Annotated in this window: 43 protein-coding genes and 1 other RNA gene; 28 read left to right on the forward strand and 16 right to left on the reverse strand. The window is 64.8% G+C overall.

Features of this window, described 5'->3' with window-relative positions; all coding sequences use genetic code 11:
* Positions 1-232: 232 nt before the first annotated feature.
* The 6 genes from QZT63_RS05890 (at position 233) to QZT63_RS05915 (ending at position 5,033) form a co-directional block, all read left to right on the forward strand.
* Entirely contained in the window at positions 233-988 is a 756-nt protein-coding gene (locus QZT63_RS05890) for a Nif3-like dinuclear metal center hexameric protein (protein ID WP_290649399.1), read from the forward strand.
* 313 nt (positions 989-1,301) lie between these two features.
* Positions 1,302-1,904: a ubiquinol-cytochrome c reductase iron-sulfur subunit gene (gene petA / locus QZT63_RS05895; RefSeq protein WP_290649400.1), complete on the forward strand. Its 603-nt coding sequence runs from the start codon at positions 1,302-1,304 to the stop codon at positions 1,902-1,904.
* A complete protein-coding gene (locus tag QZT63_RS05900; RefSeq protein ID WP_290649402.1) occupies positions 1,904-3,136 on the forward strand; it encodes a cytochrome bc complex cytochrome b subunit in 1,233 nt (410 codons plus the stop codon). Before petA ends, QZT63_RS05900 begins: the two co-directional genes overlap by 1 nt.
* On the forward strand, positions 3,136-3,867 hold the full coding sequence (locus QZT63_RS05905; protein WP_290649403.1) for a cytochrome c1: 732 nt from the start codon (positions 3,136-3,138) through the stop codon (positions 3,865-3,867). The genes QZT63_RS05900 and QZT63_RS05905 overlap by 1 nt, the downstream gene beginning before the upstream one ends.
* Before the next feature lie 53 nt (positions 3,868-3,920).
* A complete protein-coding gene (locus QZT63_RS05910; RefSeq protein WP_290649404.1) occupies positions 3,921-4,550 on the forward strand; it encodes a glutathione S-transferase N-terminal domain-containing protein in 630 nt (209 codons plus the stop codon).
* A 78-nt stretch (positions 4,551-4,628) separates the two neighbouring features.
* On the forward strand, positions 4,629-5,033 hold the full coding sequence (locus QZT63_RS05915; RefSeq protein WP_290649459.1) for a ClpXP protease specificity-enhancing factor: 405 nt from the start codon (positions 4,629-4,631) through the stop codon (positions 5,031-5,033).
* 44 nt (positions 5,034-5,077) lie between these two features.
* On the opposite strand, the gene QZT63_RS05920 is transcribed toward QZT63_RS05915, so the two are convergent.
* The 4 genes from QZT63_RS05920 to QZT63_RS05935 all read right to left on the reverse strand — a co-directional run bounded on the left by QZT63_RS05920 (position 5,078) and on the right by QZT63_RS05935 (position 8,620).
* Positions 5,078-5,671: a BON domain-containing protein gene (locus tag QZT63_RS05920; protein ID WP_290649405.1), complete on the reverse strand. Its 594-nt coding sequence runs from the start codon at positions 5,669-5,671 to the stop codon at positions 5,078-5,080.
* Between the two features lie 6 nt (positions 5,672-5,677).
* On the reverse strand, positions 5,678-6,268 hold the full coding sequence (locus QZT63_RS05925) for a phosphoheptose isomerase (RefSeq protein WP_290649406.1): 591 nt from the start codon (positions 6,266-6,268) through the stop codon (positions 5,678-5,680).
* A gap of 70 nt (positions 6,269-6,338) precedes the next feature.
* Positions 6,339-6,692, reverse strand: coding sequence for a YraN family protein (locus tag QZT63_RS05930; RefSeq protein WP_290649407.1), 354 nt, complete (start codon positions 6,690-6,692; stop codon positions 6,339-6,341).
* Entirely contained in the window at positions 6,692-8,620 is a 1,929-nt protein-coding gene (locus QZT63_RS05935) for a penicillin-binding protein activator (protein WP_290649408.1), read from the reverse strand. The genes QZT63_RS05930 and QZT63_RS05935 overlap by 1 nt, the downstream gene beginning before the upstream one ends.
* Before the next feature lie 164 nt (positions 8,621-8,784).
* Between QZT63_RS05935 and rsmI the strand changes: the two genes are divergently transcribed.
* From rsmI to lpxC, 19 genes are all read left to right on the forward strand, one after another.
* A complete protein-coding gene (gene rsmI / locus QZT63_RS05940) occupies positions 8,785-9,600 on the forward strand; it encodes a 16S rRNA (cytidine(1402)-2'-O)-methyltransferase (protein WP_290649409.1) in 816 nt (271 codons plus the stop codon).
* A gap of 72 nt (positions 9,601-9,672) precedes the next feature.
* Positions 9,673-10,029: RNase P RNA component class A (gene rnpB, locus QZT63_RS05945), an RNA gene on the forward strand.
* Between the two features lie 349 nt (positions 10,030-10,378).
* On the forward strand, positions 10,379-10,837 hold the full coding sequence (gene mraZ / locus QZT63_RS05950) for a division/cell wall cluster transcriptional repressor MraZ (protein ID WP_290649410.1): 459 nt from the start codon (positions 10,379-10,381) through the stop codon (positions 10,835-10,837).
* Positions 10,838-10,853: 16 nt separating this feature from the next.
* Positions 10,854-11,789 (forward strand): 16S rRNA (cytosine(1402)-N(4))-methyltransferase RsmH, encoded by a 936-nt coding sequence (gene rsmH / locus QZT63_RS05955; RefSeq protein ID WP_290649411.1) that lies wholly within the window; start codon positions 10,854-10,856, stop codon positions 11,787-11,789.
* The gene (ftsL, locus tag QZT63_RS05960) at positions 11,786-12,073 is read left to right on the forward strand and encodes a cell division protein FtsL (protein ID WP_290649413.1); all 288 of its coding nucleotides are present in this window, start codon (positions 11,786-11,788) and stop codon (positions 12,071-12,073) included. Before rsmH ends, ftsL begins: the two co-directional genes overlap by 4 nt.
* Positions 12,074-12,105: 32 nt before the next feature.
* Positions 12,106-13,833 carry a penicillin-binding protein 2 gene (locus QZT63_RS05965; RefSeq protein ID WP_290649414.1) on the forward strand — a complete coding sequence of 576 codons (1,728 nt, stop codon included), beginning with the start codon at positions 12,106-12,108 and terminating at the stop codon, positions 13,831-13,833.
* Entirely contained in the window at positions 13,830-15,353 is a 1,524-nt protein-coding gene (locus tag QZT63_RS05970; RefSeq protein WP_290649416.1) for a UDP-N-acetylmuramoyl-L-alanyl-D-glutamate--2,6-diaminopimelate ligase, read from the forward strand. Before QZT63_RS05965 ends, QZT63_RS05970 begins: the two co-directional genes overlap by 4 nt.
* Complete coding sequence (murF, locus tag QZT63_RS05975) at positions 15,350-16,702, forward strand: UDP-N-acetylmuramoyl-tripeptide--D-alanyl-D-alanine ligase (protein WP_290649418.1); 1,353 nt, start codon at positions 15,350-15,352, stop codon at positions 16,700-16,702. Before QZT63_RS05970 ends, murF begins: the two co-directional genes overlap by 4 nt.
* Before the next feature lies 1 nt (position 16,703).
* Entirely contained in the window at positions 16,704-17,786 is a 1,083-nt protein-coding gene (gene mraY / locus QZT63_RS05980; RefSeq protein WP_290649420.1) for a phospho-N-acetylmuramoyl-pentapeptide-transferase, read from the forward strand.
* 12 nt (positions 17,787-17,798) lie between these two features.
* The gene (gene murD / locus QZT63_RS05985; protein WP_290649421.1) at positions 17,799-19,133 is read left to right on the forward strand and encodes a UDP-N-acetylmuramoyl-L-alanine--D-glutamate ligase; all 1,335 of its coding nucleotides are present in this window, start codon (positions 17,799-17,801) and stop codon (positions 19,131-19,133) included.
* Positions 19,130-20,317: a putative lipid II flippase FtsW gene (gene ftsW / locus QZT63_RS05990; RefSeq protein WP_290649422.1), complete on the forward strand. Its 1,188-nt coding sequence runs from the start codon at positions 19,130-19,132 to the stop codon at positions 20,315-20,317. Before murD ends, ftsW begins: the two co-directional genes overlap by 4 nt.
* Before the next feature lie 14 nt (positions 20,318-20,331).
* The gene (murG, locus tag QZT63_RS05995) at positions 20,332-21,402 is read left to right on the forward strand and encodes an undecaprenyldiphospho-muramoylpentapeptide beta-N-acetylglucosaminyltransferase (protein WP_290649461.1); all 1,071 of its coding nucleotides are present in this window, start codon (positions 20,332-20,334) and stop codon (positions 21,400-21,402) included.
* Positions 21,399-22,853: a UDP-N-acetylmuramate--L-alanine ligase gene (gene murC / locus QZT63_RS06000; RefSeq protein ID WP_290649423.1), complete on the forward strand. Its 1,455-nt coding sequence runs from the start codon at positions 21,399-21,401 to the stop codon at positions 22,851-22,853. Before murG ends, murC begins: the two co-directional genes overlap by 4 nt.
* The gene (gene murB / locus QZT63_RS06005) at positions 22,850-23,749 is read left to right on the forward strand and encodes a UDP-N-acetylmuramate dehydrogenase (RefSeq protein WP_290649424.1); all 900 of its coding nucleotides are present in this window, start codon (positions 22,850-22,852) and stop codon (positions 23,747-23,749) included. The genes murC and murB overlap by 4 nt, the downstream gene beginning before the upstream one ends.
* Entirely contained in the window at positions 23,742-24,683 is a 942-nt protein-coding gene (locus tag QZT63_RS06010; RefSeq protein WP_290649426.1) for a D-alanine--D-alanine ligase, read from the forward strand. The genes murB and QZT63_RS06010 overlap by 8 nt, the downstream gene beginning before the upstream one ends.
* Positions 24,680-25,495, forward strand: a complete 816-nt coding sequence (locus tag QZT63_RS06015; protein WP_290649427.1) for a cell division protein FtsQ/DivIB — start codon at positions 24,680-24,682, stop codon at positions 25,493-25,495. Before QZT63_RS06010 ends, QZT63_RS06015 begins: the two co-directional genes overlap by 4 nt.
* Positions 25,496-25,511: 16 nt before the next feature.
* Positions 25,512-26,750, forward strand: coding sequence for a cell division protein FtsA (ftsA, locus tag QZT63_RS06020; RefSeq protein WP_290649429.1), 1,239 nt, complete (start codon positions 25,512-25,514; stop codon positions 26,748-26,750).
* A 65-nt stretch (positions 26,751-26,815) separates the two neighbouring features.
* Positions 26,816-27,952, forward strand: a complete 1,137-nt coding sequence (ftsZ, locus tag QZT63_RS06025; RefSeq protein ID WP_290649431.1) for a cell division protein FtsZ — start codon at positions 26,816-26,818, stop codon at positions 27,950-27,952.
* A gap of 215 nt (positions 27,953-28,167) precedes the next feature.
* The gene (gene lpxC, locus QZT63_RS06030) at positions 28,168-29,088 is read left to right on the forward strand and encodes a UDP-3-O-acyl-N-acetylglucosamine deacetylase (RefSeq protein WP_290649433.1); all 921 of its coding nucleotides are present in this window, start codon (positions 28,168-28,170) and stop codon (positions 29,086-29,088) included.
* Between the two features lie 66 nt (positions 29,089-29,154).
* Here lpxC and QZT63_RS06035 read toward each other — a convergent pair whose 3' ends face one another.
* Complete coding sequence (locus tag QZT63_RS06035; protein ID WP_290649435.1) at positions 29,155-29,613, reverse strand: DciA family protein; 459 nt, start codon at positions 29,611-29,613, stop codon at positions 29,155-29,157.
* A gap of 268 nt (positions 29,614-29,881) precedes the next feature.
* On the opposite strand from QZT63_RS06035, the gene secA reads away from it, so the two are divergent.
* From secA to QZT63_RS06050, 3 genes are read left to right on the forward strand one after another with little or no spacing between them, the layout of a single operon-like run.
* A complete protein-coding gene (gene secA / locus QZT63_RS06040) occupies positions 29,882-32,620 on the forward strand; it encodes a preprotein translocase subunit SecA (RefSeq protein WP_290649436.1) in 2,739 nt (912 codons plus the stop codon).
* Between the two features lie 41 nt (positions 32,621-32,661).
* Positions 32,662-33,849 carry a bifunctional glutamate N-acetyltransferase/amino-acid acetyltransferase ArgJ gene (gene argJ / locus QZT63_RS06045; RefSeq protein WP_290649462.1) on the forward strand — a complete coding sequence of 396 codons (1,188 nt, stop codon included), beginning with the start codon at positions 32,662-32,664 and terminating at the stop codon, positions 33,847-33,849.
* 20 nt (positions 33,850-33,869) lie between these two features.
* Positions 33,870-34,820: a Nudix family hydrolase gene (locus QZT63_RS06050; protein WP_290649438.1), complete on the forward strand. Its 951-nt coding sequence runs from the start codon at positions 33,870-33,872 to the stop codon at positions 34,818-34,820.
* Positions 34,821-34,843: 23 nt separating this feature from the next.
* Here QZT63_RS06050 and QZT63_RS06055 read toward each other — a convergent pair whose 3' ends face one another.
* The 11 genes from QZT63_RS06055 to QZT63_RS06105 all read right to left on the reverse strand — a co-directional run.
* A complete protein-coding gene (locus QZT63_RS06055; protein ID WP_290649440.1) occupies positions 34,844-35,062 on the reverse strand; it encodes a DNA gyrase inhibitor YacG in 219 nt (72 codons plus the stop codon).
* Positions 35,063-35,087: 25 nt separating this feature from the next.
* Positions 35,088-35,873, reverse strand: coding sequence for a cell division protein ZapD (gene zapD, locus QZT63_RS06060; RefSeq protein ID WP_290649442.1), 786 nt, complete (start codon positions 35,871-35,873; stop codon positions 35,088-35,090).
* Complete coding sequence (gene coaE, locus QZT63_RS06065; protein ID WP_290649444.1) at positions 35,873-36,502, reverse strand: dephospho-CoA kinase; 630 nt, start codon at positions 36,500-36,502, stop codon at positions 35,873-35,875. The genes zapD and coaE overlap by 1 nt, the downstream gene beginning before the upstream one ends.
* 62 nt (positions 36,503-36,564) lie before the next feature.
* On the reverse strand, positions 36,565-37,440 hold the full coding sequence (locus tag QZT63_RS06070) for an A24 family peptidase (protein ID WP_290649446.1): 876 nt from the start codon (positions 37,438-37,440) through the stop codon (positions 36,565-36,567).
* Between the two features lie 36 nt (positions 37,441-37,476).
* Positions 37,477-38,706, reverse strand: a complete 1,230-nt coding sequence (locus QZT63_RS06075; RefSeq protein WP_290649448.1) for a type II secretion system F family protein — start codon at positions 38,704-38,706, stop codon at positions 37,477-37,479.
* 3 nt (positions 38,707-38,709) lie between these two features.
* The gene (pilB, locus tag QZT63_RS06080; RefSeq protein ID WP_290649450.1) at positions 38,710-40,434 is read right to left on the reverse strand and encodes a type IV-A pilus assembly ATPase PilB; all 1,725 of its coding nucleotides are present in this window, start codon (positions 40,432-40,434) and stop codon (positions 38,710-38,712) included.
* A gap of 197 nt (positions 40,435-40,631) precedes the next feature.
* Positions 40,632-42,611: an acetoacetate--CoA ligase gene (locus tag QZT63_RS06085; protein WP_290649452.1), complete on the reverse strand. Its 1,980-nt coding sequence runs from the start codon at positions 42,609-42,611 to the stop codon at positions 40,632-40,634.
* Between the two features lie 75 nt (positions 42,612-42,686).
* The gene (locus tag QZT63_RS06090) at positions 42,687-43,469 is read right to left on the reverse strand and encodes a 3-hydroxybutyrate dehydrogenase (RefSeq protein ID WP_290649454.1); all 783 of its coding nucleotides are present in this window, start codon (positions 43,467-43,469) and stop codon (positions 42,687-42,689) included.
* 40 nt (positions 43,470-43,509) lie between these two features.
* The gene (locus tag QZT63_RS06095; protein WP_290649455.1) at positions 43,510-44,835 is read right to left on the reverse strand and encodes a TRAP transporter large permease subunit; all 1,326 of its coding nucleotides are present in this window, start codon (positions 44,833-44,835) and stop codon (positions 43,510-43,512) included.
* A gap of 3 nt (positions 44,836-44,838) precedes the next feature.
* Positions 44,839-45,333 (reverse strand): TRAP transporter small permease subunit, encoded by a 495-nt coding sequence (locus QZT63_RS06100; RefSeq protein WP_290649457.1) that lies wholly within the window; start codon positions 45,331-45,333, stop codon positions 44,839-44,841.
* 126 nt (positions 45,334-45,459) lie between these two features.
* A partial coding sequence (locus QZT63_RS06105) for a hypothetical protein (protein ID WP_290649027.1) occupies positions 45,460-45,682 on the reverse strand: 223 nt, incomplete at its 5' end.

Consider the following 45,682-nt stretch of genomic DNA (forward strand, 5'->3'; position numbering starts at 1 on the left):
CTCGCAGCCAATGGCCGTCGCCCTTGGCAAGAGGCGCAACACCGCTGCGCGGCCGGACAGGCGCTCCCGGAGGGCTTGCCGGTGCGCCTCCGAGGCGGTGTTGCCGGTCCTCGCCGTAGGGTCCGCTACGCCTTCGGCCCGGCGCCTAGCCTCGAAGGCGCACCGACAAGCAAAAGACAACGAATTTCGGTTACAGGACACTAGTATATCAATTCCGGATTGGGAGGAGGCGATGGAACCCGAGGCAATTGCTGCCTATATCGATGAGTTGCTGCAAGCCCCCGCGTTTGGCGATTACGCGCCCAACGGCCTTCAGGTCCAGGGACACCGCCCGGTCAGGCGCCTGGTCTCAGGGGTCACGGCCTGCCTGGCCCTGCTGGATGCGGCCGTGCGCCGGGATGCGGATGCCGTGCTGGTCCATCACGGCTACTTCTGGAAACATGAGGATGCACGGATCACCGGAATGAAGGCGTCGCGTCTGCGAACCCTGCTGACCCACGACATGAGCCTCCTGGCCTACCACCTGCCGTTGGATGCGCACCCGGAGCTTGGCAATAATGCCTGTCTTGCCAGGGGCCTCGGGTTGAGCGTTACCGGTACCTTCGACACAGGCACATACCGCCCGCTGGGCCTGTGCGGCGAACTCCCGCAACCCGAGTCCCTGCAGGCGTTTGCAGCTCGGCTGTCCCGCCTCCTGGGGCGGGAGCCAACCGTGGTGGCCGGGGGCGAGCATCCGGTGCAGCGTGTTGCGTGGTGTAGCGGCGGCGGCCAAGGGTTTATCGATCACGTCGCCACGCTTGGGGTGGATTTGTACTTTTCCGGAGAAATCTCCGAGCCCACCGTCCATACTGCACGGGAGTGCGGGCTGCATTACCTGGCGGCCGGGCACCATGCCACGGAGCGTGGCGGGGTGGCGGCGCTTGGCGATCACCTGGCGCAGCGCTTCGGGTTCAGCCACGAGTTCGTCGATGTGGACAGCCCGGCGTGAGTGCAGAATTTCGTGCCTTGGTGCTGTCCAAATAAACACGAAGGGCCCCGGCAAGGCAGGTGTGTGGCCGTTGTGGCTTGACCTGCCAAGGCGGATAGCGGATCCTGGTTCGCCGTGCCTGAGGGGGAAGTGTGAAGCAATTTTGCCCCTCGATTTGCGTCGGTGACCACGCTGTCCATATGCCACGGCCGCTACCTCGGTCGGGCGCCCGGGGCGGTTGTGTCAGAGTTGCGACAACCCGCCACAAGCAGGTGAGTGTAATTTCGCAGGAGATCACTCAAGTCACGTGGAACAACCCAGCGAGGGGGTAGCTATGAAACATGATGGCGCGGACAAGAGAAGGCGCCGGTTTCTGACCGCGGCAACCACCGTGGTCGGGGGCGCTGGCGTCGCTTTTCTGGTGGTACCCTTTATCGCCTACTGGCGGCCGAGCGCGCGTGCCGAGGCGGCGGGCGCACCGGTGGAGGTTGACATCACCGGCCTGGAGAAGGGTCAGCTGATCAACGTCGAATGGCGTGGCAACCCGGTGTGGATCTTCCGTCGGGACGAAGAGACGGTCGATGCCCTGGAGACGATCGACGCCCAGCTCGTGGACCCGGACTCCAACGATCCGCAGCAGCCGGACTATGCGCGTAACAAGTACCGGTCGGTCAAGCCGGAGATCATGGTGCTGGTGGGCATTTGCACGCACCTGGGCTGTTCGCCGCTGTTCCGTCCGGACGAGACGCCGGAGGGAATGGACCGCGAGTGGATCGGCGGCTTCTTTTGCCCATGCCACGGGTCGTACTTCGACTTGGCAGGACGGGTGTATCGGGGGGTGCCGGCGAATCTAAACCTCGTAGTCCCACCCTACAAGTTCATCGACGATGACACCATTTTGGTAGGTGAAGACGACGAAGAAGAAGGAGTAGCCTGATGAGCGAAACCAGATCGGGGGGGCTGGTTGGCTGGATTGATGACCGCTTTCCAATGTCAAAGATGTGGCGCGAGCACCTCTCGGAGTATTACGCGCCCAAGAACTTCAACTTTTGGTACTACTTCGGGTCGCTCGCGCTGCTGGCACTGGTCATTCAGATCATCTCGGGCATCTTCCTGACGATGAACTACATTCCCTCCGAGGATCGCGCATTCGAGTCGGTGGAGTACATCATGCGCGACGTCGAGTGGGGGTGGCTGATTCGCTACATTCACACCACCGGCGCCTCGGCGTTCTTCGTGGTGGTGTATCTGCACATGTTCCGGGCGCTCATGTACGGCTCCTATCAGAAGCCCCGGGAGCTGCTGTGGATCTTTGGCTGCCTGATCTTTGTGCTGCTCATGGCCGAGGCGTTCATGGGCTACATGCTCCCCTGGGGGCAGATGTCCTATTGGGGCGGGCAGGTAATCATCTCGCTGTTCGGCGCGATTCCTTTCCTTGGCCCGGATCTGGCGCTGTGGATCCGCGGTGATTACGTCGTCAGCGAGGTGACCTTGGGCAGGTTCTTCGCGCTCCATGTGGCCGCCGTGCCGCTGGTAATCATCTTGCTTGTGGTGGCGCATATCCTGGCGCTGCACGAGGTAGGCTCCAACAACCCCGACGGCATCGACATCAAGAAGAACAAGGATGCCAACGGCGTGCCCAAGGACGGTATCCCCTTCCACCCGTATTATTCGGTGAAGGATCTCGTGGGCGTGGGTGTGTTCTTCCTGTTCTTCTCGGTGGTGCTGTTCTATGTGCCGGATTTCTTCGGGTTGTTTATCGAGGCGCCCAACTTCGAGAAAGCCAACCCGTTGGTGACCCCGGATCACATCGCCCCGGTGTGGTACTTCGCCGCCTTCTACGCCATCCTGCGCGCGGTGCCGGATACCTTCGGCGGTGTGCTGCTGATGGGGCTGGCCGTGCTTATCCTCTTTGTGCTGCCGTGGCTTGACCGGGGGCGCGTGCGCTCCATCCGGTATCGCGGGTTCAGCTTCAAGGTGGCTCTGGGGCTGTTTGCCGTTGGCTTTATTCTCCTGACCTACCTGGGTACGCAGCCGGCGACGGCGATGAACGTAATCATGTCCCGTATCGGCTCGGTGATCTACTTTGGCTACTTCATCTTCCTGTTCGTCTACACGGCCTTCGGCCTGGAGAGGACCAAGCCGCTTCCCGAGAGGGTGACGTCCTGATGAAAAAACTACTTCTAGTGCTGACGCTCGTACTCACTCCGGCGCTGGGCTGGTCGGCCGCCCCGGGCGGCGACATGATGGATCCCAACGTCAATCCCCACGACAAGGCGTCCCTGCAACGCGGGGCACAGCTGTTTGCCAACTACTGTATGGCCTGTCATGAGGCCTCGATGATTCGGTACAACCGCATCGCGCAGGATCTGGGGATTGACGAGGATCTGGTGGAGAGATACCTGATCTTCAAGCCCGACACACTGGTGCAGGAGACCATGACCAATGCGATGTCCGAGGAGGACGCCGAGCGGTGGTTTGGCGTGGCAGCGCCGGATCTGTCCCTCACGGCACGCCGGCACGGACCGGGGTACATCTATACATTCCTGAACAGCTTCTATGTAGATGAGGACGCAGCCACCGGTTACGACAATACCGTCATCTCCGGAACGGCAATGCCGCACGCGCTGGAATCCCTGCAAGGCCGGCAACAAGGCGTGTTCGAGGAGCAAGATGGTGAGGAGGTTCTGGTCGGCTTCGAGGTGGAAGAAGGCACCGGAACGATGAGCGAATCGGAGTATCAGGCGGCGACGCAGGATCTCACCAACTTCCTCGATTACGTGGCTGAGCCGGTCAAGGCTGAGCGCCAGCGCCTCGGGGTCTGGGTGCTGCTGTTTTTCGCCGTCTTCACGGTTCTGGCGTACTTCCTGAAGAAGGAGTACTGGAAAGATGTCCATTGATCCGTTGGCCGCCGGGCACCTGCCCGGCGGCCTGTCCACCGCGGGAGTGCCGGATGGCCTCAGTGAGCAAGCGTTCCGTGATGACCCTTTTCTCCGGGGCGACTTGCCCCTATAGCCACCGGGTACGCTTCGTTCTGGCCGAGAAAGGAATCCCAGCCGAGATCCATAGTGTGGACACGGGGGCCATCCCCGAGGACCTCATGCAACTCAACCCCTACGGCGGCGTACCGACGCTCGTCGACAGGGATCTATGCCTGTACGAGCCGAAGATCATCATCGAATACCTGGACGAGCGGTTTCCGCATCCGCCGCTGATGCCCGTGGACCCGGTATCGCGCGCCAAGGCGCGCCTGGCCCAATACCGTATCGAGCGTGACTGGTACGGCATGCTCCAGGAACTTGAGCGCGGCGGTGGCGAGGCGGCGTCCGAGCACCGTGCGGCGCGGGCGTTGCGCGAAGAACTCACCGCAGCGGATGAGCTGTTTGCCCAGGGTGCCTGGTTCCTGAGCGAGGAACGCACGGTGATGGACGTCGCCCTGGCTCCATTGCTGTGGCGTCTACCACGGTACGGCGCCGATCCCGGTGACGCCGCCCCGTCGCTCCGGCTCTACAGCGAGCGCCTGTTCGCGCTGGATGTATTCAAGGCCAGCTTGACGGACGCCGAGCGCACCATGCGCGCCTGATGTCTGGCCCTGCGAGGCCATTTGATAGAGAGCAAACCGGGTGTCACGCCCGGGGAGTCCGCTGCAATGCATACTCCGATGACGCCAAGTCGCCCCTATTTGATCCGTGCCCTGTACGACTGGATTATCGACAATGACCTAACCCCTTACTTGCTGGTCGACGCGAGCCGGGATGGGTTGCGCGCGCCCATGGAGTATGCCGATAACGGGCGCCTGGTGCTCAATATATCCGGGCGGGCCGTGCGTGAGCTGCAGCTGGGCAACGAGCTGATCGCTTTTAGCGGACGCTTTGGCGGCGCTGCCCTGGACGTGGAGGTTCCCGTTCGGGCGGTAATGGCCATCTATGCCCGCGAGAATGGGCAGGGCATGCTGTTCAACGACACCGACGACGATCCACCGCCCTCCGGGGGTGATGACAGTGAACAGGCGACGGATAATCACGCCAAGACGTCGCGGCAGCCCAATCTGCGTGTGGTCAAGTAGGGGCAAGCACCGGCACACCCAGGCGCATTGCGCCGGCACCCCCGCTACTGGACGTACTCGAACATTCGGACCACCTCGCGGACGCCGCCCACGCGGCGGACCTCCTCGGTGATGGCTTGGGCTTCCTCCGGTGTCACCCGTCCCATCAGGTAGATGCGGCGGCGCTCGGTGAGAAGCACAAACCGGTTGCGGTCGAGCGTCTCCGGAGTGTCGAGTGCCAGCAAGCGGGTACGGGCGGTGGCGCTGATCATGCTGTCGCGGCTGCGGGCGAATACGGAACTCAGGGATGCCACGACGAGTTCATTATAAACGCGCCGGGCGCCGCTTTCTTCCCTGGCGAGCTCGGCGATGCGGCGGCCTAGTTCCCGGTTGGGAACCTCGCCAGTGAGCAGGGCGATTCCCTCGAACACGGTGACGGTGATGTTGGACTCGTGGCGGAGCTCATCGTCACTGAGAATTTCGGCCATGATGCGCGAGCGAATGCGTTGGTCGTGCAGCCGTTCGCTGAAGGACCGGGCATCGAGCTGGTATTCCAGCCGCGCTTCGCCGTCTCCACTCGGTGCGGCGCAACCGGCCGCCACCCCCACGAGTAAGAGCGCGCAGGCGAACCGCATACACAGGCGTTTCCAGTGGCACATGGTGAGTCACTCGCTGCCGAACAGTGAACGATCGATGCTGTCGCAAAGGCAGTGGATGACGAGGAGATGCACCTCCTGGATGCGGGCTGTCACCGTTGCCGGGACGCGAATCTCCACATCGGTGTCGCGCAACCGCTCGGCCATGGGGCCGCCGTCCTTGCCGGTCAAGGCGACCACGCGCATACCCCGTTCGTGTGCGGCCTGGACGGCAGCGAGCACATTCGGTGATTGGCCGCTGGTGCTGATCGCAAGCAGGACGTCCCCATCCTGTCCCAGGGCGCGGATCTGTTTGGAAAACACCTCGCTGTAGTCGGCATCGTTGGCAATGGATGTCAGCGTGGAACTGTCCGTGGTCAGCGCAACCGCGGGTAAGCCCGGACGTTCCATCTCGAAGCGGTTGAGCAGCTCCGAGGAGAAGTGCTGGGCATCCGCGGCGGATCCGCCGTTGCCGCAACTCAGGATCTTGCCCTCGCTGCTCAGGCAGCGGACCATCAGTGCGCCGGCGTCGGCGATGGCCGGGGCGAGCACTTCCATGGCCACCTGCTTGGTCCGTATGCTGTCGTGAAAATGCTGAATGATGCGATCGTGGGCGTTCATCGCGGCTCTCTGGGTTGGCTACCATGGCACGGACTGTAGCACTGCGTCATCGGGGTCGCATCCCTGTGGTTTATGCGGCGTCGAAGGCGTTCGCCACCCACTCCAGCGAGTCGCCGTTGATGGCAACCACGTCGAACCGGCAGGGACAGTTCAGGCGGCGATGCTGCAGATAGGTACTGGCAGCGTGGATGAGCCTTCGGCGCTTGCGGGGGCCGACGGTTTCCAGGGCGCTGCCGCGGGTCGAGTCGGCGCGGTAGCGTACCTCAACGAATACGAGCGTGTCGCCGTCTTCCATGATGAGATCGATTTCGCCGCGCCGGGTGTAAAAGTTGCGCTCGCGCACCTGCAGGCCGTGGCGCTGCAGGTGACGGCAGGCCCGGTCCTCGGCCGAGAGTCCGCGTTCCCTGCGGTCGGGTCCGTTCATTATTCCGTATCTTCTGTCTGTTCGGCATCCTCGCCTGTCGTGTCCAGGCGGGGTAACCGTGCGCGATCCTCGTCCGGGTGCAGGCGCTCGACCTCGCCGCGGTGGAAGCGGGCGGGAAGGACTTCCCGGTGAACCAGCCCCTTGTGGTCAATGCGAAGCAGGCCGGTTGCCCCTTCCAGGCGCTCGCCATCGTTGGCGCGCATGGTTGCAAGATAAGGAATCAGCCGGTAGGCGTCAGCGCCGAGGGCGTACAACGGTGCATGCTGCTGCAGGTGGTCCTGCCAGGCCGTGCGCATGGACGTGCGGGTTGGTGCCAAGTGGTCTCCCTCGCCAAGCATCCAGGGCATATCAAAGAAGACCACTCCCGCCATGTCCCGGTCAGCTGCGACGTCCTCGCGTCCATTCCAGGCGTGGGACGTCGCCATCACCGGCAGATCCAGGGCGCGGTGGAAGCGCAGCTGCGGCCGGATGAGGCGTGCCTGGCGCGGAAAGGCGCCGACGAATACCACATCCACATCCTGGCGGCGTCGTGGCTCGAATTCCACGGATCGTCCGATCGTCTGGCGCAGCCGGCGCTCCCGCTCCCTGCTTTCATCCAGAGCCAGCATGCGCCGGATCGGCGTGGAAAAGTCGCTCTCATCCGGCGGGTATTCTTCCCGCGCGAGGACGGTGCCACCGCCGCTGTCGTAGGCCTCAGCGAAAGCGGCGGCGACGCGTTCGCCCCAGTCATCACTGGGCACCAGCACCACGGCATGGCGCTGTCCGCTGGCCAGTGCATGGCGTGCCGCCTGGCGCGCTTCGTGTTCCGGGAGAAGGCCGAAGCGGAATAGATTGGCCGGTCCGGGGGCCTCTTCGGCGTCATTGGGGCTGTTGAGTGCGAGCATTGGCACCGGCAGGGAAGGAGCTTCGGCAAACACGGACACAGCGGCCCGGGTCAGTGGCCCCACCACGAGATCCGAGCCTGCCTGGACGGCATGTGTATAGGCCGCCCACGGGTCCTCGCCGTTGTCGCCAACGTCGTGGACCCGGACGTCCGGCGCGTGGTTCGGGTCCTCAAGCCGGGCTGCCAAGAACCCGTCACGCACGGCCCGGCCCGAGTCGGCGAGGGAGCCCGAGAGCGGCAGCAGGATGTCCACCCGCTCGGGGCGGAGCATCTCCTCGCGGTATCGCGCCATGAGCTCCTCGGCGATGGTTCCTGCCGCCGGATGCTCCGGGTACCGCTCGCGCCAGAGTTCCACCGCCTCCTCCATGCTCGGCGGGTCCAGCCGGTAGTTGCGAATCAGGAAGGTCAGCTCCAACCAGCCGCCGTAGACATCGGGTGCCGGGGGCATTGTCTCGCGCAGCCGCTGCATCGGCACTTCGGCAAGCGTTTCACGAAGGCGTTGCCGATTGCGATCAAGCCGGTCATCCTCGGGCAGCAAGGACTCGAGGCTGGCCCGGGTTTCCGCGCTTTCCAGGAGACGCCCCATGCGGTATTGGGCGTCGGCGCGCAGCTCCACCAGATCGGCCGCGCGTCGCGTGTCGCTGGGGAGTCGCCGCTCGACGAGTTCCAGTGCCCGCTCATAGTCACCGTCGGCCATGGCGGCGCGCGCGAGGATGACATCGCGAAAGTCAGTGATGGATGCCGGCGTGTCGTCATCGGTCTTGATGTCGGTCGCCATGCGCTCCCCCTGGCTCACCTCGCCGGCGTCCACCAGCGTTGCCGCTGCCCGCAACGTATACTCGTCGCGCAGCGGCGGCTTCTCCGCCTGGGCGGCCTCCAGGAAGGCCGACACGGCGGCGTCCAGCTCGCCGGCAGCCAACGCCTGTTCCGCGGTGTCAATGGCCGGATGGCGGGGCTCCTCGGGTCGCGGGGCACAGGCAACCAGCGTTGCCAGGAACACGATCAGGGCGAGTCGAAGGGGCCACTGCGGCAATGGCTCGTGCATAGGCGTGTATGATCCGTCACTATCGGGTGGAGAATGACAGCCAGCGGCCAACGCGCCCCGTAGGCATGTAGTTATTGCGCTGGCAGTTCCAAATTCTCCAGGGCGTAAGCTTATCAGCAACACAACCAAGGGGGAACGTGTTGGCGGCAGCAGGAAGCCTTTACGTGGTTGCCACCCCCTTGGGGAACCTCGCGGACATCACCCAGCGCGCGCTGGAGGTGCTGCGTCACGTGGACCTCGTCGCCGCTGAGGATACGCGGCACAGCGGGCGGCTGCTGACTCACTTTGGCATTCGGGCGCGCCTGCGCAGCCTCCACGAGCACAATGAGGCCGATCGCGTTGCGGAGCTGATCGAGCGCCTGAGCGCGGGCGCGACTATTGCCTTGATCAGCGATGCGGGCACCCCGCTGATCAGCGATCCAGGCTATCGACTGGTCCGCGAGGCGCACCGGGCCGGTGTGCGGGTGGTACCCGTCCCCGGTGCATGCAGCCCAATTGCCGCGTTGTCGGTCTCCGGTCTGCCGACGGATCGATTCTGCTTTGAAGGATTCTTGTCGGCGCGCTCGGGCCCGCGGCGCAAGCAGCTGGAGGCGTTGCGCGGCGAGCCGCGTACCCTCGTGCTGCTGGAGTCTTCGCATCGGATTGAGGCGTGTGTGCAGGATCTAGCGGCGATTTTCGGCTCGGAGCGCCGCGCGGTCATCGCGCGTGAGCTCACAAAGGCGTTCGAAACGGTGAAAGCGCTACCCCTGGGCGAGTTGCTCGCCTGGCTACACGCTGACCCCGACCAGCGGCGTGGCGAGTTCGTACTGGTCATTCAGGGCGCGCCTGCATCGGTCGCCGACAGCGATCAGCAGGATCGTGTGCTCGGTCTATTACTCCAGGAGTTGCCGGTCAAGAAAGCGGCGGCGCTTGCCGCGAGCATTCTCGGCGTGCCGCGGAACGCGTTATACAAGCGTGCGCTTGCCCTGCGCGGCGACTAGTGTCCTGTAACCGACAAGCAAAAGACAACGCATTTCGGTTACAGGACACTAGGGTGTGGTAACCTAACAGGTGGAGTCGGCCAGGCAATCGCTGTCGATAACGTCTCGACGGAGGAAAGTCCGGGCTCCATAGGGCAGGGTGCCAGGTAACACCTGGGGGGCGTGAGCCTACGGACAGTGCAGCAGAGAACAGACCGCCGATGACCCCTGCGGGGGTACAGGTAAGGGTGAAACGGTGCGGTAAGAGCGCACCGCACGAGTGGTAACACATCGTGGCACGGTAAACCCCACCCGGAGCAAGACCAAATAGGGGAGCGATGGTGTGGGCCCGCACCGCTCCCGGGTAGGTCGCTTGAGGCGTGCGGCGACGCACGCCCCAGAGGAATGGTTGCCCACCGACAGAACCCGGCTTATCGGCTGACTCCAACCGAGTACCGTCGGCCCCGTGACCGCCCTTGCGGTGGCGGGGCCTCTATTGCCTGCATCAATTTGCCCTTCGCCTGGCACGACGTTATTGAGACATTCGTTCCCCGCTTACCAGGCCCATTCGTCTCCCCTATTTCCAGATCGATCATCTAACACACTGATTTGGATGTTCTTCTTTTCCCTTCTGCACCGTCGTCTGGCAGCAACATGCTGCGTTTCTTAAGTCATTGTCACGCAAGCAAGAATCTGACCTGGTCGCTTGACACGTGGGAGATGCGCTCCATATAGTGTGCCAAAGTGGGATGAAGTGGTAAAAAATGGCATAACCATCACAGGGATCGTCGGGGGGAATGTGTTTCGGGTCCGCGGGGTTGCCAATCTCAATCTCGATACGAAGGGGCGTATGAGCTTCCCAAGTCGTTTCCGCGACCGGCTCATGAGCTTCTGCGACGGAGAGGTTGTGGTGACGGCGGATCCGGAGCGCTGTCTGCTTGTCTATCCGCTGCCGGAATGGGAAGAAATCGAGGATAAGCTCATGGCGTTGCCGTCATTGAATGCGCACGCCCGCTCCCTGCAGCGCGTCTATCTCGGCCATGCCACCGAAGCACAGCTCGATGGCAGCGGCCGGATCCTCCTGCCGCCCCCCCTGCGGGAATTCGCCGGTCTCGACAAGCGCGTCGTTCTGGTGGGGCAGGGTAAGCGTTTTGAACTCTGGGACGAAAATGCCTGGAATGAACAGTTCGACCACTGGCTCTCGGCAGCCGCGGACAAGGAGGGGATGCCGGAAGAGCTCCAGCAGCTCTCCCTGTGATCCAGACCAAGAAGCGATGACCGCTGAGGATCAACACCGGCCGGTACTTTTGGCCGAGGCAGTGGAGGCACTCAACGTGCGCGAGAGCGGTCTTTACGTCGATGGAACCTTTGGCCGAGGCGGGCACGCCGCGGCCATCGTGGATCGGCTCGGGCCAGCCGGGCGCCTCTGGGCCCTGGATCGTGACCCGCAGGCGATTACCGCGGCACAGGAGCGGTTTGGTGATGACCCACGCGTTCGGATTCATCACGGAACTTTCGCCGGTATGCCCGACCTGCTGCACGCCGAGGGCGTGGAGGCGGTTGACGGTGTTTTGCTGGATCTGGGTGTCTCCTCGCCGCAGATCGATGATGCGCAACGGGGCTTTAGCTTCCGCCACGATGGGCCGCTGGACATGCGCCTGGATACAAGCAGCGGCCCCACGGCCACGGAGTGGCTGGCGCGTGTGGAGGAGGGCGAAATCGTCCGCGTCCTGCGGGAGTACGGGGAGGAGCGCTTCGCCAAGCGTATCGCCAGGAACCTGGTGCGCGCCCGGGAAGACGATCGCCTGCCGCAGACCACCGCCGCGCTGGCGGATCTGGTGGCGGCCGCCGTTCCGTTCCCGGACCGCCACAAGCACCCGGCCACGCGCACATTTCAGGCCCTGCGCATCGCCGTCAACGGCGAACTCGATGCATTGCGGGTGTGCCTGGGAACGCTTCGTGACCGGCTCGCCGTTAGAGGTCGCCTGGTGGTGATCAGTTTTCATTCCCTGGAGGACCGGATGGTCAAACGCTTCATCCGGGATGCCGGGGAGCGTCGCGATCTGCCGCCGGAGATTCCGGTGGTGCCGGACGGGTTGAAGGCCTGGTTGAGACCGGTCGGTAAGGCCGTGCGCGCCTCGGAGGATGAGACACGCGGTAATCCGCGGGCCCGCAGTGCCGTGATGCGCGTCGCGGAGCGTCTGCCGTGAACGGCCCGGTGGTCTGCGCGCTGTTCCTCGCCATCGCTGTGGTCGCCACGGCGGTTTTGGTGGTCTCCAGCCAGCACCAGAGTCGGGCGCTGTTCACGGAGTTGCAGGAATTGAACCGGGAACGGGATCGCCTCGATGCGGAATGGGGCATGTTGCGACTGGAACAGGGCGCATGGGCGACCCATGGGCGAATCGAGCGCTTGGCCCGGGAGAAGCTGGACATGGTCATGCCGGGCGGGGAGAACGTTATCGTCCTGCGCCGTGGCGGCACGGACAATGATTGAGGCCCGACACAGGGAAACGGGAGTCGCAGGTAGTGAGCACTGACGCCAGGCAAGCGTACCACCCCCCGCATTGGCGTTATGTTGCCGTGTTGCTGGTGTTCGCCTTAATGGCGGGGGTGCTCTCCTGGCGAGCGGTGGATTTGCAGGTTGTGCGCAAGGACTTTCTGCAGCACCAGGGGGAGGCCCGTCATCTCCGGGTGGTCTCGGATCCCGCTCATCGCGGCATGCTCACGGACCGCACCGGTGAGCCCCTGGCCATCAGTACCCCCGTGGATTCTGTCTGGGCCCACCCCGGTGACCTGCTGGAGGCGGCCGACCGTGTCCCGGAGCTGGCGAAGGCGTTGAATCTCGACCCGGATGCGCTCACGCGGCGCCTGCGTGCGCGCGCTGACCGGGAGTTCATCTATCTGCGGCGGCATGTGCCGCCGGAACACGCGCGCACCGTTATGGCTCTCGGCCTACCTGGTGTGGCACTGCGCCGGGAATACCGCCGGTTTTACCCGGGTGGCGAGGTCACGGGCCAGCTGCTCGGTTTCACCGACGTCGACGATGTCGGTCTTGAAGGGCTGGAGCTCGCGTTCGAGGGGTGGCTGCGGGGCAAGCCCGGGCGCAAGCGCGTGCTGCAGGATCGGCGTGGCCGGGCCATCGAGGACGTGGAACAGCTCACGGAACCCCGTCCGGGTAGAGATCTGCAGCTGAGCATTGATCGCCGTCTGCAGTATCTCGCCTACCGGGAGCTCAAGGCTGCTGTGAACACCCACGATGCCGACGGCGGCTCGCTGGTGCTCATGGACGCCAAGACTGGCGAAATCCTGGCTATGGTCAACCAGCCGGCGTTCAATCCCAATAATCGCGCCGCCATGGAGCCTAGCCACCACAGGAATGCGGCCGTGGTCAACGCGTACGAACCCGGCTCCACGATCAAGCCGTTCACCATGGCGGCGGCTCTGGATTCCGGTGCGGTGACACCGGAGACGCGCGTCGATACCCGGCCCGGGGTGATGCGGGTGGGGAGTCATCGGGTTCGTGATCTGCGGGATTACGGCCGCATCGATCTCGCCACAATCATTAGCAAGTCGAGCAATATCGGTGCCGCCAAGTTGGCACTGGACATGGACGAGGATGAACTCTGGCGGCTTCTGGTTCGCTCGGGGTTTGGTCAGCGGGTGGGTGCTGGATTTCCCGGTGAACCCGGCGGGTGGCTGTCGGAGCTGCCACCCAGGCGCGACGTCGAGCGAGCCACCCTGGCTTTTGGTTACGGCCTGTCCACGACGCCCCTGCAACTGACCCGCGCCTACGCGGCGATTGCCGGTGACGGCACCATGCCGATGCCGTCGTTCCTGCAGCGAGACGAGTCTGAGTATCGCAAGCGTGTCATGAGCGCCGAAGCGGCGGCGCTTGTGCGGGGCATGATGGAGCAGGCCACGCTTCCGGGCGGTACGGCCATGCGGGCGCGCGTGCCCGCCTATCGGGTGGCAGGCAAGACCGGAACGGTGCGCAAATCAGTGGCCGGCGGCTACTCCGAGGACCGCTACGTCGCCTGGTTCGCAGGCATGGCGCCGGCCAGCGATCCCAGTCTGGTCATGGTGGTCATGCTCGACGAGCCCTCCGGCGATGCGTACTACGGTGGTCAGGTGGCCGCGCCGGTATTTGCGCAAGTGATGGGGGGCGCCCTGCGTCTGCTCAACGTCGCGCCCGACGGTCTCGACGCCGAGTCGGTGCTGCCCCCGCTGACGGCGATGGGGGAGGACGCGCCATGAGTGCCGCGTTCGGCCAGCCGGATTGGATCTCGCTGGGGGCCGTGCTCGAAGGATATGCGCAGGTCGCACCGGCTCAGGATGTGCCGATCCGGGCTTTCACCGTCGACAGCCGGCGTGTGTGCGGGGGTGCTGCCTTTGTCGCCCTGCCTGGTAGTCGGGTCCACGGCTTGGACTACTTGCCGGAGGCCCTGAACCATGGCCCGGCGGCGGTCGTTTGCGACCCCAACGGTGCGCCGGATCTGGCAGCGGCGGAGCAGGCCTGCGTCGCCGCCGGCGTGGCGTTCGTCCCGCTGAATGGTCTCAGCGCGGCGCTGGGCGAACTCGCCGCCCGCGTGCACGGCCATCCGGCGGAAAGACTGTGTACCGTGGGGGTCACGGGGACGGATGGCAAGACCTCCGTGAGCCAGTTTCTGGCGCGCGCGCTGGATGTGCCGGAGAGGCGGTGTGCCGTGATCGGTACCCTGGGCGCCGGTTTTCCCGATGCGCTGCAAGAGACCGGTCTGACCACGCCGGATGCCGCCACGGTGCAGGCTCTGCTGCGCGACCTGCTGGAGCGGGGTGCCTTCCACGTGGCCATGGAGGTCTCCTCCCATGCCCTGACACAGCACCGGGTGGCGGGTATCCCCTTCGATACAGCCGTGCTGACGAATCTGGGCCGGGATCACCTGGATTATCACCCGAGCGCGCAGGCGTACGCCGACGCCAAGTGCCAGTTGTTCCGCATGGACGGGCTGCGTCTGGCGGTTTTGAACGCCGACGATGCCCTGGGCAGGCGCCTGCACCGTGAGCTACGGCCAACCGCGGTCGACGTGCTCAGCTACTCCCTGGACGCCAGTGCCAAGGCGGAGGTGATGTGCACCTCCCTGCAATCCGAGCCCGATGGCCTGCGCATGCATGTGGCCACACCGGTGGGCACGGTGGCGGTGCGCGCGCCGCTGCTGGGCCGTTTCAATGCCGCGAATGTGCTGGCGGTGATCGGCGTGTTGGTGGGGCAGGGCATGACGGCGTCCACCATCGAGACCAGGCTCGCCCGGTTGCAACCGGTGCCGGGCCGCATGGAGCCCATCGTCGCTAGTGCCGGCCCGCTGGCGGTGGTGGACTACGCCCACACCCCGGGGGCGCTGCGCTCGGCCCTGGTTGGACTGCGCCAACACGTGACCGGACAGCTTTGGTGCGTGTTCGGGTGTGGCGGCGATCGTGATGCCGGCAAGCGCGCGCTGATGGGCGCCGCAGCCGAGCGCCTTGCCGACCGGCTCATCATCACCGACGACAATCCGCGCACGGAGAATCCGGACGCCATTGTGTCTGCGATCAACGCCGGATTGCGTCGTCCGCACGCGGCACGCATAATCCGCGACCGCGCCGAGGCGATTACCACGGCCCTGCGCGAGGCTGCTCCAGGAGATGCCGTACTGATTGCCGGTAAGGGCCACGAAACGTATCAGATCACGGCCACGGGGCGGCATTTTTTCAGTGACCGCGAGACCGTTCGGCGCGTACAGGCCGGGGGTGAGCCGTGATCCGATTGCGCCTGGACGAACTGATACGCCCCTTGAGCGCGGAGCTCAGTGGCCCCGCCGTGGAATTCACGGGGGTGGCCACGGACAGCCGCCATGTGCGTCGCGGCGAGCTGTTTGTTGCCCTGCAGGGCGAGCGGTTCGACGGTCATCGGTTTGTGCAGCAGGCGCTCGACCGTGGGGCCGCTGCGGTGATGGTCTCAGTCCCCATCGGGGTGTCGGCGCCGGTGGTGACGGTCCCGGATACCCGGCGTGCCCTTGGCGAGTTGGCCCGGCTCTGGCGGCGGCGCAGCCGCACCCGGATCGTGGCGGTGACCGGCAGTAACGGCAAGACCACGGTCAAGGAAATGCTCGCCGCCATCCTGCAGCGCGAGGCACCGACTCTCGCCACCCAAGGCAATTACAACAACGACATCGGTGTGCCTCTGACCCTGTTCCGGCTGGGCGAGGCGCACCGTCTGGCGGTGATCGAGATGGGCGCCAACCATGCGGGCGAGATCGCTTGGCTGGCCGGAATCGCCGAACCTGATATCGGTCTCGTCACCAACGCGGGGCCCTCGCACCTTGAGGGCTTCGGCAGCCTGGAAGGCGTTGCCCGGGCCAAGGGGGAACTGTTCCAGGGATTGCCCGGGTGGGGCACCGCCGTTATCAACGCCGATGATCCCCATGCCGGACTGTGGCGGGACTTGGCCGCAGGGGTTGCGGTGTCGGACTTCGGCATGGAGCACCACGCCAGTGTTGTGGGGACAGAGACGGCTGGTGGCCTGCTGACAGTCACCACTGCGGAGTCTAGTTTTAGCCTGAAGCTCCCGGTGCCGGGGCGGCACAATCGGTATAACGCCCTCGCGGCGCTGACCGCGGCACGCGCACTGGGCGTGGGCGCCGACCGGATCCGGCGGGCGCTTGAGACGTTCCAGCCCGTGGCCGGGCGTTTGACGCCGCGCACCGGTCTGGCCGGCAGTGTGCTGCTTGACGACAGCTATAACGCCAATCCCGCTTCCCTGGTCGCCGGCCTGGAGGTGCTCGTCTCGGCGGCCCGGCCCCGCTGGCTCGTGTTGGGCGACATGGGCGAGTTGGGCGCTGACGCCCTGGAGCTGCATGCTTACGCCGGGCACCGGGCCCGCGAACTTGGCGTCGACCGGCTCTTTACTACCGGCCCGTTGAGTGCGGCGGCCAGTGAGGCGTTCGGGGAGGGCGCGAGCCACTTTGCCGACACCGATGGGCTGATTGAGACATTGCGCGATGCACTGGAACCCGGAGTGACAGTCCTCATCAAGGGCTCGCGCAGTATGGGGATGGAATCAATCGTGGGCGCCCTGCAGGTGCCGGAACCGGCCAGGGGGGAGGGCTGACATGCTGCTCCAACTGGCGGCTTTCCTGGAAGAATTCCACAGCGGCTTCCGTGTATTCCAGTATATCACTCTGCGCGCCATCCTCGGTGTGCTCACAGCGCTCGTGATCTCCTTCATCGTCGGGCCGTTCGTCATCCGACGCCTCGGTCAGCACCAGATCGGCCAACAGATCCGGCACGACGGCCCGCAGTCGCATCTCGCCAAGTCCGGCACGCCCACCATGGGCGGTGCCATGATTCTGGTGGCGATTGCGGTGGCGACGCTCCTGTGGTCGGACCTCGGCAATCGCTATGTCTGGGTGGTCCTCATGACCACGCTCGCTTTCGGTTTTATCGGCGGCGTCGACGATTACCTCAAGCTGCGCTACGGCAACAGCCGCGGCCTTCCGGCGCGGCAGAAGTATTTCTGGCAGTCCGTTGTTGGCCTGACCGCCGCCACGGTGCTGTACGTGACGGCGCAGCACAGCGTGGAGACCACGCTGATCCTGCCGTTCATCAAAGACGTCTCCTGGCAGCTGGGCTGGCTGTTCATTCCCCTCGCCTATTTCGTGATCGTGGGCGCCAGCAACGCCGTCAATCTCACCGATGGCCTGGACGGATTGGCCATCAACCCCGCCGTGCTTGTGGGTGGAGCGCTGGGCGTGTTCGCCTATGCCTCCGGCCATTTCGAGTTCGCCGACTATCTGGGGATTCCGTTCGTTCCCGGCGTGGGCGAGGTGGTCATTTTCTGCGGCGCCCTGGTGGGTGCCGGTCTGGGTTTTTTGTGGTTCAACGCCTATCCCGCGCAGGTGTTCATGGGCGACGTAGGGGCGCTGGCGCTGGGGGCGGCCCTGGGCATCGTGGCGGTGGTGGCGCGCCAGGAGCTTGTGCTGTTCATCATGGCCGGCGTGTTTGTCATGGAGACGGTGTCGGTGATGCTGCAGGTGGCCTCGTTCAAATTGACGGGGCGGCGCGTCTTTCGTATGGCGCCGTTGCACCACCATTTTGAGCTCAAGGGTTGGCCGGAACCGCGGGTGATTGTTCGTTTCTGGATTATCACCGTGATTCTGGTGTTGATCGGGCTTGCTTCGTTGAAGATCAGATAGATGCAGGTAGCTATGGCGACAAGGAGGCAGGCAACGGTCGTGGTTGGCCTGGGCCAAACCGGGGAGGCTTGCGTGCGCTTCCTCCATGGCCGCGGCCACACGGTTGCTGCCACCGACAGCCGTCATCGCCCGCCGGGGTGGGATGTTGTCCGGCGCCTGGACGCCCCCATTCCGCTGCATCTTGGCGAGCTCGACGCGGCCTTGCTCGCCGACGCCGGGGAGATCGTGGTCAGTCCGGGTGTCTCGCTGAACGAGCCCGCGCTGCGCCCGGCCCGGCTTTGCGGTGTGCCGATCATCAGCGAGATCGAGCTGTTCGCCCGGCATGCGAAGGCGCCGGTGGTGGCCATTACCGGGTCGAACGGCAAGAGCACGGTGACGACCCTGGTGGGCGAAATGGCGGCCCGCGCCGGCAAGCGCGTGGGTGTCGGAGGTAATCTCGGTCCGCCCGCCTTGGATCTGTTGACCGATCCGGAGCCTGATCTCTACGTGCTCGAGCTGTCGAGCTTTCAGCTGGAAACCACGCAATCACTGCGCCCGGCCGCCGCCGTGGTTCTCAACATCAGCGCCGACCATCTGGACCGGCACGGCGACGTTGAGGCTTATGCCCGGATCAAGGCCGGGGTGTATGCCGGCGAGGGGGTCATGGTGATTAACCGTGATGATCCACGGGTTGCAGCCATGGCGCGTCGCACGCGGGTGGTGAGGCGGTTCGGTCTGGGCAAACCGGCACCCGGCGGGTACGGTGTGGTGCGCACGGCAGGCGGCGATTGGCTCGCCCGCGACCGCGACCTGTTGCTGGCCGTGGGCGATCTGGCGCTGCAGGGCCGGCACAATCGCTGGAATGCGTTGGCGGCCATCGCCCTGGCGGAATCCGTCGGGCTACCGTTCAGCGACTGTGTGTCCGTCCTGCGCGAATTCCGCGGCTTGCCCCATCGTATGGAATGGCTTGGCGAGGGGCGCGGGGTGCGCTGGATCAACGACTCCAAAGCCACCAATGTTGGAGCCGCCCTGGCCGCCGTGAGCGGGCTTGACGGCCCACTGGTGCTCATCGCGGGCGGCCAGGGTAAGGGTGCGGATTTCACGCCGTTGGCCAGGTCCCTGGAGCGCAAGGCCCGTGCAGTCGTGCTCCTGGGCGAGGACGCACCGGTGCTCGCCCGCGCCCTCGAGGGCCGGGTTGATCTGGTGCGTGCCCGGGATATGCAAGACGCGGTGGCGCGGGCGGCAGAGGTGGCGCAGGCGGGGGATACCGTGCTCCTGTCCCCTGCCTGCGCCAGCTTTGACCAATTTCCCGGCTACGAGGCGCGGGGCCGCGCCTTTGCCGACGCGGCGCGGGGGTGGATCGCATGAACGCCCGCCTCCACAACGCTGTTGCCGCAGAGGCCCGGCGTGCCAACGCCCTGTGGCCCAACCTTGACCAAGCCCTGCTCACGGCGGTGGTCGCAGCCGTCCTGATCGGGCTGGTCGTCGTGACATCGGCGTCCATGTCCTTGGCGGAGAGCCAGTTCGGCGCTCCCTTCTACTACGTGCAGCGGCAGCTGCTGTTTGTCGGTATGGCCGTCGTCGTCAGCTGGGCCGTGCTGCAGGTGCCGATTCGAACCTGGTATCAGGCCAGCGGCGTGCTGCTCCTGCTGGCGTTGCTGCTGCTGGTTCTGGTCCTGGTCCCAGGGGTGGGGCGGGAGGTCAATGGCGCCAGCCGTTGGATTCCCGTGGGCATCTTCCACCTGCAGGTCTCGGAAGTCGCCAAGTTCGGTGTCCTCTTTTATCTGGCCGCTTACCTGGTCCGGCGGGGCGATCGGGTTCGCGGTTCCATGCAGGGGTTTCTCATCCCCATCGCGCTGCTAGGAGTGAGCGGGCTACTGCTGCTGATGCAGCCCGATTTCGGCGGCGCGATGGTGCTGGTCGCCACCGGGCTGGGGTTGCTGTTCCTGGCAGGCGTACCCCTGTGGCGTTTCGCCGTGCTGGTGGCCGGGGCCGGCGGCATCGCCTGGACGCTCATCATGACGTCGCCGTATCGGGTCACGCGGCTGACGGCGTTCGTGGACCCGTGGGCGGATCCGTTCAATACCGGCTTCCAGCTGACTCAATCCCTGATCGCCATTGGCCGCGGCGAGTGGTTTGGGGTCGGGCTGGGGGCAAGTGTGCAGAAGCTCTTTTATCTTCCTGAGGCGCACACCGACTTCGTTTTCGCCGTGCTGGCTGAGGAGTTGGGCCTGCTCGGCGTATTGGCCGTGTTGGCGCTGTACGGCTGGATTGTGTGGCGGGTGCTATCCATTGGCGCAGCGGCTCTGCGGGCGCAGCAGCCGTTTGGCGGCTACCTGTGTTTCGCGACGGGCTTTTGGCTTGGGCTTCAGAGCTTTATCAATGTTGGTGTCAACATGGGTCTGCTGCCGACCAAGGGGCTGACGCTGCCGCTGATGAGCTATGGCGGCAGTAGCCTGTTGACCACCGTTGCGGCGCTCGCCGTGGTGTTGCGGGTCGACTATGAGCGGCGCATGGCGGGCCGGGCGGCAAGCCCGAGGAGGTCGGCATGAGCGCGCGCACGGGCATGAACGCGCCAGTGCTGGTCATGGCCGGCGGAACAGGTGGGCATGTTTTCCCGGCCCTGGCGGTCGCGGACGCCCTGCGGGCGCGCGACGTCCCTGTGGTCTGGCTGGGCACGCGCCAGGGCCTGGAAGCCCGGGTGGTCCCGGAGGCCGGCCTCGCGCTGGAGTGGCTGACGGTGCAGGGGCTCCGTCACAAAGGCCTGGCCGGCTGGTTGCTGGCGCCTCTGCGAGTCCTGCGCGCCACGGTTCAGGCCACGGGCGTGCTTCGGCGGCATCGCCCGCGGGCCGTTCTGGGAATGGGCGGCTACGTCGCCGGCCCGGGTGGCTTGGCGGCGTGGCTGTTGCGTTGCCCGCTGGTGATCCACGAACAAAATGCGGCCGCGGGGCTCACGAACCGGCTACTGGCCCGGCTGGCCCGGCGTGTTCTCGCCGGCTTTCCCGGGGCCTTCCCGGAGTCCATGGCCGAGGTGACGGGCAACCCGGTGCGGGGCTCCATTGTTCGCCTGACGGCCCCCGAGCAGCGGGCGCAGCCCGGCGACGCGTGGCACCTGCTGGTGCTGGGCGGCAGCCTCGGTGCCCAGGTGCTCAACGAGACCGTGCCCGCGGCGCTGGCGACGCTCGCCGCCGCACAGCGCCCGAAGGTCTGCCACCAGGCCGGGGAGAAGACCCGGGCGGTGGCGCGACAAGCGTATGCAGGCGCTGGCGTGGACGCCGAGATTGTCACGTTCGTAGCCGACATGGCGGCGGTCTACGCCTGGGCCGACCTGGTGGTGTGCCGGGCGGGGGCGCTGACCGTGAGCGAACTGGCCATTGCCGGTGTGCCGGCCATCCTGGTGCCGCTCCCCCATGCCGTGGACGATCACCAGACCGCGAATGCCCGGTACCTGGTGGACAATGGCGCCGGCGTCCTGTTGCCGCAAACGGAGCTGACGGCCGAGCGCCTCGGCGCACTGCTAACGGAGCTTGCCGAGGACCGCTCGCAGCTTTCGCGCATGGGACAGGCCTCACGGGCCCTTGCGCGCCCGGACGCTGCCGAAACCGTGGCCGAGCGCTGTCTGGAGGTGGCCCGATGACAACCGACAGCCATCATTCCACCTGGGATCACACCCGGCCCGGCACCATGGGGCGCGTGCGCCGGATCCATTTTGTCGGCGTCGGTGGTGCGGGGATGAGCGGTATCGCCGAGGTGCTGCTGAACCTGGGTTATCGGGTCTCCGGCAGTGATCTGCGGGAGAACGCGGTAACCGAGCGGCTGCAGGGCCTTGGGGCGACGATTTGGATCGGTCATGCAGCGGCGCACGTGGCGCAGGCGGATGCGGTTGTCGTCTCCAGCGCCGTCGGCGAGGCCAACCCTGAGGTGGTGGCGGCGCGGGAGGGGCGCATTCCCGTCGTCCCGCGCGCAGAGATGTTGGCGGAGCTGATGCGGTTTCGTTACGGCGTCGCCGTGGCCGGAACCCACGGCAAGACCACAACCACGAGTCTGGTGGCGAGCGTCCTGGCCGAAGGCGGCCTGGACCCCACCTTCGTAATCGGAGGCCGGCTGACCAGCGCCGGTGCCAACGCGCGGCTCGGCGAGAGTCAATTCCTGGTCGCCGAGGCCGATGAGAGCGATGCCTCGTTTTTGTATTTGCAGCCGATGATCGCCGTGGTAACGAACATCGACGCAGACCATCTTGGCGCCTATGGCGGAGATTTCCAGCGCCTGCGCGGTACATTCCTGGAGTTTCTCCACCACATTCCCTTCTACGGGCTGGCCGTGCTGTGTGTCGACGACGCCGAAGTCCGGGCGTTACTACCGGAGGTTACGCGGCCGGTACGAACCTACGGGTTTGATACCGGCGCCGATGTACGGGCGTTCGACATCCGCCAGGAGGGCGCGCGCACGTATTTCAGTGTGCGCATGAACGGGACCCCCGAGCCGTTGCGCGTGGGTCTCAATCTCCCTGGCCGTCACAACGTGCTCAACGCATTGGCCGCGATTGCCATTGCCGATGAGTTGGGCGTCGATCGGGACGCCATTGTCCGGGCCCTTGGCGAGTTCCAGGGCATCGGGCGGCGTTTCCAGAGCTACGGCGAATTGCCGTTGCCCGGGGGTGGTCATGCCCTGGTGGTGGATGACTACGGCCATCACCCGAGCGAAATCCGGGCGGTGCTCGAGGCGGTGCGCTGCGGCTGGCCGCAGCGTCGCCTGGTGGTGGCCTTCCAGCCCCACCGCTACAGCCGCACCCGTGATCTGTTCGACGATTTCTGCCGGGTGCTGGCGGATGTGGATGGGCTGGTCGTCGCGGAGGTTTACGCCGCTGGCGAGGAGCCCCTGGCCGGCGCCGATGCGCGCTCCCTCTGCGCTGCGATCCGGGTGCGCGGCCGCGTGCATCCGGTGTTTGTTGAATCCGTTGAGGAACTGGTGGATACCCTTCCCGGCGTTCTCCAGGACGGCGATATCCTGCTCACCCTAGGCGCCGGCAGCATCGGTGCCGTAGCGGGCAAGCTCCAGGCGCAACTCGGCGGAGGGCCGTCATCATGACGATGCAGCTGCGCGGCGAGCTGAGCCGGAACGAGCCCATGGCCCGGCACACCACCTGGCGTGTGGGCGGACCTGCGCAGCGTTGCTATCGGCCGGCTGACCGCGAGGATCTGGTGGAGTTTCTGCGCTCGCTGCCGGATGACGAACCGGTGCTGTGGTGTGGCCTGGGCAGCAACCTTCTGGTTCGCGACGGCGGTGTGCAAGGCACGGTGGTTTTCCTGCAAGGCGGCGTGGGTGAACTACGCCGCCTCCCCGGCAACCGCGTCCATGCCGACTGCGGTGTTGCCTGCGCCAAAGTGGCACGGTTTAGCGCGCGGGTCGGCCTGGTGGATGCGGAATTCCTGGCCGGGATTCCCGGCACGATGGGCGGCGCGCTGGCCATGAACGCCGGTGCCTTCGACGGCGAGACTTGGGGCGTGGTGGAGACAGTGGAAACCGTGGGCCGTGACGGCACGGTCCGGCAGCGCGCCCCCGACGCCTACCGCATCGGCTACCGCAGCGTTGAGACCCCGGCGCAGGAGTGGTTTCTCAGCTGCACGCTGGCGTTGCGGCAGGGCGACAGCGAAGCCGCCATGCAGCGCATCCGCGATCTGCTCGCGCGCCGCGCCGCCAGTCAGCCCATCGGAAAGCCGAGTTGCGGCTCCGTGTTTCGGAATCCCGACGGCGACCATGCTGCGCGACTCATCGAGGCGGCGGGACTCAAGGGGCTGCGCCGAGGCGGTGCGGTGGTCTCGGAGAGGCACGCAAACTTTATTGTCAACGAGGGCGGGGCGACGGCCGCGGATATCGAGTACCTGCTCGAGGAGGTCAGGAGCGTAGTCGAGGTGCGTTTCGGCGTGCGGCTCGAACCGGAAGTCCGTGTCGTGGGACAAGCACGGGGGATCGGCGATGAGTGAGTGGCCAGCGATCAAACCCCAGGACATGGGCCGCGTCGCGGTGCTTATGGGGGGATGGTCCGCCGAGCGGGAGATCTCACTGCGCAGCGGTGGCGAGGTGCTCCGCGGGCTTCGCGCCCGTGGCGTGGATGCCCATGGCGTCGACGCCGGGCGGGATGTGCTCGAGGTGCTGGACAAGGGTGGCTACCAGCGCGCGTTTGTCGCGCTGCACGGCCGCGGCGGCGAGGACGGCGTGATCCAGGCTGGCCTGGAATTGCTGGGCATACCGTACACCGGGAGTGGTGTACTGGGTTCCGCACTGGCCATGGACAAGCTGCGCTCAAAGCAGCTGTGGTGCGGGGCCGGGTTGCCAACCCCGGATTACATTGAATTGCGCCCGGAGACGGACCCCGCGGACGTGGTGGCGACGCTGGGTGTGCCGGTGATCGTCAAGCCGGCCCATGAAGGCTCGAGCCTTGGCATGACCCGCGTGACCAGTGCCCAGGAACTGGCCGCCGCGCGGACTGTGGCCGCCGAATACGACACAGACATATTGGTCGAGCGTTGGATCACCGGCGAGGAGTACACCGTCTCCCTGCTTGGTGACGCGGTGCTGCCGGCGATCTGCCTGCAGACGCCGCGGACGTTCTACGACTTTGCCGCCAAGTACGAATCGGATGACACCCGGTACCTGTGCCCCTGCGGTCTCGGGGCGGCCGATCTCGAGCGCCTCAACACCCTGGCCGTCGAGGCGTTCCGGGTTCTGGACGGCTGGGGTTGGGGCCGCGTGGATGTCATGCGTGATGGTGATGGGGCCCTCTGGTTGCTCGAGGTCAATACCACACCGGGGATGACGGACCACTCCCTGGTTCCCATGGCGGCGGCCGCCGCCGGGATTGATTTCGAGGAGCTCGTGTGGCGGATTCTGCTCACCAGTCGCAAGGAGCGAGGATGAGGGCCCGACGCGGCAGCCGGCGCGGTGCCCAGTGGCGCAAGCCGGCGCGGGAGGCGGCTGGCGATGCGGCTCAGCGCGTGGAAAGCCGGGCACGTCGACTGGGTTGGCTGCGCCGGGGTGCCTTGGCCGCGGCTGTGATGGCCGGGCTGGCGGGCGCTGCGTGGGGCACGGCGTGGTTGCTGGCGCCAGGCACGTTCCCGTTGCAGTCGGTGTATTTCGACAGCCGGTTGCAGCACGTGCGCGAGGACGATTTGCGCGATGCACTGAGGGGGCATCTGGATGACGGATTCTTGGGGCTGGACGTGGACGCAATTCACGCTGCGCTGGAAGCACTGCCTTGGGTGCGAAGCGCGGCGGTGCGCCGGGTGTGGCCCGGACAGCTGCGCGTCGAGATCCGTGAGCAGGTTGCGGCTGCGGTGTGGAACGGGGAGGCGCTGTTGAACACCTCGGGGGAAGCCTTCGATGCCCCGGAAGACACGTGGCCATCCGATCTGCCGGAACTCTCGGGGCCGGCGGGTCGCGAGGTGGACGTGGTGCAGCGCCACCAGGAGGTGGAGCGCACCCTGGGACGCATCGGCCTTGCCGTTGATGGGCTGGCCATGGATGCTCGCGAGTCATGGACCATCGAGTTGGAGACCGGTGCGCGGATCCGGCTCGGACGCGAGAGCGTTGACCGCCGCCTGGCACGGTTTCTTGCCGCCTATCCGGGGCTGGTCCGCGAGCGTGGGACGGATCTGGCACACGCCGATCTCCGCTATCCCAATGGTTTTAGCGTGCGTTGGCGCGAGGATGGAAACCACGCGGCTGACTGACGAGAGGATGCAAGTAATGTCGAAGAAGACGGAACAGCGCTTGCTGGTCGGCCTGGACATCGGAACGTCCAAGGTCGTCGCCATCGTGGGCGAGGTGAGCCTGGGTGGCCAGGTGGAAATCAGCGGAATCGGTTCTCACCCGTCCCGCGGGCTGAAGAAAGGGGTGGTGGTCAATATCGAGTCCACTGTGCAGTCCATCCAGCGGGCCGTCGAAGAAGCGGAACTGATGGCTGGCTGCCAGATCCATTCCGTCTACGTGGGTATCGCCGGCAGTCATGTGCGCAGCCTTAACTCCCACGGCATTGTCGCCATCCGCGACAAGGAAGTGGCCCAGGCCGATGTGGATCGCGTCATCGATGCGGCCCGCGCAGTGGCCATACCGGCGGACCAGAAGATCCTCCATATCCTGCCGCAGGAATTCATCATCGACAGCCAGGAAGGGATCCGCGACCCCATCGGCATGTCCGGGGTCCGCCTGGAGGCCAAGGTGCATATGGTCACCGGCGCCGTGAGCGCCGCACAGAATATTGTGAAATGCATCCGCCGCTGCGGGCTCGAGGTGGATGACGTCATTCTCGAGCAGCTGGCATCGAGCTACGCCGTGCTGACGGACGACGAAAAAGAGCTGGGCGTGTGTCTGGTGGACATTGGTGGCGGCACCACCGATATCGCTGTCTTCACAGACGGTGCCATTCGGCACACGGCGGTGATCCCCATCGCCGGCGACCAGGTCACCAATGATATCGCCGTTGCCTTGCGCACTCCCACACAGCACGCCGAGGAAATCAAGGTCAAGTACGCCTGCGCGCTGTCGCAGCTTGCCGGGGCGGAGGAAACCATCGAGGTGCCCTCCGTGGGGGATCGCCCAGCGCGCAGGCTCTCCCGCCAGACGCTCGCCGAAGTGGTGGAGCCTCGGTATGAGGAGCTCATGACGCTGGTGCAGCAGGAGCTGCGTCGCAGTGGTTTCGAGGATCTGATTGCCGCCGGGGTCGTGCTGACGGGCGGCAGTTCGAAGATGGAGGGAGCCATCGAGCTGGCCGAGGAAGTCTTTCACGCACCGGTGCGCATCGGCATTCCGCAAAGCGTCACTGGGCTGTCGGACGTGGTCCGGAACCCCATCTATGCAACGGGTGTGGGGTTGCTGAATTTCGGTGCCAACCACCGGGGTCAGCACGCAGCAGTGGATTACGAAAAGTCGGAAGGGTTTAACGCGCTCTGGGAGAGGATGAAACGCTGGTTCCAGGGCAATTTCTAGTAAGTCGGGTCGGGTCTGCGAGCGGTCATCGCCCTCGCAGCGCACAGCGAGAAGGAGGCAGTACCATGTTTGAACTCATGGATTCGTTTAGCCAGAACGCAGTGATTAAGGTCATCGGAGTCGGTGGTGGCGGCGGTAACGCCGTGCAGCATATGGTCTGCGCGGACATCGACGGCGTGGACTTCATCTGCGCCAACACGGACGCCCAGGCACTTAAGAACACGGCGGCCAAGACCGTGTTGCAGTTAGGCAGCAACATTACCAAGGGGCTCGGCGCCGGCGCCGACCCCGTAATCGGCCGGACCGCCGCGGTCGAGGACCGCGAGCGCATCGCCGAATCCCTGGAAGGGGCCGACATGGTCTTCATTACCGCAGGCATGGGTGGTGGCACCGGCACCGGTGCAGCCCCGGTGGTGGCCGAGATCGCCCGGGAAATGGGCATTCTCACCGTGGCGGTGGTGACCAAGCCCTTCCCCTTCGAAGGCGGCAAGCGCCTGCGCGTTGCCGAGGAAGGCATCCATGAACTGAGTCGCAGCGTCGATTCACTCATTACCATTCCAAACGAAAAGCTGCTCAGCGAGCTGGGTCGAAACATGACGTTGCTGGACGCCTTCAAGGCGGCCAACGATGTGCTGCTCGGTGCAGTGCGAGGGATTGCGGAGCTGATCACCCGGCCGGGTCTCATCAACGTCGACTTTGCCGATGTGCGGACCGTGATGTCAGAGATGGGCATGGCGATGATGGGCACCGGTGTGGCATCCGGTGAGGGCCGCGCGCGGGAAGCCGCAGAGCGGGCCATTGCCAGCCCGCTGCTGGAGGACATCCACCTACATGGCGCCAACGGCATCCTGGTGAATGTCACCGCCGGGCTGGACCTCGGCATCGGCGAGTTTGACGAGGTCGGCCAGGCCGTGCGCGAGTTCGCCTCCGAAGATGCCACTGTTGTGGTGGGCACAGTGATTGACCCAGAACTAGAGAGCGAGCTGCGCGTCACCGTGGTGGCGACGGGGCTGGGCCAGCCCAAGGTCGAGGAGAAAACCCCGCAGTTGCGCACGGTCAAGAAGGCCTCCGGCGAGATGGATTACCAGGAACTCGAGAAGCCGGCGGCGGCGCGAAAAAAGGCGGCCAACAGCAAGTACGGCGACTCGGGGGATATGGACTATCTGGACATCCCGGCATTTCTGCGCCGCCAAGCGGACTGAAAGGCAACGTTTCAGTAAACCAGTGCCCGGAAGGTCGCACTGCCGAACGTGCGATTGACGAGCCGCTTCCGACCCGGCGGCTCGTTATGTTGCGGTGCAGTATACAGGTCGCGTTCATTGCAGTAGACTAGTACGCATTGATCGAGACAGTTGATCCAACTGGGTAGCACGATTGCAAACTCGGAAACGGGTCCGGCAAGGAGACCATCGCCGCCATGATTCGCCAACGCACACTAAAAAATGTGATCCGCGCCACCGGCGTCGGCCTGCATACAGGGGAAAAGGTGTATCTGACCCTCCTGCCGGCTGCCGCGAATTCCGGCATCGTGTTCCGTCGGACAGACATGGGTGACCAGTGGACGATCTCCGCTCACCCCGAGAATGTCGGTGATACGCTCCTATCCACCTGCCTCGTTCGCGATGGCGTTCGTGTGGCAACAGTCGAGCACCTGCTGTCGGCGCTGGCGGGCCTGGGGATCGACAATGTCATTGTCGAGCTCAGCAACGCCGAGGTTCCGGTGATGGACGGCAGTGCCGGGCCCTTTGTCTTCCTGATCCAGTCCGCTGGCATTCAGGAGCAGGATGCACCCAAGCGCTTCGTGCGCATCCGCAAGCCCGTGCTCGTGGAAGAGGGTGACAGGTGGGTTCGCTTCGAGCCGTTCAACGGGTTCAAGGTGGATTTCACCATCGAATTCAATCATCCGGTGTTTGAAGCCGGAACCCAGCGCGCCTGCGTCGATTTCTCCTCGACCTCCTTCGTCAAGGAGATCTCCCGGGCACGGACGTTCGGTTTCATGCGCGATATTGAAATGCTCCAGGCCAATCACATGGCCCTTGGGGGCAGCCTGGACAACGCCATCGTGGTGGATGACTACCGGGTTCTCAATGAGGACGGACTGCGGTACCGGGATGAGTTCGTCAAGCACAAAATCCTGGATGCCATTGGCGATCTCTACCAGCTCGGTCATAGCGTGATCGGCGCGTTCACCGGGTACAAGTCGGGACACCACCTGAATAACCTGCTGTTGCGGGCGCTGCTGGCGGATGAAACGGCGTGGGAGTATGTCACCTTCGAGGGCGAGGGCCCCGCACCGGTGTGCTTTGATCAGCCGTTGTCTGTGCCGGCCACGAGCTGAACAGTACCGGCCCGCTCGTCGCCGCTGCAAACGCAGCGGCGACGAGCGGGAGGTCGTTCCCCCGCGTCAGCGCTCCGTGGCGCCGTTGCTCCGGGACGCAAGCCGCGCCAGTGCCGCGGCCAGGGGCGGATTGTCCATGTGATCTGCAGCGGCACCGATCGTTTGTCCCGCCACCGGCGAGAGGGTCCGCGGCGAACGCCTCTCGGGACGCCGCGGAAGATCGCCTACCTTCACCGTGACCCGCTGCGGGCGGATGCCTGCGGCCTGGTAGGCCTGCTCCTGCAAGCGGGGGGCGAGATAGCGCAGGCGGTGCCGCCATTCAGGACCGTCGGTGATGACAACGAGTTCTTCACGATCCATGCGCGCCAAGCGGACATGGGCACCTGCATCGCCCGGCAACGCCTTGAGGATGTGCTGCTCCCAGTCCCGTAACTGCTTGGCCCGTGCATACAGTCGGGCAGGCGCTCCGCGGGTTTCATTCAAGGCATTGGCCAGGGGTCTGGGCCCCGATCGGGTGCCGCGCATCCAGTGGCTCCCTCTCCGCCTGCGGCTGCAGTCACCTGCGCCTGCAGGTTGTCTGATGTTCAGGTATCATGAAGGATTTTAAGCTGCGCGTCATCGTTCCGCGCGCCGACCGGTGGCGCTATGATGCCAGAGGAGCAGCGGCAGCGGTGAGCCGCGATGCGATCGGCCCCTTTCCCGGCGGCGCTAGCGGCCCCTGCGAGGGTGTCACCACGAATTGCACGCCAAGTGCGCTCGCGCTTGCGTCCACTTACACATCGAGAAGGTCCCTATGCTAGGTGCAATCGCCAAGAAGGTTTTCGGCTCTCGCAACGATCGCCAGATCCGCAGGCACTGGAAGATTGTAGAGCAGATCAATGCGCTCGAACCAGAGGTCCAGGGCCTTGGCGATGACGCGTTGCGAGCTCGCACGGACGATTTCAGGCAGCGTCACGCCGAGGGCGAAACCCTGGACAAACTGCTCCCCGAGGCCTTTGCCACGGTTCGCGAAGCGGCTCGACGCGTGCTGGACATGCGTCACTTCGACGTGCAGCTCATCGGTGGCATGGTGCTGCACTCCGGTCGCATCGCCGAGATGAAAACCGGCGAAGGTAAGACGCTGGTGGCGACATTGGCGGCCTATCTCAACGCCCTCAGCGGCAAGAGCGTGCATGTTGTCACTGTCAACGACTACCTCGCCCGCCGCGACGCGCAATGGATGGGGCGGATCTACAGTTTTCTGGGGCTGGAGACCGGTGTCGTCATACCTGGCATGGCCCACGACGACAAGAAGGCCGCCTATGCGTGCGACATCGTCTACGGCACGAACAATGAGTTCGGCTTCGATTATCTACGCGACAACATGGCGTTCCGACTGGAGGACCGCATGCAGCGGGATCTCGCCTTCGCCATCGTCGACGAAGTGGACTCCATCCTCATTGACGAAGCGCGGACTCCGCTGATCATCTCCGGCCCGGCGGAACAGAGTTCCCAGCTCTACGCGAGTATCAATGAGCTGATTCCGAGCCTGACCCGTCAGGAGGAAGAGGACGGGCCGGGGGATTTCTGGCTGGACGAAAAATCGCGCCAGGCCTACCTCACCGAGCAAGGCCACGACCGCGTCGAGGAATTGTTCGCCGAGGCGGGGCTGTTGCAGGAGCACGAAAGCCTTTACGACCCCCGCAATCTCGGCCTGCTGCACCACGTCAACGCGGCATTGCGTGCCCACCACCTCTACCACCGCAACGATCAGTACTTGATTCGGGATCAACAGGTTGTGATCGTCGACGAGTTCACCGGCCGCGCCATGCCAGGGCGGCGCTGGTCGGACGGGTTGCACCAGGCTGTCGAGGCGAAGGAAGGGCTGCCGATTCAAAAGGAGAACCAGACGCTCGCGTCCATTACCTTCCAGAACTTCTTCCGGCTTTACGAAAAGCTGTCGGGGATGACCGGAACGGCGGATACGGAAGCCTACGAGTTCCAGCATATCTACGGCTTGGAAGTCACGGTCATCCCGACCCACAAGCCCATGATCAGAGAAGACAGCAACGATCTCGTCTACCTCAACCAGGATGACAAGATCAACGCCATCGTCGAGGATATTGTCGCCAACCGCGAGACCGGTCGGCCGATTCTTGTCGGCACCGCCTCCATCGACGTCTCCGAGGTGATCTCGAAGCGCCTGCGCGAGGCGAGCATCCCCCACGAAGTCCTCAACGCCAAGCAGCATGAGCGGGAGGCACCGATCATCGCCAAGGCGGGTGAGCCGGGTGCAGTGACCATTGCCACCAACATGGCCGGCCGTGGTACGGACATCGTCCTGGGCGGCAACCTGGACGCGGAACTGGCGGAGCTGGGCGAGGACGCCACGGACGCGGATCGCGAGCAGGTGCGCCGTGACTGGGAAGCGCGCCACCAGCGCGTGGTGGAGGCGGGCGGCCTGCATGTCATCGGCACCGAGCGGCATGAATCCCGGCGCGTGGACAACCAGCTGCGCGGGCGCTCCGGTCGGCAGGGGGATCCGGGTTCCACCCGCTTTTACCTGTCGCTGGAGGATAGCCTGCTGCGCATCTTCGCCTCAGAACGTGTCTCCAGCCTGATGCAGCGCCTTGGCATGCAGGAAGGCGAAGCCATTGAGTCCGGCATGGTCTCGCGGGTCATCGAGAACGCGCAGCGCAAGGTGGAGACACACAACTTTGATATCCGCAAGCAGCTGCTGGAATTTGACGACGTGGCCAACGATCAGCGCCGCGTCATCTATCGCCAGCGTCAGGAGCTCATGGCTGATGATGACCTCAGCGAGACTGTGCAGGCCATGCGCAAGGACGTCATCAATCGTGTCATCGACGAGTACATTCCACCGGGCAGTATTGATGACCAGTGGGATATCAAGGGTCTTGAAGACGCGCTGAATCGCGATTTTGCCCTGGAGCTTCCCATTCGGCGGTGGCTGGACGACGAGGACGACCTGCACGAGGAGCCGTTGCGCGAGCGGATCCTGGAAGAGGCCGAGAAGAGCTACCGGGAGAAGGAGGAGCAGGTGGGAGCCGAAGCGCTGCGGCGCTTCGAGAAGGTGGTCATGCTGCAGGTCCTGGACAGCCAATGGAAAGAGCACCTCGCGGCCATGGACTACCTGCGACAGGGCATCCACCTGCGGGGCTACGCCCAGCGGAACCCCAAGCAGGAGTTCAAGAAAGACGCCTTCCAGATGTTCTCGACCATGCTTGAGAGCATCCAGCGGGAGGTCATCAGCCTGCTCCAACGGGTGCGCGTCCGGGAACCGGAGGATGTGGATCGCGCCGAGGCCGAACAGCCGAAGCCCCAGGACCGCGCCGACGTCAACTACCAGCACGCTGGCGCCCGGAGTGCCTTTGATACAGCCGGGGACAACGCCGACGAGGAGGACTCGAGGGCTGGCGGCACGGCGACTGCCGCGCCCTTTGTGCGAGAAGGCCGCAAGGTCGGGCGTAACGAGCCCTGTCCCTGCGGGTCTGGCAAGAAGCACAAGCACTGCTGCGGCCGCCTGAGCTAAATGAGGACGCGGTCGTGGTAGCGGAGCGCAGCGGCGACCCGATGATACTGCCGGTGTCCGGGATTCGTCTGGGCACCACAGCGGCGGGTATAAAAAGGGTCGGCCACCCCGATCTGGTCGTCTGCGAGCTGGTTGCGGGGACGCGCGTGGCTGCCGTGTTTACTCGCAACCGGTTTTGTGCGGCGCCCGTTCACGTGGCGCGAGAGCACATGGCGATAACCCCGCCGCGCTACCTGTTGATCAACACGGGCAATGCCAACGCGGGCACAGGGGCTGCCGGCCTGCAGGCGGCCAAGCACTGCTGCGCGGTCCTCGCGCAGCACGGCGGCGTCCGGGTGGACTCTGTACTGCCGTTCTCGACGGGCGTAATCGGCGAACCGTTGCCGGTGAAACGGCTAACGGATGCGATTCCTGCTGCGTTGGCCGGCCTGGATGACAACGGCTGGGCCGAGGCCGCCACGGGCATTCTCACCACCGACACGGTGCCCAAGGCTGTCTGCTGTCGGGTGGCGCTCAGCGGCGGTGAAGTCACCCTCACCGGCATCGCCAAGGGCGCTGGCATGATCCGTCCCGATATGGCCACCATGCTGGCGTTTATCGCCACCGACGCGGACGTGACCCAGGCGCGGCTGCAGGAGTGCCTGCGGGAGGCCGTGCGCACCACCTTCCATCGCATCACCGTCGATGGCGACACCTCCACCAATGACGCCTGTGTGCTCATGGGTACCGGCGCAAGCCGCATTGGACTGACCCCGGGTACGGACGATGCAGAGCATTTCCAGGATGCGCTGACGGACCTCGCCCGGCGGCTGGCGCAGGCCATCGTGCGTGATGGCGAAGGCGCGACGCGTCTCATCACGATCGATGTGGGCGGTGCACGGGATGCGGGAGAGGCCGAGGCGGTCGCGTTCACCATCGCCCACTCGCCGCTGGTGAAAACGGCCGTCTTCGCCGGTGATCCGAATTGGGGCCGCATACTCGCCGCGATCGGCCGGGCCGGGGTGGACGACATGGATGTGGAGCGGGTCACCCTCTGGTTGGATGACCTGTGCATTGCCGCCGACGGCGCGCGCGCCGTCGGCTACTGCGAGCAAGCGGCGAGGGAGCGAATGGCGCGACCGGAGATTACCATCCGTGTGCACCTCGGGCGAGGTCAAGGTAGCGCGATCGTGTGGACCTGCGATTTTTCCTACGAGTATGTCCGCATCAATGCGGAATACCGCACCTGAGGCGACAGGACGCTAGTGTTGTGATCCACGTGGCAGTGGGTGTCATTCGTAAGCCAGACGGCCGTGTACTGATCACCCGGCGCGCGGGGCAGACCCATCAGGGCGGACGCTGGGAGTTTCCAGGCGGCAAGGTCGAACCGGAGGAAACGGCCTGCGCTGCGCTCGCCCGGGAGCTTTATGAGGAATTGGGTATCCGTCCGCTGGAATTGCGCCCGCTGTTGCGCGTACCGTGGCGCTACCCGGAAAAGGACGTGTTGCTGGATGTCTGGGAGGTGCGCCGGTTCAGTGGGGCACCGCAAGGCCGCGAAGGACAGCCGTTGCGCTGGGTCCCGCCCGCGGAGCTGCCGCACTATCGCTTTCCTGACGCCAACGCCGCGATCGTGACTGCAGCGACGTTGCCGGAGACGTATCTCATCACCCCGGATACCGACGCTGAGGGTGTTGCGACTTTTCTGGAGCACCTGCGATCACGGATCGCGGCAGGCATTCGCCTCGTCCAGCTGCGTGTCCCGGGACTTGGGGCCACGGCCAGACATCGACTGGCGGGCGCCGCCGCCGAGAGTGCACGGGAGTACGGCGCGTGCCTACTGGTCAATGGGGATGTGGATCTGGCGCGCAATCTAGGCCTCGGTGTGCATCTGCGTGCGGCGCAGCTTACAGAATGCCCGCAGCGGCCTCTGCCGGTGGGTCGTTGTGTTGCCGCGTCGTGTCATGATCGCGCGGAGCTCGAGCAAGCGGTGGCGCTGGGTGTCGATTTCGCCGTACTTGGCCCCGTGCAACCGACGGCCAGCCATCCCGGGCGTGCCGCCATGGGCGCCCAAGCGTTCGCCGAGTGTATTGCCGACGTGCCGATCCCTGTGTACGCACTGGGCGGCCTGGGCGTCGAGGACATCCCAGCGATGCGGGAGTCCCGCGCCCAGGGCATTGCCGCCATCCGCGGCCTCTGGCACGCCGCTAGTGGGTTATGCTGAGGAGGTGCGTATTCCCGCCCTGGTCAGGGGCCTCGATCGCCCTTTGCGGACTCGTCGTCCCAATCGACGACATCCATGAACTCGTCGGGCAGTTCGACACCGGGTATGCGGTTGTCCTCCTGGAGCCACCCGCCGAGATCGATCGTCTTGCAGCGCTCGCTGCAGAACGGACGCCAGCGGGTGTCCGCATCCCAGTCCACAGGGGTGCGGCAGGTCGGGCAGGGCACTTTACGGTTACTCATAGCTCGGTTGGCTTGCCGTCACGGGTTAGAGCGCACAGAGTTGGAGCAAGAAGGGGACATCCTCGTGCGCCTGATGCGGCCGGTCAAGGGTTTCGCCCTGCTCCATGAAACGGATGGTGACGAACATCCTGGTGCCGCTGGTCTCCGGGAACCGCCGACTGTCCACGGGCAAGTCGACCCGGACGAGCTGGTACGGCATGCTCTTATCGAGATTGCGTTGATAAATCCCGTTGCGGGCCACGCATTCCCTCGGGATTGCGCTGTCGCGCAGGAGTTCCAGTACGGTTTCCGTGGCGTCGCGCACGCTGTCGATGCTGCCGTACCAGGCTTCGAGATCCCCTTGCCGAGCGTTCGCGGGCCGGGATAACCAAAGGTGGTACCGCGGCAGGTCAAATGCACAGGTGCCGCCGGAGATGCCGGTGCGCTGCAGAATGCTCGCGAGGAGTTCGTCCTGGCGCAGCACGGCGCCCAGCTGGCCGGTATGCCCGCCCAAACGCTCCGTTAGCCTCTGGCATCGCTCCAGCACGTAATGCAGGCGGTCGGTATCGACCCCGGTGCGTTCTTCGAGCTGGCGCAACATCTTGGTGACGCGGTCGAGTTCTTTGATCAGTTCTGTCTTGAGGTCGCCGCGGCTAAAAATGTCCAGCAGCTCACCGAGCGTGGTGATCGCCAGGCGGCTGTGCCATGGCGTTTCCCCCTCCACGGCGAAGCGTGCCTGGGCAAATAGGTGCTCAAGGCGCATGAGCGTGCGCACCCGCTCATTCAACGGCTGCTCGAATATGACCGACTCGTTGGCGCTGGTGTGGCGCATTAGCCCTCCGCAACCCCTGGGTGATGGTCCGCGGCCTTGCCGGCCATGGCCAGGTAGTCGCGGTGCAGGCGCTGGACCTGCTGGCGTAGGCTGTCGAGATCGCCGGTGTTATCGATCACGTCATCGGCGTGTTGCAGCCGTACGTCACGCCGGGATTGCGTTGCCAGAATGCCGTCCACTTCCTCGGGCGCGCACCCGTCCCGAGCAATGAGCCGCTCGCGCTGCATGGCCTCCGGAATATCCACGACCAGCACACGTGAGACCATGTCCAGCAGATTGCTTTCCACCAGCAGCGGGACGGACAGCAGCGCGTAGGGTCCCCGGCAGGCGGCGAGCTCTGCCTCCATGCGCTCGCGGATGCGCGGGTGCAGGATGGCCTCGAGGCGTTTGCGCGTGGCGGTATCGACAAAGGCCTTTTGCCGTAGTTTCTGCCGGTCCAGATGGCCCGCGTTGGTGATAATGTCAGCGCCGAATGCCTGGGCAAGTTCCGCCAGGGCGGGCTCGCCTGGTTCGACGACGCGCCTCGCCGCCACATCGGCATCCACCACCGCCACGCCCTGCTCGGCGAACAGGTCGGACACCGTGGTTTTGCCGCTGGCGATCCCGCCGGTCAAGCCGATAGTCAGCACAAGGATCCTCGCTCGTTGTGGTCGGCTACAACGCCATCCGGGCCGGAATCGTGTTGATGGTCTCAGCCCAGCCCAGACCAGCGCAGATACGCTGCAATCATGTCATCTTGCCACAGTAAGGTAAGCCAGCCGGCGGCGGCAAGGTATGGACCGAACGGGATTGGCAGTTCGCGGTTGCGGCCCAGCGCCACGATCATGGCAATACCGGCGATCGCACCGACCATCGATGCCATGAGAATGATCACCGGAAGGGCCTGCCAGCCAAGCCAGGCACCGAGCAGCGCGAGCAGTTTGAAGTCACCGTAGCCCATGCCTTCCTTGCCCGTGACGAGGCGAAAGGCATGGTAGACCAGCCAGAGACTCAGATACCCGGCCATGGCGCCGATCACGGCGTCGGTGGTGGTGGCGAATACGCCGGCGAGGCTCACCGCCAGACCCAACCAGAGCACCGGCAGCGTAATGGCATCGGGGAGCAGTTGATGGTCCACATCGATCCCCGACAGCGCGATGAGGCTCCAGGTGAGCACCAGTGCGGCCGCGAGTTCCAGACCCCAGCCGAAGTACCAGGCCACGACGCCGGACACAATGGCGGTCCCGAGCTCGACCAGCGGATAGCGCGGACTGATGGCCGCTTTGCAGCCGCGGCACCGGCCGCGCAGAACCAGCCAGCTGATTACGGGCACGTTCTCCCAGGCCCGGATGGCCCGACCACAGGCGGGGCAATGAGAGCCCGGCACGATCAGATCGAAACGGCCTTCGTGCGTTCCCACGCCCTGCGGTTGCTCCAGAATGTCTCGCGCCTGGCGGCGCCAGTCCCGTTCCAGCATGACCGGAATCCGCAGGATGACGACATTGAGGAAGCTGCCCACCAGCAGGCCCAGAACGAAGGTCGCGGGTACAAGCATGAGTGGCTGCTGCAGCGCGTCGAGTGGCGTCATGATGGGATCAAACGATGCAGTTGCGTGGATAACAGATCAAACGACCTGGCCCATCTGGAAGATCGGCAGATACATGGCAATCACGAGCCCGCCAACGAGCACCCCGAGCACCGCCATGATGAGCGGCTCCAGCAGGCTGCTCAGGCTGTCGATCTGGTTGTCCACCTCTTCTTCGTAGAAGTCGGCGACCTTTGAGAGCATCGTGTCGAGCGAGCCCGACTCCTCGCCAATGGCCGCCATCTGCACCACCATGTGCGGAAACAGGTTGGCCAGCCGCATGGACACGTTGAGCTGCTGACCGGAGGCGACCTGGTCTTTCATCTCCAGAACGGCGTCCTGGTAGACGGTGTTGCCGCAGGCGCCGGAGACCGACTCCAGCGCTTCGACCAGCGGGACACCCGCTGCGAACATGGTTGACAGCGTGCGCCCGAACCGCGCCGTTGCCGCCTTGTCCAGAATGGGCCCGACCACCGGCAGCCGCAGCAGCAGCCGATCCATGAATCGCCGCAGCTTGGGCGAGCGCCGGTGGGCGTAGCCAAAGCCGACCACGGCGGCGATGATGCCGCCGAAGATGGCGTACCAATATTGCTGGAAGAAATCCGAGAGATTGATGACGAACTGCGTGAACACCGGCAGGTCGGCACCGAAGCTCTGGAACATGTTCTGGAATTCAGGTACCACGAAAATCAGCAGGATCGCGGTGACGATGAAGGCCACCACGATCACCGCGGTGGGATAAAACATGGCCTTTTTGATTTTCTTCTTGATGGACTCCGTCTTTTCCAGGTAAGTGGCGAGCTTGTCCAGCAGCGTGTCCAGCACGCCAGCCGACTCGCCGGCCTCGACCAGGTTGCAGAAGAGGTCGTTGAAATGCCGCGGGTGTTTCCCAAGGGCCTCGCTGAGGTTGGTGCCGCCTTCGACGTCCGTCTTGATATCGCCGATTAACTCGCGCATGGAGGGGTTCTGATGACCCGAGGCCATGATGTCGAGGCCCTGGACCAGCGGCACGCCGGCGTTCATCATGGTGGCGAGCTGGCGGCTGAATATCGCGATATCGCCCGGCTCGATCTTTTTCTTGCGCTGCCCGAGGCTGGATAAAGCCGACTTCTTGCGCACGGCCTTGGGGTTGATCCCGAGACGGCGTAGTTCCGCCTTCATGATAGTCACGTTGGAGGCCTGGGTTTCGCCCTTGACACGCTCGCCGCGCTTGTCGGTTCCTTCCCAGACGAACGTCGGCTGCTGTTTTGTTGCCGCTTTCGCTGCCATAGCTTAATCCTTGGTGACGCGGTTGATCTCGTCCAGGCTGGTGACGCCCTGCATGACTTTCATGAGGCCGGAACGCCGCAGGTCGTTGATGCCCTCCTTTGCGGCTTGGTGCTCCAGCTGCATGGCGTTGCCCCCTTCCATGATGATTCGCCCCATCTCCTCGCTCACGGGCATGACCTGATAGATGCCCACCCGACCCTTGTAGCCCTGGTTGCACTGCTCGCAGCCCACGTGACCGTAGATGGTGAGGTCCTGGATGTCTGTCTCTGTAAAGCCTTCAGACAGGAGCGTTTCCCTGGGCACGTCCGCTGGCTGTTTGCAGTTGTTGCACAGCCGTCGGGCCAGACGCTGGGCGATAATCAGATGCACGGAGGAGGCGATGTTGTACGACGGTACCCCCATGTTCATGAGCCGGCTTAGCGTTTGGGGTGCGTCGTTGGTGTGCAGGGTGGACAGCACCAGGTGGCCGGTCTGGGCCGCCTTGATTGCGATCTCCGCCGTTTCCAGGTCGCGGATCTCACCGACCATGACGATGTCCGGGTCCTGACGCAGAAACGCACGCAACGCCGTCGCGAACGTGAGCCCGGCTTTCGGGTTCATGTTGACCTGATTGATGCCGGGGAGGTTGATTTCCACCGGATCCTCGACCGTGGATATGTTGCGATCGTCCGTATTGAGGATGTTCAGGGCGGTGTAAAGCGACACCGTTTTACCACTACCCGTTGGGCCGGTCACCAGGACCATGCCGTAGGGTTTCGCGATGGCGTCCAGGAACCGGTCTTTCTGGTCAGGCTCGTAGCCGAGCTTGTCGATGCCCAGCATGGCACTGCTGGGGTCGAGAATACGCAACACGATCTTCTCCCCGAACAGGGTCGGGCAGCTGCTGACACGAAAGTCGATGGCCCGGTTCTTGGAGAGACTCATCTTGATGCGCCCGTCCTGGGGCACACGACGCTCGGCGATGTCCATGCGCGACATCACCTTGAGCCGCGCGGAGATGCGCGGCGCCAATCCCAGCGGGGGGCTGGCGACGGTCTGCAGCATGCCGTCCTGGCGGAAGCGCACACGGTACTTCTTTTCGTACGGCTCGAAATGGATGTCCGAAGCGCCCTTGTTGATGGCATCCACCAGCACCTTGTTCACGAAGCGCACCACGGGCGCATCGTCCGCGTCGCTCTCGGTCTGATCAGGCCCGGCGTTCTCCTCGTCACCGGCACTGACCTGCAGGTTGTCCAGATCCCCGTCCAGCTCCTCGTCACCCATGCCGAAATTGCTGTCGGCGGCATCCAGGGCGCGCTCGATGCTGCGCTGGAGCTTATCGTGTTCCACCAGAATGGGTTCGGTGGTCAGCCCTGTATGGAACTTGAACTCGTCCAGGGCGCCCAGGTTGGTGGGGTCGGTGACGGCTACGAACAGCCGCTTGCCGCGCTTGAGCAACGGCAGCGCCTGGTGATGGCGGATGAGTTTCTCCTCGACCAGCTTGACGGCGTTGGCGTCCAGCTCGAGCGCATCCATGTCCAGCAGCGGGACGCCGAACTCCAGCGCGGCGGCATGGGCGAGATCCCGGGCACTGACCAGATTCTGGTTGACGAGGTGCACAACCAGCGGCTCACGCGCTTTGCGCGCCGCATCCACGGCTGCGCGGGCGTCGGCCTCTTGGATGAGGCCGTCCCGGGCAAGTCGCCCGGCCAGACCGCCGAGCTTGAGAGTTGGGTTCGCAGTTGCCATGGGTCAGAAGTCGGTCTATCCGGTTGCAGGCTTGCCTGAATGTCAGAAAACTAGCAGCTGCGCAGTACAACGGATGCGACCTAGTTCCCGTTTAGGCAACACCGAGAAACGGGGCGCGACCGGCGACGTCGTGTTCAGGGATGCGCCAAGGAGTGAAAAGCACATCTCCGACCTGTGCGTGGGCGGGCGATCACCTGTCAGGAGGCGGGTAGCAGCTCCGCCCGGGCCAGCGCGGCGCGGATGGCGTCGAGGGCTTCCGGGTTGCTGAGCGCGGCCCGGTTTTCTTCCTTGGTGTCGCCGCGCAACATCCGGGCGACAGCGAGCTCCACCTTCTTGCCGCTGCGGGTATAGGGGATATCCGCCACTGCCACGATGTGCCGGGGCACGTGGCGTGGGCTGGCGCCCTCGCGGATACGCTGTCGCAAGGCGCGCTTGAGTTGTCCGTCCAGGTTGACGCCTTCGGCGGGGACCACCAGCAGCACCACTTCCACGTCACCTTCGACGGGGCGTCCGACGACCAGGCTGTCGGCGATAGCGTCCACAGTCTCTACCTGGCGGTAGATTTCGGCGGTGCCGATGCGTACCCCGCCTGGGTTGAGCACGGCGTCGGAGCGCCCGTAGATGATCGCCCCGCCGTGTTCGGTGAAACCGATGAAGTCCCCGTGCGCCCAGACCGCGGGGAAGGTGTCGAAATAGGCCTCGCGGTAGCGACTGCCGTCGGGGTCGTTCCAGAACGCCACCGGCATGGAGGGCAGCGGCTGACGGCAGACCAGCTCACCCCGGCCCTCCGTGACGGGGTTGCCGTGCTCGTCGAAGGCGGCCACATCGGCACCCAGCATGGGTGCCTGGATCTCCCCGCGACGCACCGGGAGGATCGGGTTACTGCCCACGAAACAGCCGCAGATATCCGTGCCGCCGGCGATGGAGCCGAGCAGCACGTTGCGGGAGACGGCCTCGTAGAACCAGTCGTAGTCCTCGGGCAGCAGGGGCGAGCCGGTGGAGAAGACCACGCGCAGGTGACGCAGATCCAGGGTCTTCCCCGGCTCCAGCTCCGCTTTGCGACACGCTGCCAGGAACCGCGCGCTGGTGCCGAAATGGGTGAGGTCTTCGCTCTCCGCCACGCGCCACAGCATGCCGATGTCGGGCTCGCCGGGCGAGCCGTCGTAGACCACCAGGGTCGCTGCCGTCAGCAGCGCCGAGGCCTGCCAATTCCACATCATCCAGCCGCAGGTGGTGAAGTAGAGCAGGCGATCGCCCGCGCGCACGTCGCCGTGGAGGATCAGCTCCTTGGCGTGATTGAGCAGCAGCCCGCCGGCGCCGTGGACGATGCACTTGGGCTTCCCGGTGGTGCCCGAGGAGTAGAGAATGTAGACAGGGTGATCCGGCGGCAAGGGTGTGAACGAGGGGACCTCACCTGCATGGCTGGCCAGGGCCTCCTCCCAGGGCACGAACACCTCGCCCTTCGGCATGGGCGCCTCTTTGAGCTGGGGGATCACGGCCACGGCGCGCACCGACGGCAGGCGTGCAGCCAGTTCACGGATCTGCTCGGCGCGGTGGAAGCGTTTGCCACCGAAACCGTAGCCATTGACGGTGACTAGAATCGTGGGTTCGATCTGTCCGAAGCGATCCTCGGTGGCCTGGACGCCGAAGTCCGGTGATGCGGAACTCCACACCGCCCCCAGACTCGTCGCCGCTAGCATGGCCACCAGTGTCTCGTGGCTGTTGCAGACCACGCCCGCGACGCGGTCACCTGGCTGTACGCCCCGGGCGCGCAGCCAGCCCTCGAAGGCGCCCACCTGCGCGTAGAGTTCGCGCCAGGTGGTGCGCAGGGTCTCGCGGCCTTCCGCGAGCGCAACAACGGCCTGCTCATCGGCGCGCTCGCCGCCGGTGTGGCGCAGCAGGTTGCCGGCGAAGTTCAGGCGCGCCCCGGGCAGCCAGCGGGTGCTCGGCATGGGTTGGTCGTCGCGGATGCGCTCCCACGGCGTGTCGGCCTGCAGTCCGGCGTAGTCCCAGATTGAGTGCCAGAAGGCGTCCACATCGTCAATGGACCACTGGTACAAGGCGTGCCAGTTATCGAAGCGTCCGTAGCCGTTGTCCGCCAGCCAGTCCATGTAGCGGGCCATGTTGCTGTTGCGCAACTCCCGCTCGCCCGGTTGCCACAGGATTTCCCCGGACATCGTTTCGATCCTCCGTCACCGCTGTTGCGATCAACAAGCCCCTGCGGTTGAGCCGCGAGGCGGCTGGCACGATGCCTACTGCATGTGCCAGCCGTGACTCACCACAACCGATTGGCCCGTGAGCGCATTGGATGGGAACGCCGCCAAGTGAATGGCCAGCTCCGTGACGTCCTCCAGCGTGGTGAATGTCTGATCCACAGTCTGCTTGAGCATCACATTGCGGATGACCTCGTCCTCCGATATGCCCAGCTCGCGCGCCTGCTCCGGAATCTGCTTTTCCACCAGTGGCGTGCGCACGAAGCCCGGGCAGATCAGGTTGCTCCGCACGCCATGCGCCGCACCCTCCTTGGCGACGGAGCGGCACAGCCCTGCAAGGGCATGCTTGGCCGCGACATAGGGCGCCTTGAGGGGCGAGGCCTCCTTGGAGTGAACGGACCCCATGTAGATCACGGTGCCGCCTCGGTCACTGGCATACATGTATTTCAACGCCGCTCGCGTGGTCAGGAAGGCGCCATCCAGATGCACCGAGACGACTTTGCGCCAGTCGGCGAAGTCCAGTTTGTCGATGGGGTCAATGTGCTGAATGCCCGCATTGGCGACCAGCACATCGAGGCGCCCCCACCGCTCGTAAACCGACGCCACCCCGGCATTGACGGCGTGCTCGTCTGTAACGTCCATGGTCACCGCCATTGCCTCGCCACCGGCGGCGAGGATGGCCTGTGATGCCTCCTGTGCCGTCTCAGTCGAGAGATCTGCCACGGCCACGCAGGCGCCTTCCTCGGCGTAGCCCTGCGCGATGGCGCGACCGATACCGCGGCCAGCCCCGGTGATCAGTGCCACCTGATTTTCCATTCGCATGGGGCTTCTCCTTTGTAGTTCGCCTCGCAGCTGCCTACCTTTACCCGAGCAGTGCCGTCGGCAGGCCCAGAATCAGCCCCGGGAACAGCGCCAGCAGTACGCAGGTGAACACGATAATCAGGCAGAATGGGATTACCGCCTTGTACAGGTCGAGGGTCTGAATCTCGGGTGGCGCAATCCCCTTGAGATAGAACAGGGCGTAGCCAAACGGCGGCGTGAGGAACGACGTTTGCAGGATCACCGCATTCATGACCACGAACCAGAGCACGTCGTAGCCCATCATCTGCACCACCGGCAGCGTGATCGGGAAGCTGAGCAGCACGATGCCCGTCCAGTCCAGGAACATGCCCAGCAGGAATACCACCAGCAACATGACCAAGAGAACTCCAATCTCGCCGCCGGGCGCACCCAGCATGACCTGCTGCGCGAACTCCATGCCCCCCCCGCGGGAGAACACCCCGGTGAAGGCCGTCGCACCCACGATCACGAACAGAACCATGGCGGTGGTCTTGCCCGCATCGAAGAAGGTGTTAAAACACGTGCGCAGCGAGCGGTCGCCGAAGATCAGGAACAGTATGAACGCCAGTGCTGCGCCGATGGCCGATGCTTCGGTCGCGGTGGCGAAGCCGGTGAACAGCGACCCCAACACCCCCAGAATCAGAGCCATGGGCGGGACCACGTACATGGCCAGCATGCCCAGCAGTTGCGGCGTCGTGTACAGCGCGCGCTCCTCCGCCTCCACGGGCGGGCCCATCTCCGGCTTGAACCAGCAGATCGTCAGCACATAGGTCGCGTAGAGCGCCCCAAGGAGCAGGCCGGGGATGAGCGCGCCGGCAAACAGGGCCCCCACTGATACGGGCGAGTAGCTGGCCATGAGCACGAGCATGATGCTCGGTGGAATCAGGATGCCCAGGCTGCCGCTCGCCATGATGACGCCGGAACTCAGAGACTTGTCATAGCCGAACTTGAGCATGGGGGCCAGGGCAATGAGGCCCATGACGGCGATGGACGCACCAACGATACCGGTGGTGGCCGCCAGCAGTACTGAGACGATGACCACGGTCAGCGCCACGCCGCCGCGCACGCGCGAGAGAATCAGCCGCATGACCTGGAACATCTTCTGCGTGACGCCGGATTCGCTGAGAAACCCGGCCATGAGGACGAACAACGGTATGGCCACCAGCACGTAGTTGTCCATGACGCGGCCATAGACATTACTGACAATGGTGCCGAAGACCGCCGGCCCGGGGCCCAGGTAAGCGGCCATGACGGCGACGCCGCCGAGCACGAAAGGCAGCGGATGCCCCATGAACAGGCCGATCAGCAGGGCGGCGAACATGAACAGGGTGAGCAGTTCAGGACCCATGGGTTAGTCCTCCCGGAGGCGTTGGACGGCTTGAAGGACGATGGCGATGGCTTGTATCAGCAACAGCACGCCCGTGACCACCATGAGCATCTTCACGGGATAAACAGGGATCGAGACCATGCCATAGGTGGTCTCGCCACGTTCCCAGGAACGCGACGCATAGCTCCAGGAGTAGTCGAGATAGATGTAGATAAAGGGCGCGAAAAATACCACGTAGCCCAAAATGTCGAGGATGGCTTGTCCTTTCTTCGAGAACAGGTTCTTGATCACATCCACTTCCACGTGGGCGCGATGATACAGCGCATAGGCCGCGAGCAGCATGAAGTGGGCGGCAAACAACTGTTTCGTGACCTCGAAGGCCCAGTCGCTGGGGCGGCCGATGAAAAACCGCAGACTGATGTCGTAGACCACAACAATGGTGAGCACCGCCACGATCGGGGCCACGATGCGTCCGAACCAGTCATTGAAGAGGTCGATAAACCTGGCGATCGCGTTCATGAGCCAGAATCTCCCGTACTGACGTTGAGGGCCGCTGGCCTGGACAGCCGGTGCTGCCGATACGGCGAAGCGCGCCCGTGGCCAATGCCCGGCCGCGGGCGCGCCCGCCTGTTCGGCCTCAGCCGCTTAGAGGCACTCCTCGATTTCCTCGAGGGATGGCAGATTGTCCATGGTCCGGCTCAGGTTGAACGGCACCGACAGATCCCGCCAGGTGGCGTACTCCTTCAGGTAGCTGATCTGCGAGTGGTAGACCATGGCGTGCCGCGGGTCCTCGCAGGCGCCCCGGACAATCACCTCATTGGTGGCCTCCTGGACGCGCTGCAGATCCTCCTCGGGGATCTGGGTGATC

The organism is Aquisalimonas sp. (assembly GCF_007120195.1).
GTDB lineage: Bacteria > Pseudomonadota > Gammaproteobacteria > Nitrococcales > Aquisalimonadaceae > Aquisalimonas.

Excerpts from the sequence above, each read along its gene's own strand:
- pilB (WP_290649450.1), bottom strand. The coding sequence starts at position 40,434 with ATGGCAACTGCGAACCCAACTCTCAAGCTCGGCGGTCTGGCCGGGCGA.
- zapD (WP_290649442.1), bottom strand. The coding sequence starts at position 35,873 with ATGCGCCACACCAGCGCCAACGAGTCGGTCATATTCGAGCAGCCGTTG.
- QZT63_RS05935 (WP_290649408.1), bottom strand. The coding sequence starts at position 8,620 with ATGCACGAGCCATTGCCGCAGTGGCCCCTTCGACTCGCCCTGATCGTG.
- argJ (WP_290649462.1), top strand. The coding sequence starts at position 32,662 with ATGATACTGCCGGTGTCCGGGATTCGTCTGGGCACCACAGCGGCGGGT.
- QZT63_RS06070 (WP_290649446.1), bottom strand. The coding sequence starts at position 37,440 with ATGACGCCACTCGACGCGCTGCAGCAGCCACTCATGCTTGTACCCGCG.
- murD (WP_290649421.1), top strand. The coding sequence starts at position 17,799 with ATGGCGACAAGGAGGCAGGCAACGGTCGTGGTTGGCCTGGGCCAAACC.
- QZT63_RS06055 (WP_290649440.1), bottom strand. The coding sequence starts at position 35,062 with ATGAGTAACCGTAAAGTGCCCTGCCCGACCTGCCGCACCCCTGTGGAC.
- QZT63_RS05905 (WP_290649403.1), top strand. The coding sequence starts at position 3,136 with ATGAAAAAACTACTTCTAGTGCTGACGCTCGTACTCACTCCGGCGCTG.
- petA (WP_290649400.1), top strand. The coding sequence starts at position 1,302 with ATGAAACATGATGGCGCGGACAAGAGAAGGCGCCGGTTTCTGACCGCG.
- QZT63_RS06085 (WP_290649452.1), bottom strand. The coding sequence starts at position 42,611 with ATGTCCGGGGAAATCCTGTGGCAACCGGGCGAGCGGGAGTTGCGCAAC.
- QZT63_RS05930 (WP_290649407.1), bottom strand. The coding sequence starts at position 6,692 with ATGAACGGACCCGACCGCAGGGAACGCGGACTCTCGGCCGAGGACCGG.
- QZT63_RS06075 (WP_290649448.1), bottom strand. The coding sequence starts at position 38,706 with ATGGCAGCGAAAGCGGCAACAAAACAGCAGCCGACGTTCGTCTGGGAA.
- mraY (WP_290649420.1), top strand. The coding sequence starts at position 16,704 with ATGCTGCTCCAACTGGCGGCTTTCCTGGAAGAATTCCACAGCGGCTTC.
- QZT63_RS05925 (WP_290649406.1), bottom strand. The coding sequence starts at position 6,268 with ATGAACGCCCACGATCGCATCATTCAGCATTTTCACGACAGCATACGG.
- QZT63_RS06015 (WP_290649427.1), top strand. The coding sequence starts at position 24,680 with ATGAGGGCCCGACGCGGCAGCCGGCGCGGTGCCCAGTGGCGCAAGCCG.
- QZT63_RS05910 (WP_290649404.1), top strand. The coding sequence starts at position 3,921 with ATGGCCTCAGTGAGCAAGCGTTCCGTGATGACCCTTTTCTCCGGGGCG.
- QZT63_RS05900 (WP_290649402.1), top strand. The coding sequence starts at position 1,904 with ATGAGCGAAACCAGATCGGGGGGGCTGGTTGGCTGGATTGATGACCGC.
- ftsW (WP_290649422.1), top strand. The coding sequence starts at position 19,130 with ATGAACGCCCGCCTCCACAACGCTGTTGCCGCAGAGGCCCGGCGTGCC.
- murG (WP_290649461.1), top strand. The coding sequence starts at position 20,332 with ATGAACGCGCCAGTGCTGGTCATGGCCGGCGGAACAGGTGGGCATGTT.
- secA (WP_290649436.1), top strand. The coding sequence starts at position 29,882 with ATGCTAGGTGCAATCGCCAAGAAGGTTTTCGGCTCTCGCAACGATCGC.
- QZT63_RS06095 (WP_290649455.1), bottom strand. The coding sequence starts at position 44,835 with ATGGGTCCTGAACTGCTCACCCTGTTCATGTTCGCCGCCCTGCTGATC.
- murB (WP_290649424.1), top strand. The coding sequence starts at position 22,850 with ATGACGATGCAGCTGCGCGGCGAGCTGAGCCGGAACGAGCCCATGGCC.
- QZT63_RS06090 (WP_290649454.1), bottom strand. The coding sequence starts at position 43,469 with ATGCGAATGGAAAATCAGGTGGCACTGATCACCGGGGCTGGCCGCGGT.
- lpxC (WP_290649433.1), top strand. The coding sequence starts at position 28,168 with ATGATTCGCCAACGCACACTAAAAAATGTGATCCGCGCCACCGGCGTC.
- QZT63_RS05915 (WP_290649459.1), top strand. The coding sequence starts at position 4,629 with ATGACGCCAAGTCGCCCCTATTTGATCCGTGCCCTGTACGACTGGATT.
- ftsZ (WP_290649431.1), top strand. The coding sequence starts at position 26,816 with ATGTTTGAACTCATGGATTCGTTTAGCCAGAACGCAGTGATTAAGGTC.
- QZT63_RS06100 (WP_290649457.1), bottom strand. The coding sequence starts at position 45,333 with ATGAACGCGATCGCCAGGTTTATCGACCTCTTCAATGACTGGTTCGGA.
- QZT63_RS05970 (WP_290649416.1), top strand. The coding sequence starts at position 13,830 with ATGAGTGCCGCGTTCGGCCAGCCGGATTGGATCTCGCTGGGGGCCGTG.
- rsmH (WP_290649411.1), top strand. The coding sequence starts at position 10,854 with ATGACCGCTGAGGATCAACACCGGCCGGTACTTTTGGCCGAGGCAGTG.
- QZT63_RS06035 (WP_290649435.1), bottom strand. The coding sequence starts at position 29,613 with ATGCGCGGCACCCGATCGGGGCCCAGACCCCTGGCCAATGCCTTGAAT.
- QZT63_RS05890 (WP_290649399.1), top strand. The coding sequence starts at position 233 with ATGGAACCCGAGGCAATTGCTGCCTATATCGATGAGTTGCTGCAAGCC.
- QZT63_RS05920 (WP_290649405.1), bottom strand. The coding sequence starts at position 5,671 with ATGTGCCACTGGAAACGCCTGTGTATGCGGTTCGCCTGCGCGCTCTTA.
- murC (WP_290649423.1), top strand. The coding sequence starts at position 21,399 with ATGACAACCGACAGCCATCATTCCACCTGGGATCACACCCGGCCCGGC.
- QZT63_RS06010 (WP_290649426.1), top strand. The coding sequence starts at position 23,742 with ATGAGTGAGTGGCCAGCGATCAAACCCCAGGACATGGGCCGCGTCGCG.
- ftsA (WP_290649429.1), top strand. The coding sequence starts at position 25,512 with ATGTCGAAGAAGACGGAACAGCGCTTGCTGGTCGGCCTGGACATCGGA.